The following is a 44,032-nucleotide window of genomic DNA, read 5'->3' as shown; positions in this document are numbered from 1 at the left end:
CCCCACGGCTGGGGGCCCTTACTCAAAAGCTCAATGCAGATGGCGCGGCTTGCGCGGCCCGCCGTGCCCGCCGCTGGGGCCGGAGCCGCGCGGCGGGCGGCCCAGTTGCATCGAGCTCACCAGCGAGTCGAAGCGGCTGCTAAACAGGCGGTCGATCGAGGCCACCACGTCGCCCAGCTCGGAGGCGTCAAAGTGGCGCTCCATCAGGTTGACCACGTCTTGCACCAGCAAATCGCGCTGCACCTGCATGATGGCCGCAGGCGTGGGGCCCACAAAGCACAGCACGAAGTCGTCGCGCGCCTCTTCGTCTTCGGGGGCGTCTTCTTCATCGAACTCGATGTCGTAGAACGACACTTCGAGCGCGGCGCCGGTGGCGGCAATCTCGTTGAGGCCCATGCAGGCTTCGTCGATGGCGAGTCGAAAATCTTCATCGCCTTCGAGGGTCCAGCAAATCTGCAACACGCGCTCTTTGGCCTCGAAGCGAATGCCGGGCTCTTCTTCGTACTGGCTGGCCGCGGCGTCAACCAGCGAGCGCGCGCCCACGTACTTCCACAGCGGCTTGAGCGCGTCCTGGATCTGTGGGTAGTCCACCTCTTCGCGCAGGGGCACGTCGCCATGCACGTGAATCTCGAAAGGCGGGGGTTGTTGGCTCATGGTCTTGCTCGCTTCGGATGGGGGTAGCTCATGGCATTCGCAGCGCACCCCCAGCCCTTACATTAAAGCCCGATTGTAAATCCGCAAACCCTAAAGCTGGCTGGTTTCCGATACAGCCCGCCCACGAGCCTGGGCTTGCCCTAGACGCTGCGGCGCATGACCGCCAAAGCTTGGTACATTCCAAGGTTGCTGGCACCCTCACCGCACATTTTTTAAGAGCACTCCAATGGCACGCACGGTTCAATGCATCAAACTCGGCCAAGAAGCCGAGGGTTTGGATTTCCCCACCTACCCGGGCGAACTGGGTAAACGCATTTACGAGCAGGTCAGCAAACAGGCTTGGGCCGACTGGCTCAAGCACCAAACCATGCTGGTCAACGAAAACCGGCTCAATCTGGCCGATGCGCGGGCACGCCAGTACCTGGCGCGGCAGATGGAGCAGCACTTTTTTGGTTCCGGGGCCGACCAGGCCGCGGGCTACGTGCCCCCCAGCCCACGCTAAACGGCCCCAGCACGGCAAGGCCGCAAGGTGTCCACTCCGGTAGGCGCGCCCGCTGCTGCGGCGCCCCCGTACGCTGCGCTGCTCGAACTCCCGCGCCGCGCCGTGGTGGTGGGGGCTGGCTTGGCCGGTTCGGCAGCTGCCTACAGCCTGGCGCAGCGCGGCTGGCGGGTGCAGGTGCTCGACGCCGCTGTTGCCCCAGCCGCCGGGGCCTCGGCCTTGCCGGCGGGCTTGGTGGCCCCGCACGTGTCCCCCGACGACGCGCCGCTGTCGCGCATCAGCCGCGCTGGGGTGAGCACCACCCTGGCGCGTTTGGCCGCTCTGCTGCCCGCGGGCACCGACTGGGCCGCCACGGGTGTACTTGAGCGCCGGGTCGAGCATGCACGCGCCTTGCCACCTTGCGCCCCTGGCAGCCCCAATCCAATGGACGGTTGGAGCGTGGAGGCCAGCCCCGAACGCTTGGCCCAAGCGCAGCTCGACCAACTGCAACCCGCCACCAGCGCCCTGTGGCACCCTTGTGGCGCGTGGATGCGGCCTGCGCGGCTGGTGCAAGCCCAGTTGGCGCAGCCCGGCATTGAGTGGCGTGGGGCTTGCGCGGTTGCACGCCTGCAGCCCACGCCCGAGGGCTGGGCGCTGTTCGACGCCCACGGGCAGACCTTGGCCCAAGCGCCGCTGGTGGTGCTGGCGGCCGGCTTTTCCGTGCGCGGACTGCTTGCAAGCGCCGATGGGGCAGGCACCCAGCCAAGCACCGAGTCAGGCAGCCCCCTGCCCCTGCACGCCTTGCGTGGCCAAGTGAGTTGGGGCGCGCTGAACGAGCTACCGGCAGCGGCACGCGCTGCCCTGCCGCCATGGCCGGTAAATGGCTACGGCAGCTTTTTACATGGCATGGACGGCCCCAGCGGCGCGCCGATGTGGATCGTGGGCTCCACCTTCGAGCGCGGCAACACCTCGGCGGCCGTGACGGCGGCCGACCACGCCGCCAACCAGGCGCGCTTGCAGCGCCTGCTGCCGCGCTTGGGCACGCTGATGCAGCCCGCTTTCCAAGCCGCCCAAGGTTGGGCCGCCGTGCGCTGCACCCTGCCCGACCGGCTGCCCGCCGTGGGGGTGCTGGACGCCGTGCGCTGGCCCGGGCTGCACGTGCTCACCGGGCTGGGCGCGCGCGGCCTGACGCTGTCGGTGCTGGCTGGCGAGGTGCTGGCGGCGCAGTTGCACGGCGAGACGTGGCCGCTGGAGCCACGGCTGGCGCAGATGCTGCTGGCGCAGCGCTTCAGTCGCCGTAGCAAACCCTGACATTCTGGCCCGGTGCGGCGCCCAAATCCGGGTCGTGCACGGGCATGCGCGCCGCCACCTGGCGTCCGCTGCCTTGTTCGCCCAGCCACTGGCTCCAGGCCGGCCACCAACTGCCCTCGAAACGCGGCGCCTGTGCCAGCCACTCGTCGGGCGTGCGCCAAGTCTGGTGCGCGGAGCTGTGCAGGCTATGGTAGTGGCGGCGCGGGCGCCCCGGCTCCGAGACGATGCCCGCGTTGTGCCCGCCATTGGTGAGCACAAAAGTAACGTCGCCCGACACCAGCCGGTGCACCTTGTACACCGAACGCCATGGTGCCACGTGGTCTTTGACGGTGCCGACGGCCAGCACCGGGATGCGGATGTCGCGCAGCGAGATTGGGCGCCCCTCGTAGAGGTAGCGCCCTTCGGCCAGATCGTTGTTCAAATAACAACCGCGCAGGTACTGGCTGTGCATCACCGCCGGCAAACGGGTGACGTCGGCGTTCCAGAGCATGAGGTCGTTGGGCAAGTCCTGCTCACCCAGCAACCAACGCCGGGTCTGATTGGACCAGACCAAATCGCGCGAATTCAGGAACTGAAACGAGGCCGCCATTTGCTTGCCGGTCAGGAAACCCTTGCTGGCCATCACGTCTTCGAGCAGGCGCACCTGCGCCTCGTCGATCAGCACCCCCATGTCGCCCGGCTCGGTGTAGTCCACCTCGGCGGCCAGCAGGCTCAGGCTGGCCAAAGGCAATTGGGGGTCTTGCGCATCGTGCGTGCTCAGCACCGCATCGCCCCCGGCCAGCGCCGCTGCCGCAATCGCCGCAAAGGTGCCCCCTAGGCAGTAGCCGACCAGGTGCACCGCTTCGTGGTCGCGCGAGTGGATGAAATCGAGCGCCGCCAACACGCCATCGCGCACGTAATCGTCCATGCCCAGCAAGGCGTCGTTTTCATCGGGGTTGTGCCACGACACAATGTGCACCGTGTGCCCCTGCCCCACCAGCCAGCGCACCATCGAGTTGTGTGGCGACAAGTCGAGGATGTAGTACTTCATGATGCACGAGGGGATGATCAGCACCGGCTCGGCCTGCACCTGGGGCGTGCTGGGGCGGTACTGGATCAGCTCGATCAGGTTGTTGCGCAGCACCACCTCTCCCTCGGTCATGGCCAGGCCGCGGCCTACGCCCAACTCGGCGCCATGGGGGCGCAACGCCGGCAGGCCTTTTTGCTGGCGCCATTCGTCGAAGGCCATGCCCATGCCGCGCAGCAGGGTCTGGCCGCCGCTGTGCCATGCCGCCTGCAGCGCCTGTGGGTTGCTCCAGAGCCAGTTGCTGGGTGAGGCCAGATCGAGCAACTGACGACCATAAAAATGCATCTGGTGGCGGCTGTGGTCTTGCATGCCGCGCAGGCTGCTGGCCTCTTGCCACCACTTTTCGTTCACGATGTTGGCCGTTGCGAGCGCCCGCCAAGGCCAGTTGTGCCACTCGGGGGCGCTAAAGCGGCTGTCGTCATCGAGCATTGCATCGAAGGGATTGACGGCGGCCGCATCGGGCTGTGGCGCTGGGTTTGGCAGGGGCGTTGGGCTTGGCTGAACGGCCTGCGCGCAGTCTTGTGTCCAGCGCATGCCTTGCTCGACCGCACGACGCGCCAAGCGCGCCTGCGAGCCGGGAGACGACGCCAGATGCAGCGCCCAATCGGTCCAAGCCAAGGCGAGCGAAATCGGCGAGACGCCAGCGGCCCAATGGGCCATCTGGGTCATGGCTTGCGCGTCCAGGGCCGCCGCGCTGCGAGCGGCCACGGCTTCGCTGGCCCCGCGCCGGTCGTGCGCCGGCAGCGTGCTGCCTTGCGGGTGTAGGGTTTCGGTTCGGCTCATGGTGTTCATGGTTTGCAAATTAGCAGGGTCTGATGACGAAACGATGTCGGCCTCTAGACCGTCCGCGGCAATCAACGCCTCTCGCTGCGGTGACGGCCAACCCAGCCCGCAGGCCAATGAGGCCATTATGGCCCCGTCCAACACAGCACCGCTCATAACCAAAAGCTACAGTCCAATAAAAAAACTATAGTTTGAGTTTATTAAGAATACGCATAAAGTCGCCCGCATGCCGCTTCAACGGCCATTCACCCTTCATGCCAGCGCCTCCATGTACTCTTACACCGATTTCGACCGCCAGTTCATCCGCCAGCGCGCGGCCCAGTTCCGCGACCAGTGGCAGCGGCACCGCGACGGCGCGCTCTCGGACGAGGCCTTTCGGCCGCTGCGGCTGCAAAACGGCTGGTACATCCAGCGCCACGCGCCCATGCTGCGCGTGGCCGTGCCCTACGGCGAGCTCTCCAGCGCGCAGGTGCGGGTGCTGGCGCGCATTGCACGCGAGTACGACCAGCCCGGAGCGGCGGTGTTCCAAGGGGCCGTGGCGGCGCAGAACCGGCTGGGCGCGGTGCAACTGCGCGACGGCCGCGCCATCGCCAGCCGCCTGCCCACCGGCTACGGCCACTTCACCACGCGCCAGAACGTGCAGTTCAACTGGATCGCGCTCGACCATGCGCCCGAGGTGATGGATCTGCTGGCCAGCGTCGACATGCACGGCATCCAAACCAGCGGCAACTGCATCCGCAACATCAGCACCGACGCGCTGGCCGGCATCGCGCCGGACGAAGTGGCCGATCCGCGCCCCTATGCCGAAATCCTGCGCCAGTGGAGCACGCTGCACCCCGAGTTCGCCTTTCTGCCGCGCAAGTTCAAGGTGGCCATCGTTGGCGCACTGGAAGACCGGGCCGCGCTGCACTGGCACGACGTGGGGCTGCAACTGCGCCGCAACGCGGCCGGTGCGCTGGGCTTTACGGTGCTGGTGGGCGGCGGCATGGGGCGCACGCCGGTGCTGGCCAGCACCATTTGCGATTTTTTGCCCTGGGATCAACTGCTCAACTACCTGGAAGCGCTGGTGCGCATCTACAACGCCTGGGGCCGGCGCGACAATATGTACAAATCGCGCATCAAGATTTTGGTGCGCGCCCAAGGGCAGCGTTTTTTCGACGAGGTGCAGGCCGAGTACCAGCGCATCGTGCTGCAAGACGGGGCCCCGCACACCATCAGCGTGGCTGAATTGGAGCGCGTGAGCGCCTGCTTTGCGCCCCCGGCGCGCCTAGGCAGCGAACCCTGTGCCGACGACCGCGTGGCGCGGCTGCTGCGCCTGAGCGCTGAGGACGACCTCGAGTTCGAGCGCTGGCTGCAGCGCAACGTGCACGCGCACCAAAACCCGGCGCTGCGCGCCGTCACGCTCTCGTTCAAGCGCCTGGGCCAAGCCCCGGGCGACGCCAGCGCCAGCCAGCTCGACGCCGTGGCCGAACTGGCCGACCGCTACAGCGCGGGCGAAGTGCGCGTGACGCACCAGCAAAACCTGCTGCTGCCCTGGGTGCGCTGCGAGGAACTGCCCGAGCTCTGGCGCGCCGCGCGCCGCCTTGGGTTGGCGCAAGCGCACATCGGGCTGCTCACCGACCTCATCGCCTGCCCCGGCGGCGACTTTTGCGACCTCGCCAACGCGCGCTCGCTCACCATCGCCGAGGCCCTCACGCAGCGCTACCAAGACCTGGACGAACTGCACGACCTCGGGCCGATCGACCTGCACCTGAGCGGCTGCATCAACTCCTGCGGCCACCACCACAGCGGCCACATCGGCATCTTGGGCGTGGACAAAGACGGCCAAGAGTGGTACCAGATCGCCCTGGGCGGCTCCGACGGCTCGCGCTTAAGCGGCGCCCCCGCGGCCGGCAAGGTGCTGGGGCCGGCCTTCACCGCCAGCGAGGTCTGCGACGCGATCGAGGCGATTTTGGAAACCTACCAGGAACTGCGCGCGCCGGGCGAGCGCTTTTTGCAGGCCCTGCACCGCCTCGGCCACGAGCCCTTCAAGGCCGCCGCCAACGCGGTGCGCGTGGCCACCGCACGCAGCCTAGAACAGGCCGCCGAGGCACTTTGATCACCACTCCCGAGCTGATTTTTCTCCCATGAAACTCTTGACCCCACACGAGGCCGAAGCGGCCCCGGCCGACGCCGCTGGCGTGCTCACGCTGGCACCGGATTTCGAGCTGCTGCCCCATCCCCTTTCGGGTGCGCAAGCGCTCGACCTGCAAGGCGTGCAGCGCATCGACTTGCAGTTCCCCAAGTTCACCGACGGCCGCGCCTACAGCCAGGCGGTGCTGCTGCGCCGGCGTTTGGGCTACCGGGGCCTGCTGCGCGCCACCGGCGAGGTGCTGATCGACCAGTTGCTGCAGCTGCAGCGCTGCGGTTTTGACGAAGCGCTGCTGCGCGCCGACCAGAACCCGACCCACGGCCAGCGCCTGCTGCAGCAGTTTGGCGGTTTTTACCAAGGCGACGCGCAGCAGCCGCTGCCGCGCTTTGCCGCCACCCCCACCGCCACTGGAGCGCACCCATGAGCAATGCCCAACTGGCCCTGCAGCAGGCCCAGCCCAGCGCCGATTTCGAGGCCAAGCTGGCGCGCAGCCGCGCCCTGCTGCAACAAGCCGCCCACGAATGCCAGCCGCTGGTGCAAGCCTCCAGCCTGGGGGCCGAAGACGTGGTGATTCGGCACCTGATCGAAACCCTGCAACTGCCGATCCCGATGTGCGTGCTCGACACCGGCGCCCTGCACCCCGAGACGCTGGAACTGCTGGCACGCACCCAAGCCCGTGCGGCGCCGTCGGCAACCCAGCCCTCCGTGCAACCCGTGCACATCTACCGCCCGCAGCCCGGCACCGCCGAGGCCTTCGTGGAGCGCGAAGGCCCCGACGCCATGCGCCGCAGCGTGGCGCTGCGCCAGGCCTGCTGCGCCATCCGCAAAGTCGAGCCGCTGCGCCGGGCGCTGCAGGGCCAGCGGGCTTGGGTGACGGGTTTGCGGCGCGAACAATCCGCCACCCGCGCCGAGGTGCCCCCAATCGACCGCAGCGACCTCGACCCCGCGCGCGCCGATCGGCCCAGCGCCGGGCTGCTGCAGTTCAACCCGCTGGCCGACTGGACTTGGGGCGATGTCTGGCACCACATCGCCCGCCACAACCTCGACTACAACCCGCTGCACGACCGCTTCTACCCCAGCATCGGCTGCGCACCCTGCACCCGCGCCGTGAGCGTGGGGGAAGATTTTCGTGCCGGACGCTGGTGGTGGGAGCAAGACGGCGCCAAAGAATGCGGCCTGCATGCAGCCACGGAAAGCGCGCTGCATTCCGCCACACCGCATACCGCCCCGCCCCAGCTCGACAACAGCCAGCTCGACGCGCTGGAAGAAGAAACCATCTTCATCCTGCGTGAAGTTGCCGCCGCCTTCGAGCGCCCGGCGCTGCTGTTTTCCGGCGGCAAAGACTCGCTGGTGTTGCTGCGCTGCGCCGAAAAAGCCTTTGGCCGCGGCCGCCTGCCCTACCCGCTGCTGATGATCGACACCGGCCACAACTTCCCCGAGGTGCTGGCCTTCCGAGACCAGCGCGCCCACGAGCTCGGGGCCGATCTGATCGTGCGCCGGGTGGAAGACTCGATGGCGCGTGGCAGCGTGCGGCTGACGCATCCGGGGCAGAGCCGCAACGCGCACCAGTCGGTCACGCTGCTGGAGGCAATCGACGAATTCCGCTTCGACGCCCTGATCGGCGGCGCCCGGCGCGACGAAGAAAAGGCACGCGCCAAAGAGCGCCTGTTTAGCCACCGCGACGCCTTCGGCCAGTGGCAGCCCAAAGCACAGCGCCCCGAACTCTGGCACCTCTACAACACCCGGCTGCAACCGGGCGAGCATTTCCGCGTGTTCCCGATCAGCAACTGGACCGAGATCGACGTCTGGCAGTACATCGAGCGCGAGCGCATCGCCCTGCCCAGCCTGTACTACGCGCACCCACGCCAGGTGGTGCAGCGCCGCGGCCTGCTGGTGCCCGTGACCGATCTCACCCCGCCGCAGCCGGGCGAGGAAGTGATCGAATGCAGCGTGCGCTTTCGCACCGTGGGCGACATCACCTGCACCTGCCCGGTTGCCAGCACGGCGGCCACGGCGGGGCAGATTGTGGCCGAGACCCTCAACGCCCAGTTGAGCGAACGCGGCGCCACCCGCATGGACGACCAAACCAGCGAGGCCTCGATGGAAAAACGCAAACTCGAAGGATATTTTTAATGGATGCCCTGCGCTTTATCACCTGCGGCTCGGTTGACGACGGCAAGAGCACCCTCATCGGCCGCCTGCTGCTCGACAGCAAAGCGGTGCTGCAAGACCACCTGGCCGGCGTCACGCAGCACAGCGCCAGCGCGGGCGAGCAGATCGACCTAGCGCGCCTGACCGACGGCCTGATCGCCGAGCGCGAGCAAGGCATCACCATCGACGTGGCCTACCGCTACTTCAGCAGCGAGCGACGCAAGTTCATCATCGGCGACGCGCCGGGGCACGAGCAGTACACGCGCAACATGGTCACGGCCGCCTCCAGCGCCGACGCCGCCGTGCTGCTGGTCGATGCCACCAAGCTCGACTGGCAGCGCCCCGACCTGCCGCTGCTGGCGCAAACGCGCCGCCACGCCCTGCTCTGCCACCTGCTGCGCGTGCCCAGCCTGGTGTTTGCCGTCAACAAGCTCGATGCGGTGGCCGATGCGGCGCTGGCCTTTGAGCACATCCGCGCCGCCTTGCAGCGCTTTGCCGAGCAGGCCGGACTGGCCGTACACGCCGTGCTGCCGATTTCGGCGCTCAAGGGCTGGAACGTGGTTGATCGCGGCCACCTGCATGAGGGCTGGTGCGGCTACCACGGCCCCACCTTGCTCGAAGTGCTGGAGCACTTGCCCAACACCGCCCCGCCGCCCGAGGCCGCGCTGGCCTTCCCGGTGCAGTGGGTAGAAAAACCCGGCGCGGCCGATGTGGGGACTGGTGCGGCTGGCGCGGATGGCGCCACAGTAGCGTCCCCAAGCGGGCGGCGCGTCTTTTGGGGCCGGGTTGCCGCCGGGCGCATCCAGGCAGGCGACGAAGTGCAGGTCTTCCCCAGCGGCCAGCGCGCCCGCGTGGTGCAGGTGCTCAACCGCTGCCGCGAGCCACAGGCCGTGGCGGCGGGCCACAGCGCCGGCGTGCTGCTGGAGCGCGAGCTCGACGTGTCGCGCGGCGACTGGCTGCTGGCCAGTGCCCCCACGGCAGCCCCAGCCGCCATCCCCTACCCGGCGCACCAGCACCTGAGCGCCACCGTGGCGTGGCTTGACGACGAAGCGCTGCAGCCCGGCCGCCTATACTGGGCGCTGCACCAGCACCGCTGGGTCAAGGCCAAGGTGCTGCGCGTGCTGCACCGGCTCGACATCCACACCCTGGAGCAAGAAGATGCCGAGCGGCTGGAGGCCAACGCCATCGGCCGCGTCGAACTGCAGTTGCAGGCCCCCTTGCCGACCGTGGCCTACGCGCAGTCGCGCGCGCTGGGGGCGCTGATTTTGGTTGACAGCGCCAGCCACCGCACCGCTGCGGCTGTGCTGCTGGATTGAGATTCGGCGGGCCTTGACCTCTATCAAAGCAGGGCATGAGCCCAGCCGCGCTTTCAAGCCCTAAAATCGCCCTTCCACCCTCCCCCCTGACCGCGCCCCGAGTCTCCGAGCCATGACCCACGTTGTTACCGAAGCCTGCATCGCCTGCAAATACACCGACTGCGTCGATGTCTGCCCCGTGGATTGTTTCCGCGAAGGCCCCAACTTCCTCACCATCGACCCCGACGAGTGCATCGACTGCGCCGTCTGCATCCCCGAATGCCCGGTGAGCGCCATCTACGCCGAAGAAGACCTGCCGCGCGACCAGCAGCACATGATCGCCCTCAACGCCGAACTGGCGCGGCTGCCGGGCTGGAAAAGCATCACCAAACGCAAGACCCCGCTGCCCGACGCCGACGACCACAAAGACATGACCGGCAAACTGCCGCTGCTCAAACGCTGAAGCGCTCCGAGCGGCTGCCCCGGCCTTCACCGCCCCGATCGGCACCCCCTTGAACCCCGCCGCCGCACCGCCGCCGCCCATCGAGACCGAGGCCCTGATCATCGGTGCCGGTCCGGCGGCCCTGTTTCTGGCCTTCCAGCTCGGGCTGCAAGAGATCGCCTGCCAGCTGGTCGATGTGCTGCCCGCACCCGGCGGCCAGTGCCACGCGCTCTACCCCGACAAACCCATTTACGACCTGCCCGGCCTGCCGGTGTGCAGCGGGCGCGAGCTCACCGAGCGCCTGCTGCAGCAGTTGCGCCCCTTCAACCCACCGCTGCACTTGGGTCAGCTCGTGAGCGGCTTGCAGCGCCTGCCCGACGGGCGCTGGCAGTTGCGCAGCAGTGTCAGCGGTGACGGCGGCAACAGCGAGCAGGAGTGGATCGCGCCGCTGGTGTTCATCGCCGCCGGCGTGGGGGCGTTTTTGCCGCGCAAGGAATCCGTGGCGGGCCTAGAGCCCTTCGAGCGCGGCCCATCTGCGCAGGTTTGCTACCACGGCCTGCCCGCCGCTGCCGCTGCGGCGCAGCACATCGTGGTGCATGGGGGCGATGCCGCAGCCGTGGAACTGGCGCTGGAGTTGGCGCCCCCCCCAAGCGCAGGCGCATCCGGTCGCGTCACCCTGCTGCACCGCAGCCCGCGCTTCCAAATCGAGCCCGCCTTGCAAGGCGCGTTGGAGCAGGCGCTGGCCCAAGGCAGGCTGCAACTGGTGCTCGGCCAGCCGGTGGGCTTGGACTGCGGCCCGGCGGCCAATCTGGCACAAGCGCCCGAACCCGCGCCGCAGGATGCAAGGCCAGCCCTGCAAGCCCTGCATTTGGCCACCCCCGGCGACGGCCACGCCACCCTGCCCTGCGACTTGCTGCTGCCGCGCCTGGGCTTAAGCCCCAAACTCGGCCCGCTGGCCGACTGGGGGCTGGCGCTGGAGCGCAAACACCTGCCGGTGGACAGCGCCACCATGGCCACCACCGAGCCCGGTCTGTTTGCCGTGGGCGACATCAACCACTACCCCGGCAAGCGCAAACTGATCGTCTGCGCCTTCCACGAAGCCACCCTGGCCGCCTTCGCCGCCGCCGCGCTGCTGCGCCCCGGCCAGCGCCAGTTGCTGCAATACACCACCACCAGCCCGCGCTTGCAGCAGTTGCTGGGGGTGGCGGGGGCATCGGCTGCGGCGGGTTAATCCTTTCCCGCTTGACCTTTTTCGTCTAGCCAAACGAGGGGTCAAACCACGCACACCGTTGGCATTGGGTGCGTTGCTTGTTCAACCCCAAAACAGCAGGCAGTCGCGCCCCTGCACCAGCAACTGCACCGGTCGGCCCAGCGGCAGCAGCACCTTGGTCGGCACGTGGCCAAAAGGCAGTCCGGTGAGCACCGGCACGCTCACCTGGCTGCGCAACCACTGCAGCACGCTGGCCAGCTTGTAGCCGCGGTCGTGCGGCGTCAGTTGGTAGCGGTTGAAGGCGCCCAGCACGATGGCGCGCTGGCGCTGCAACAGCCCGGCGTGCAGCAACTGGCTGAGCATGCGCTCGATGCGATAGGGGTGTTCGCCCACGTCTTCGAGGAACAAGATGCCGCCATCGATGGCGGGCAGGTAGGGGGTGCCCACGAGGCTGCAGAGCACCGACAGGTTGCCCCCCCACAGCGCAGCGGCCTCGACCGACCAGCCCTCGGCCTGGGCCAGCTCGGGGTGGGCGCGCAAATCGGCCGCCGGCAAGCGCCAGCCGCTGCCCTCGCCCACCCCGGCGCACAAATCTTCGAAGCAGGCTTGCATGATTTCGTCGGGCGGCCCAGGCGCGGCCCAGTCTTCCAGCAGGGCCGGGCCGGCCCAGGTGCTGCCCCCGGTTTGCGCCAGCACGGCCAGTTGCAAGGCCGTGAAATCGCTCAAGCCCACCCAGGCGCTGCCGCGCTCGATCGAGCTTTGAATGGCCGCATAGGGCAGGCTGGGCAGCAGCCGCGTCAGGCCGTAACCGCCACGGGTGGTGAGCAGCACCTCGGCCCGGCTGGCGGCGGCGCGGCCGATGGCAGCCAGGCGCGTGGCGTCGTCGCCGGCAAAGCGCTGCGCGCTGACCAGCGCGTCGGGGTCGATTTCCACCTCATGGCCCAAGGCCTGCAGGCGTTTGACGGCGCGCTTAAAACCGGGCCGGTCGCGCACGGCCCCGCTGGGGGAATACACATAGAGATGGCTCATGGGGGCTGATTATGCGTTGGGCCATGCCAGCTAGCAGCCTGCCGGACTTGGGGCTACATCCGCAGCACGGTTCATCCCTGCGCGAGCGGGGAACACATCAGAGGTCTAACAACTGCTGAATCCAAACACGGTTCATCCCCGCGCGAGCGGGGAACACTCCCCCCGGCACCGCTCGCGGGTGAGGCGGGACGGTTCATCCCCGCGCGAGCGGGGAACACGGGCTGAGGATCAGCGAAGGCAAGAGCGATTGCGGTTCATCCCCGCGCGAGCGGGGAACACAAGAACAGCAGCCCAGAGAATTTTGACAAACTCGGTTCATCCCCGCGCGAGCGGGGAACACGACGTGCTTGAGGTTGCGGGGCCAGCGGGCGACGGTTCATCCCCGCGCGAGCGGGGAACACGTCACCCACAGGCCCGCGCCCGTCTGCGTGACCGGTTCATCCCCGCGCGAGCGGGGAACACTTTGTTGCTCACGGCGGCATTTAACCCTACCCCGGTTCATCCCCGCGCGAGCGGGGAACACACACCGCACCGACGTCTGGCCCATGCTGCCCGCGGTTCATCCCCGCGCGAGCGGGGAACACAGCGCCACCTCGCCGGTGCGGCCTTGGCGGTTCGGTTCATCCCCCCGCGAGCGGGGAACACCAAGTCGCGCGCCGCTGCCAGTGCGGCCCGGTCGGTTCATCCCCGCGCGAGCGGGGAACACGATCTGTGGGCGGCAGGTCGGTCATGGTGTACCGGTTCATCCCCGCGCGAGCGGGGAACACCTGCTTTTCGACGCATCAACCGGGGATATTGGCGGTTCATCCCCGCGCGAGCGGGGAACACCTTCGCGCAACTTTGAGTCCGTGCGCAAAGCGCGGTTCATCCCCGCGCGAGCGGGCAACACTGTGCTGGCGCCTTTAATCAGCATCACCCGATCGGTTCATCCCCGCGCGAGCGGGGAACACCTTGCGGCCGTGGTGAATCGGCGCGCTAGGGCCGGTTCATCCCCGCGCGAGCGGGGAACACCGTGTGCCCCCCCGCCAAGCGCTTCTCCGGGTCGGTTCATCCCCGCGCGAGCGGGGAACACATCTTCTGCCTCGCGGCGAAACTCCCGCCAAGCGGTTCATCCCCGCGCGAGCGGGGAACACGGCGCACCATCATCCTGAAGCCGCACATCAAGCGGTTCATCCCCGCGCGAGCGGGGAACACATCTTCATTTCGGTCAACCGCGATCTTGTAAGCGGTTCATCCCCGCGCGAGCGGGGAACACGGCGGAAGAAGGATTTAGGTCTGGGGGTGGTACGGTTCATCCCCGCGCGAGCGGGGAACACTCCCCTAGACATCCTCGTCAACTGTGATACCTACGGTTCATCCCCGCGCGAGCGGGGAACACTGTCGCTGTGCGCCCTAGGTGCTGCTCCACCTCGGTTCATCCCCGCGCGAGCAGGGAACACACGCCGACAAAACCGCAGTGGGCAACGCAACAGACGGTTCATCCCCGCGCGAGCGGGGAACACGATGGCCCGCAAATGGTCGAGGTGCTCCGTCGCGGTTCATCCCCGCGCGAGCGGGGAACACTGAAGTGGAAGCCATCCTAGTGCATAAGGTGACGGTTCATCCCCGCGCGAGCGGGGAACACGCCGGCGCGGGCTTGGCGGGCGCGAGCCGGTGGCGGTTCATCCCCGCGCGAGCGGGGAACACAATTTGATGTACCGAATGACGAAATACAAACACGGTTCATCCCCGCGCGAGCGGGGAACACAGGCTGAACCAAGGCGGCAATGTATGTTCCAACGGGTTCATCCCCGCGCGAGCGGGGAACACCGTGATCTGGGGCCTGCGCAAGATCATCGACCTGGTTCATCCCCGCGCGAGCGGGGAACACGGCAGTCAACCAGTCGACTTTCGCCCCGTGACCGGTTCATCCCCGCGCGAGCGGGGAACACTCCTCCTTCACCTCATGCCCCGCCTGCCGCAGCGGTTCATCCCCGCGCGAGCGGGGAACACCTCTCCTGCACTCTGACAGTGGCACGTACTGGCGGTTCATCCCCGCGCGAGCGGGGAACACGGCCAGACTGCAGCCATGGCTTGCCTCGCTGGCGGTTCATCCCCGCGCGAGCGGGGAACACATCGCTTCGCGCTGGCCCTAACGGCTGGGCGCCGGTTCATCCCCGCGCGAGCGGGGAACACACCGTTGCCATGCGTGATAGTCTCAATCCGCCCGGTTCATCCCCGCGCGAGCGGGGAACACCAGCCCGGATCGCAGCCAGCCGCTGCCGGTTGCGGTTCATCCCCGCGCGAGCGGGGAACACCACGGAGGTGCCGTAGGTGCTGGCAACCGCAACGGTTCATCCCCGCGCGAGCGGGGAACACGGTTCCGGCATCGACCAGCGGTTGCGTGATCCGCGGTTCATCCCCGCGCGAGCGGGGAACACCTCGCCGTCAACGTCCATCGGGTAGGCGTCAACGGTTCATCCCCGCGCGAGCGGGGAACACCCTGGTCAAAGACGGCGTCGAGAAGTCCAAGCCGGTTCATCCCCGCGCGAGCGGGGAACACCCGCCGACTGGCTGCTGGCCTGCGGCAAAACCCGGTTCATCCCCGCGCGAGCGGGGAACACCTTGGCAAGGCAAGGCAGGGTTTTTTGGAGGGCGGTTCATCCCCGCGCGAGCGGGGAACACCGCAGAAGACATCGCCAAATGGGAGGAGTCTGCGGTTCATCCCCGCGCGAGCGGGGAACACAATTTGAGGTGCTACTAAAGGCACAAATTCATCGGTTCATCCCCGCGCGAGCGGGGAACACTGCACCGTGTCGGCGTGGCTCTGGTCCGAGAACGGTTCATCCCCGCGCGAGCGGGGAACACCGCTCGGATGGCTTCCACTTCAACGCCGGGGCCGGTTCATCCCCGCGCGAGCGGGGAACACAGGCCCTCCGAGCCTACGAGAAAGGCCGCCAGCGGTTCATCCCCGCGCGAGCGGGGAACACGGCGCAAATAGCGTGAGCCGCCGCCTCTATTTCCGGTTCATCCCCGCGCGAGCGGGGAACACCCGCTGGGCAGGTGCCTCAAGCAGGCCGACCTACGGTTCATCCCCGCGCGAGCGGGGAACACCAACTACAGAGCGGCACGCTGCGCCTGTGCAGCGGTTCATCCCCGCGCGAGCGGGGAACACATCGTAGGCTGCACCAGCGAATCTAGGCCGATCGGTTCATCCCCGCGCGAGCGGGGAACACCCAACAGGACGCTGGACTGGTATGTAGCCCAGCGGTTCATCCCCGCGCGAGCGGGGAACACGATCTGGCAGCGCCACGTATCAGCGCTGGGTGCGGTTCATCCCCGCGCGAGCGGGGAACACCCGCCCCGCCGAGTGCTGAGCGCATCGGCGACCGGTTCATCCCCGCGCGAGCGGGGAACACCCGTTCACCCATGCGCTCAGTTCCACCGGCTCGCGGTTCATCCCCGCGCGAGCGGGGAACACGGCCCACACCTCAAGGGTGCCGCGTTCGAGCGCGGTTCATCCCCGCGCGAGCGGGGAACACGCTGCGTGGTCATGCCGCTTTTGCCCGATGCGTCGGTTCATCCCCGCGCGAGCGGGGAACACGCTGGCATCACCGAGACGCACATCTCTACCGTGCGGTTCATCCCCGCGCGAGCGGGGAACACAACTCGGCTTCGGTGTATTGCTTGAGTGCGGGCGGTTCATCCCCGCGCGAGCGGGGAACACCTGGATCGCCAGCCCCATCACTTGCGCTAGGTCGGTTCATCCCCGCGCGAGCGGGGAACACCGCTGAGCAGCGCCAACGGGCTGAAAGAAAACCGGTTCATCCCCGCGCGAGCGGGGAACACGCGGATGCGCTGCGTGCGCGTGGCGTGCGGCGACGGTTCATCCCCGCGCGAGCGGGGAACACAACTCTGCGCCGCTGGCGTGTACCACGGGCAGCGGTTCATCCCCGCGCGAGCGGGGAACACGTGCGGGTGGGGCTGGCCCATCTATTCCGCTGACGGTTCATCCCCGCGCGAGCGGGGAACACGTTCCCCAACCAAGTCGCTCCGGTTACATCGTACGGTTCATCCCCGCGCGAGCGGGGAACACAGCAACCCGGCCCGCGTAGTGCGCCCGTTTGCCGGTTCATCCCCGCGCGAGCGGGGAACACGGGCCTGCTGGGCCCTGCGGGCCGGCCAAATCAGGTTCATCCCCGCGCGAGCGGGGAACACGTTGAGCAGGTTCTGGAACGCGGTAGCTGCTGCGGTTCATCCCCGCGCGAGCGGGGAACACGGCCAGAAGCGGCAGATTTTGCAACATGGGTGCGGTTCATCCCCGCGCGAGCGGGGAACACATTATCCATCCAGCAGGACAATTTGTTGAAGGTCGGTTCATCCCCGCGCGAGCGGGGAACACGAAATGGCCGGCAGCAGCAAGATGGCCATCCACGGTTCATCCCCGCGCGAGCGGGGAACACCAGCCCCAGCGTGATAGCGCCACCCTCTACGGCGGTTCATCCCCGCGCGAGCGGGGAACACCCACTACGACCTAGGCGACCACATCAGCAACCCGGTTCATCCCCGCGCGAGCGGGGAACACAAATGATGAATGATGTAGTCTCGATCACAGACCGGTTCATCCCCGCGCGAGCGGGGAACACTTGAAGCCAAGGTACTCGCCCCTGAAATACTCCGGTTCATCCCCGCGCGAGCGGGGAACACAACGTCCAACCCGGCGGGCAGTTGAGCGCAGACGGTTCATCCCCGCGCGAGCGGGGAACACGATGTGGTCACTGCGTCGTTTCCCAGCAAGTCCGGTTCATCCCCGCGCGAGCGGGGAACACTCCAGCTTTTTCGGCTCCGGCTTGGGGAACGGCGGTTCATCCCCGCGCGAGCGGGGAACACGCTTGTCGAAAATCACCCGGCATTTTTCCGAGACGGTTCATCCCCGCGCGAGCGGGGAACACGCTCCCACTGATTGGCATACTCAGCCATGATGCGGTTCATCCCCGCGCGAGCGGGGAACACCCGCCGTCGTCGATGCATTTGGCGTAAATTGACGGTTCATCCCCGCGCGAGCGGGGAACACGCATGTAGAGCTGTATCTGCACGTAATGCTCCGGCGGTTCATCCCCGCGCGAGCGGGGAACACGGCCCGTCAGGCGGCGGCAAGACATTTGTCGTGCGGTTCATCCCCGCGCGAGCGGGGAACACCACGCTCGCATCGCCGTCGCCGTTTGCAACGTCGGTTCATCCCCGCGCGAGCGGGGAACACGGCACTCATGGTTGTCCCGTTCACATCAAGGACGGTTCATCCCCGCGCGAGCGGGGAACACGGCGATGCGCAGGTCTACGGCGATGCGCAGGTCGGTTCATCCCCGCGCGAGCGGGGAACACCGTATTCAAAGGACGCAGGGGACGCGTCATATCGGTTCATCCCCGCGCGAGCGGGGAACACTAGCTAAAGCTGTCGCCGGGCTGAGCAATACGCGGTTCATCCCCGCGCGAGCGGGGAACACGGACTCGGCACCAATACCATCGGTCAGGTCGGCGGTTCATCCCCGCGCGAGCGGGGAACACATGTAGAGCTGCATCTGCACGTAATGCTCGGGCGGTTCATCCCCGCGCGAGCGGGGAACACTGGTCTACATGGCCGGCGAGGGACACCACGGCCGGTTCATCCCCGCGCGAGCGGGGAACACCTTCGGCTGCTGGCGCCTTGGGTTTGAGACGCCGGTTCATCCCCGCGCGAGCGGGGAACACACCTCGATGCAGGGCAGGGCATCAACCGCAAGCGGTTCATCCCCGCGCGAGCGGGGAACACTCGTATGCCGCCGCCAATAAGTACGGATGCGTCGGTTCATCCCCGCGCGAGCGGGGAACACGGCCAAGGAGGGCGACGTCACAAAACTCAAGGCGGTTCATCCCCGCGCGAGCGGGGAACACGGCCGTGTCTCTAAACCCTAAGTCGCACGAGACGGTTCATCCCCGCGCGAGCGGGGAACACATCGTCAGCATGGGCTTCGGCAACGAACAGTCCGGTTCATCCCCGCGCGAGCGGGGAACACGCCTCAAGCTCAATCAGTAGCTCTATGTAATGCGGTTCATCCCCGCGCGAGCGGGGAACACAACGCGGCCTGTGCCTTAGCCACTAGCTGCGGCGGTTCATCCCCGCGCGAGCGGGGAACACATGAGCCGCGCCGTTTGCGCAGCGATGCCAGTGCGGTTCATCCCCGCGCGAGCGGGGAACACGTGCTGGGGTGCGGCGGTGTAGAGGCTGCCGACGGTTCATCCCCGCGCGAGCGGGGAACACGCAGCCCGAGTGGGGCGACCAGCTGGCGCAGGCGGTTCATCCCCGCGCGAGCGGGGAACACACTTCTTCCAACCTGTTGATTCACTGATAAAAATCAACCCCCAGAAATTCTACCGATTTTTCGGAGCGTTTCGTTGGCTGATTTATAAGGTATTTTGTGGAACAGGTGGGGGGGCTGCTCAAGGTCTAGCCCGTCTTGGAAGCGCTGCGTCTTGAGCACGTCGGCGATGCGTCGATTAAAGAGTATTTTTGTCGTCCAGCGGCAGAAAGCTTACGAGCTTTGCGCCGTCGAGCTCCACAGGGATTCTCCGATTTTTCCCCAGCGTGACGAAATCGAACCCGGCTTCGTTGTTCACCCGCCAGGCCATGACGGCGTTGCCTTCGTCCAGGCCGGCTTCGACCTGCGCCCAGATGTGTTCACGCACTTTGGCCGAGTAATTGCCCACGTATACCCCGGCACGGATTTCCAGCAGCCAGATGGCGAGCCGACCGCGCAGCCTCGGCGGGGCGTTTTCAAGCACGATGACCAGCATCGCCGATGGAGTCCGGGTTTGGGATGGCGGGGCCGACTTGTTCTTCGAAGCGTTCGGGCGGCTCGATTTCGCCGGCGGCTAGCATGTCTTCGATGCCGGGGATGATTTTTTCCAGCAGTTTCGATTCGCGGAACACGTCGCGGCAGGCAAGCCGCACTTGCTGCTCGGGGTTGTGCGGCTTACGGGCGGCAATGCGAAAAGCCAGAGGCACGACGGTGTCGAATTTATACACGTCGGCCACGTCGTAAACGAACGACAACGGCTTGCCGGTGTGAATAAAACCAATCGCGGGCGCATAGCCGGCCGCCAGCACGGCGGCCTCAGTCACGCCGTAGAGGCAGGCGGTGGCGGACGACAGGCAGCGGTTGGGCAGGTCGCTTTTGTCCCAGTCGCTGGTGTCGTAGTTGCGTGCTTTCCATTCCACCCCGTACTTGGCGGCGATGCGTTTGTAGGTTTCGCGCACGCGCGCACCTTCGATGCCGCGCAGTTGTTCGACCGAACGGCGCTGCGGCGGCTCTTCGCCGAAGCGCAGCGCATACATCTTGCGCACGACCTTGAGCCGCAGGCTGTCGTCGAGCGCAAGCCGCGCTTGATAGAGCAGCTTGTCGGAACGCGCACCGCCCGGCTGCCCAGCAGAATACAGCCGCACGCCCGCTTCGCCGATCCACACCAGCAGCGTGCCGACGCGAGCAGACAATGCACAAGCCGCGTGCGACACGCGGGTGCCGGGCTCCAGCATCAAACACACCACGCCGCCAACTGGAATGTGCGTGCGCACGCCCGTTTTATCGACCACGACAAACGCGCCGTCAAGCACGTCCAGGTTGCCGTACTCAATGTAGAGAATCGACAAACGATCCTTGATCGGGATGGGTTTGAGTGGGGGGAGCAGACCGGCCATCAGACCTATCTCGGCAAAGGGCGTAGTCGGGTGGTTTTGCTGCCGAGCGTGATGAAAAACCCCGGTTGTAGGTCAGGGTTGGCCATCAGGCTGGCCAACCATTCGGCGGGTGCATCGGCTGGAATGGGCTCCTGCCGCAGGTAAATGATCGCGGGCGGCGACGGCAGATCGTGCAAAAACACCAGTTCACCATAGTCGCGGTCGAACGTAATCAGCCAGCGTCCTAGCTCGCGCGCACGCTCAAGTACCCGTCGGTCAGACGCGCCGGGCATGTCTTCGGTCACGGCAATCACATCGAAACCCTCAGCCCGCAGGCGCTTGAGCGCTGGTGCAGGAAAGTTCTCGTTAACCAGCAGCAGCGGTTTCACGCAGCGGCCTTATGGCGGGCGATGTATTGCTCCTCCTGCATCATATCGGCCGCAAAAGCCAGCGCCGCCAGAATGTCTTGACGGGTTATGTGTGGGTAAGATTCCAGCAGTTGCTCAAACGTCCAGCCGTTTGCCAGCCAGCCGATGATCAGCTCGACGGATATTCGCGTCCCCTTGATGATCGGCTTGCCCACCAGAATTTCCGGATCGGAAACGATGCGGTCTCTCCATTCCATGATTAACTCCTTTACAACCGTGCAATGTCAGCAATTTAACCCTGGCGGCGCACCAGCAGCAAACCGCAAGCCAAGGCTTTGAAACGTCATCTTGATGTGGGTACAACGGACAACAACCCTAGCCCCATTACCTTGCCGTGACCGATCCCGGTTTCCAGTGCAGCCCTGAATCGTGCGGGGTCAGTCACCGTCAAGTTCCCCTCGAACAGCACCGAATAAATCCGGATCGCGTTGCCTTCGTGCTGGCTGCCCTTGAGCAGTTGCTGGTGCGAAACACGGACATCGGGATAGGCACGGCCTGCGGCGCTTTGCATGAAATCAAAATAATCCGGTGTGCTGGATTCCGGCAGCGCGAAGCCGTGCTGCTCACCCTTGCGTGCCAGCCAATCCCGTTGCGCGCCGGGATGAACCAGCCCCTGCCGCTTGCCCTGCACGGTCTTGCACGGGTTGGCGCGCAGGCGGAATCGGAGCATTTGCCCTGCCTGGATCGCATCGAAAGCGAGCGCCTTGCCAGGCTCGTCTTGGGCCAGCCATTCCGGCACAAGAATCCGCGACCAGTCGGGTATTTCACGGGATTGAACCAGCACGCGCGCCCGACCCTCGGCGTCGGTTTCCGGTTCCAGTCGCCACAACAGCGAACCCGGTGGGCACCGGGTTACCTCGGGGAAAAACGCGCGGCAGAGCGTTGCGTGCATTTGGTAGGGGTCGGCGAGGTCGCGGCGAGCCTCTTTGCAACGTGGGTTCAGGTGGATTCTAAAGAGGCGCATGGGCTTGCTCCTGTTGTAACGCCACCCATTCGGAACGCACGTAGCGTGCGCCGAAACGCCGCACGGCGAACGAGGACAAAGGCTGATCCATGCGTAGCGCGCCGCTGCCGTCCGCTGATTCTATCGACACCAGCAAGCGTTCCGGTGCGCTTTCCCAGCGTCGTGGCGATGAGATCCACGGTGTTGCAGCGAGCGTTTCCCGCAAAGGCGCATCGACAACACCATCATCCAGACAGACGAATTCAGACGGAACGTAGGATTTTCGTCCCAGCGCCAGCGGCCACACCGGGTTTTGCAGTGCGGCGTGCGCGACTTCGAGGAGGCTGCGATCCGCGCCTTCTAGGCCGACCAGAAACACAGCGTCGGCTAGGTAGTGGCGCTGTGAGGTCACGCCATCATCGGATAACGAACCATCTGCACGTCTCATCTTGTCAGTCGCAGCACAGCCTGCGGTTTGATAGTCGCGCTTCAACACGCCGGGGCGGTCGTGGCGCACGGCCATCGTCAGCGCCGCCAGAGACTTCAGCTCGTCATTCCACACTTCCCGGTCTATCCCCAGCGCCGCAGCCAGCAGCCCGACCACGCCAGACTTGCTGGGCTCCTTGCCGGTGTCGCGCTGGTCGAAACGGCTGGTCGTGCCCCAGGACTGCATCGGCCCCGCCAGTCGTAAAAGCAGAGTGGGCATGGCTTCAACCCCGCACAGCTTTGAGCGCTTCGTCCAGCACGTCGTCCAGAGAGTCCATGGCCATACCAAACCCGTTCAGTTCTGCACTGGCAAGGTTGAGCACCAAGGTCTGGGCCTTGCGCGGGTAAGCTTTTTCCAGCGCGCTGCCTTTCTTCGCCAGTTCCTCGGCGGATTTGCGCGTCAGCGACTCACCCGTCTTGGCGCGAACCGCCGTCTCGAAAGCATTGGCAAGGTTGCGCGGGGCGGCGTCATGGCACACCGTCACGACGACAAATTCCGGTGGGTTGTGCGCGGCGAAGCTGTTCTGTTTGCCGGTGGGTTCGGCCATGACAAAGCCTTGCAGGAAGGTGCGCAGACCCTTGGCGGCGAGGTCAATGTCGCCCTGCAGGTTTTCGACCAGCTTCGCCCAGTCAACGACGGCATAGCGGTAATAGCAGGCGGAGTTGAATTCCACCGTGCCCATCATGTCGGCCCCTGCGGTGTCCTCCGGTTTCAGGTCATCCACCGCCGTGTAGAAATCGAATTCGCGCTCGACCGCGTGGGTCGAAATCGCATGCGCGACTTGGCAGGCGGCGTTCTGGTTTTTCTCGGGCATGTCGGCCAGCATGCGGCCGAACAGCGCGAGGTCTACGGCTTTGCCGCCGTTGAACGCCGCTTCGATGCGTGCCTGAACCTCTTTTGGGGCGCTGCTGGCAGCAGCTTTTTTCGCCTTACCCTTGGGCTTTTCGGCATCGCCTTCCTCGGCGGCGACGATCTGATCCCAGAATTCGTCGATGGTCTCTGCCAGCGCCGCAATTTCACGGCGACCGAGGAACAACAGGTATTGCGTCTTGCCGCCCTCCGCTGCCTTGAGCTTGACGTAGGTCAGCGCGATTTCCGCTTTCGCCATCGTATCCGCTGCGTCGCGCTTGCCTGCCAGCGCATCAACGATGGCCTGATAGACGCGCTTGGTGCGCACCGCCAGTTCATCTGCGCTGAACACGCCTTCGCGGACTTTCTCGTCGAAAAAATGCCGCACGGCACGCTTGGCGCACTGGCTCGACACGCGCGCCCGGCGCGTGCCGCCGAAGAAGGCGTCTTTGGGCGCGCCAGTGTCATCGCGGTTGAGGTTGGACGGGGCAAAATTTTGCAGGACATGAACTTCGATCAGGGTTTTCATTCGACGGTCTCCATGGTGGTGTCGGGTTGATTCTGGAAGGCGGGAGCGAGGACGCGATAGAAATCGCGCGCCCAGTCGTTCTGGGTGCGTTTGGATTCGCTGTTCCAACGAAGCAGGTCGTCTAGCAAGGTTGCAAAATCGATGGGCCGATCGCCCAGCAAGGCGACCATCTGGCGCAGGCGGTGTGGGAGTTGATCCTCGTCGGCATCAAGCAGTGTGATGAACCGTTTCTCCGTGCTGGTGGGTTTGCTGCGTTCTTTTGCGCTCAGCTTGTCTCTACGCTCTTTGTCATGCAGCGCCACGGCCACAGGGAGTTTGATCTTTGTTTGTGGCTGGCCTTCGCGCCAATGCGCCGCCCACAGCGCGGCGACGAGGTAATGCATGTCGCGGCGCCAGCCGGATTCCTCACCTTTCAGAAAAGGCTCGACGTAGGGAAAAGCCGGAATGTGCTGACCGGTGTCGAAGGCAAGGCTGCGGCGCAATACTGCGCGAGCCTTGCTGTCTGCCTCGTTCAACTTTTCCAGCCAGGCGATGAGTCCGTTCATGTGGTTTTCTCCTGCGGGGTGCGATGTGTTTCGTACTTGCTGATTTCGTCGTTCAAAAACTTGAGCTGCTTGCTGATGGCTCCCTCGGCGCGAACCAGCGCGCGGATCGCCCAGGCATCACCGGTCGATACGCTGGCGGCGTGCTGTTCCCAGGCATCGCGCAGCGCCGTACGCACAGTTTTCAGCCAGTCGAGGCGGATGTCGTCGGCGTCACGTTCCACGGTGTAATGATGCAAGGTGTCGTGGAACGCAGCTTCGAGGCGCGACCAGTAGAAGGCACTGGCGGGCATTTGCTCGACGAACTTGCCGACGTCCTTGCCATCCGGCTCACGCTCGCCACGGCTCAAGAGGTCGCGCGCGAAGCGACGGCAGGCTTGCCACAGCGCTTTCTGCGTTTCTTCGGCATCGCCGAGCAACTGGCGGATTTCGGTGCGGATGGTGCGGTCACCGAGCAGGGCTTGCGGCAGGGCGAAACGCTCCATGCGCCAGTACTCGATCTTCGCCTTGTTATTTGACTGTCCAAGTACCATGACCGAATGCGGAAAACGCTCTCGTGCAGTGCGCGTCAAAGCAGCGACGTGCTCGATCACGCTAGGCGCAAGCCGGGTGTCGTCCGGCAGCAGCGAGTCGAAGTCGCGCCACAGACCGCGCTCCTTGAACTGGATCGGCAAACGGCCTTTTTCCTTGTCGATGCGGTAGGCGAGCATGGGGTCGAGCGCGTCTTTGGACGCGTTTTCCACGCCGGAAGCAAACGCGAGCAGGTTCACATTGCCGGTTTTTTCGCAATCCAAGCGGATCGAACGGGTACGCCAGGTGTAGCGGTCGGCGAATCCGCCGATGGTGCGTTCGACACCAGCTTTCAGACTCGCGAGCGAATCGGCGCAACGTTCCCACACAGGAAGATCGTGTGCGATCACCGCCCGGTTTTGCGGGACGAGAGACAGCAGCAGCGTGTCTTCAAGATTCCGCCCGAGCGGCAAGGCCATCGCCGCTGCCGCCGATGGTGCTGTGCCGGTGTGCGACAGCTCGCTTTTTCCCGCGCTCACCGAAAAGGTCTGCGTCGCCAGCATCCAGCGCGCCGCCAGGCCAGCCGACACGGCATCCGCACGGGTCACGTCGATGTGGTCGAACAAGACCTTGGCGTTGTCGGCGTTGTGTTCGGCGGCGAGCACCGTCCAGGCACGCGAGGTTTTCGGTTTGAAATCGGCAATCTGGAAGAAAGGATGTTTCTCGTCGAACAGCCAGAATCGAGGCCGCCACTGCTCCAGATACGCCTCGATCTTGTCCGCTGGCAGGCCGGTCTTGAACCAGCCTTTGGCCTGATCGATGTCGGTCGGCCCTTCCAGCGCGCGATAGAGCACGGCGAGCAGGAAGCGATGCAGACTCGCCACGACCAGTGGCGAGGGGTCTTCGATGACCGCGATGGCTTTCGCTCGCAGCAGGGTCTCGCGCACGCCCAGCTCTGCCCGGCTTGCGTCCGGAAAACGCACCGGAATCCAGGGTTCGTCGATCAGGTTGAAATGGCTCATTCGGCCTCCTTGTCGGTGTAAACCAATCCCAGCTCGCTAGAGAGTTGAACGCCTGGGTCGGCGATCCAACGTGATTCGGCGTCGAGCGGCAGCGGGTAGGCAGTGCGCAACAGTGCGCTTTTCCTCCAGCCTTCCGGCACACCAGCGCGTTGCAGGGGCTTGACGATGCCCTTGCGCGAGACGCTCATGGCGCGCAGGAACCAGGTTTTGGCCTGCTGGAAATCGGGCGTTGCGTCGGCGTTGAACGCGTCGGCCTCCCACAGCGGGATGACGACGACAGAATCTTCGCCAAGGCGGGTGTGTGCCATGAGCGTGCGGTGAACGCCAGACTCGTCTTCGTCGTAAAGACTGAAGCGCGCCGGGTCGTTCCACGACGCGTCGTCGGGGAAGCCGATGATAGCTTTGTTGGCTTGAAGGATATGCGCCTGCCGCTTGCCTTCGTTTTCGGTGAGCGCACGGTCGTGGCGATGCTGCAAAACATCGGGGATTTCAACCGTTTCTTCGTACACCGCCTGAACAAAGGGATCGATGACGTCGGGGAGCGTGATTTCAGGTTGGCTCCGCAGCAAGCACCAGGTGCGCAATAACACGTCCTCCCGGTACACCGCGCCCCACCACAGCGGTTTGCCGAAATGGGGCGGTGTGTCCTCGGCAAGCCCGGCGACGATGAGCGTCGGCTTTGCCAGTGGACGCGAATCGCGCCGGTGTCGCCACAGCCGACCCGCACGTTGCAGCAGCAGGTCGATGGGGGCGAGGTCGGTGGCGATGAGGTCGAAATCCAGATCGAGACTTTGCTCGGCAACCTGGGTGGCGATAAGAATCTTGCACCCCGTGCGTTCGCCGGGTTTGCCCGCATCCGGCGGGCCGAACATCGCCAGCACGGCGTCTTCGCGTTGCTGGCGTCGGACGGCGGGGAAGCGTGCGTGAAACAGGTAAACCTCGGTGCCATCGGCAAGTCGTTTGCCGATGGGCTGGCCGTCGGCGAGTACGGGTTCGCCGTCGGGATACAGTCGGTAAAGCGCCTGCGCGCGCTGCACGGTGTTGACGAGTGCGAGGGCGTAGCCTCCTTCGATGAGCTGTCTGTCGATCGCTGCGCGCAGGGCGGACAGTTCGGCGGCGACGGGCTGGATCGCAATCTGCAGGCGTCGTTCGGGGTCGGCAGCGAAAGCGAACTGGGCGAGAGTTTGACCCTGCGTGTACACGGACAGACGCGGATAGCAGGTGCCCGCTTCGGGTAGCCGCGAATGCGTCAGATCCGCCAGCTTGCGCCGGAACGCGGGCGGCAGCGTCGCCGAGAGCAGGACGACGGACGAGCCGAGCGCGAGTAGCCAGCCCAGCAGATGCAACAACAACGTGCCGGTATAGGCATCGTAGGCGTGCACTTCGTCGAACACGACCACACGATTCGCCAGACCCCACAAACGCACGAACTGGTGGCGCACCGGCAGGATGGTGAGCAGCGCCTGATCAATAGTGCCGACGCCGTATTCCGACAGCAGCGCGCGCTTCTTGTGGGTGAACCACTCGCCCGCGCGCACGTCGCCCAGCGACTGCGGGTCGTGGATGCCGGTGGGCTTCAAGCGCTTGAAGTCGTCGTTCAGCAGCGTGCCACCGTGCAGCAGTTGCAGGTCGAGCGGTCGTTCGCAGCCCTGGCTCTTCAGGAAACGCAGCGTGCGCCGGAACATGGCGTTGCCGGTCGCCTTGGTCGGCAGCGCGATATACAGGCCGCGATGCCCGAAGCGGCGTTGCAGTTCCAGATGGGCGTAGTACGCGGCTTCGGTTTTGCCCTCGCCCATCGGTGCTTCGACTAGCAGGATGGCGGGCTGGCTCAGGGTCGTGAGCGCGTCCGCCGTGGCCTGCTGCAAAGGGCGGGGTGGGAATCCGAAAATATCGTGGAAGGTTCTCGGCGAAGTAGCGAGTGGCGTGCGCGTCGCCCAGCCGATTGCATCCAGCGCCCGCGTTGCGGTCAGTGCGCGGCGGGTTTCGAACCAGGCGGGCAAGTCTTCGCAATCCTCGGGCGTGCCGAAGTGGAATTCGCCTTCGTTTGAACCGATCCAGTCAGCGAAGCTGGTCAAGCCCGCGAGCAGCATGAAATCGGGGCCGTTGAGGCTTGCCTTGGTCGGAGCGCTGCCGGGTTCAAAGACAGCCAGCAATGCCTCGAAGATGGCGCGACGGGCTTGATGCCACTCGGTCTTGCCGAGTGCCCGACGGTTGCCGGAGAGGTCGTTCAAGGCATTGGGTTTGGCGCGTTCACCATGATGGCAACCCACGGCATCGGCGATGAGTTCTGCCAGATCTTCTGGCCAGTCGAGATCACACAGCAGTTCACACACGTCGATCTGGCTGACGAATGCGTGATTGATCGTCGTATCGGGACTTGGGCCGCTATCCAGCCCCGAGAGGTTTTTCCACTTGCACTGGAAGCCGGGGCAGCCTTTGCCCAAGTCGTGACTGGCGATCAGCAGCAAAAGCCATGGTCGCGCACGCGTCCAATCCAGCCCGAGCACCGCCGCAAGCCGGTCGCGCGTGCTTTGCGGCTCACGCGCCAAGATCGCGTCGGCACAGGCGGCAACATCTAGCAAGTGGAGGACCAGCGGATGCCAACGCCCACCCTCTTTATGGCAGCTTTTTGCCCAAAGAATTGGCAGAGGTTTTTTTGAGGACGCGGTCATGCCGCCTTTATATCAGCCCCCGTTCTCAAAACCTGAGCCCTTTGCTTTTCCACGCCGATACTGGCTTGCCGCCGCATCAAGCGATTTTTTGACAGCCACCCTCAGTTCGACCGGTTCGGTCACTTCCACCTCCGCGCCGTATTTCAAAACATCCATCAGCAACTCGCGGTCGTCGGAATACGGCACGCGCAGTTCGTACCGGCCATCCGCCAACCAGCGGCTTTGTTGCTCGGGGTGCCAGATTTCTTCGGCCACCCAGCGGGCGCGTTTGGCTGTGAAGACGAGGACGGCCACAGCGCGGGGTTTCCCGGCAAAGATGCCGTAGCTGCTGCCGAGTTCGCGGTTGAGCGTGGATTCGGCGACAGTCTTGGCAGGTGTGGTGAGTGGCTCGACTTCGCGGATGCATTCGACGGCAAAGCTGCGCAGGCTTTTTTTGTCGTGGCACCAGGCGTCGAGATACCAGTTGTTGCGGTAGTGGGCGAGCCGCTGCGGAGAGATTTCGCGCGCCGTGGATTCGTCTCGTTCGCGGTTGTAATAGTCGATGCGGAGCCGATGGCGCTGCAGGACGGCGCCTGCGACGATCTGGAAGTGACGTGGGTTTTTATGCCGCACAGCCATGGCCAGCAGGCGGATGCGGCCGGCTTCGCCCAAGCTGAGGTGACGGCTGGCAAGCAACTGGTCGATGCGGGTTTGCAGGGGGCGCAGGTGGTTTTCGAGCAGGCCGGGCTCCAGGTTGGTGAGCAGGTGTTTCAGGGTGACCAGGGCGAGCAGTTCGTCGGCGGTGAACCACAGGCCAGGAAGTGCGAAGCGGCCGTCGGCTGTGTCATAACGGTACCCGCCGCGATCCTTGTCGTGGATGAGCGGGGCGTTGAGTTTGTTGCGCAGGTCGGCGATCAGCCTGGAAAGGGTGGCACGCGCGAAATCGTGCGCACCGATCAGGTCGGCACGCGCGAGGCCGGTGCGTCGCCCGTCGAGCAGGCGGTGCAGTCGGTAGAGTTCGTCGAGTTTGCTCAATGTCGGTGCGGTTTGATTCGTTCTTTTCTCTGCGCGATGTGTTGTTATCGTTATAGAAACCCCACCATCAGGCCCAAGCCAACCAGCAGCATCAGGCCGGCCACACCCACGCGCACGCTGTTCAGCGTGACCTTGGGCAGCAGCCGCTGGCCCAGGAAGGAGCCCAAGAAGGCGCACAGCACCGCCACCGCCACCGCCACCGGTGCCAGCCAGTCGTTGCTGGCGGCCCAGTGCGCACTGATCGGCCCCATGCCATAGACCAGCAGGCGCGAGACATCCACCAGCACCGCCGCGACCACTCCGGTGGCGATGAAGGCCTCTTTGGACAAGCCCGCCTTGAGCAAAAAAGCCGTGCGCAAGGCCCCTTGGTTGCCCGACAAACCCCCAAAAAAGCCCGACAGCACGCCGCCCAGCGGCATCCAGCGCGGGGCAAAAGACATGTGCTGGAAGCGTGGCCAAAACTCCAGCAAGGCAAAGGCCACGATCAAGGCCCCGATCACGAACTGGATCGGGGTGATCTCCATCTGCATCCCGACCAAGGTGTAGCGCGCCAGCACCGGCAACGCGTCGAGCCAGACCATCAAGCTGGCCCCGAGCAAGGCCGCGCCTGCAGCGGGCAGGCCGAAGCGCCACACCAGCGGCCAGTTGGCGTGGCGCTGCATGAGGCCAAACTTGAACAGGTTGTTGGCCAAATGCACCAGCGCGGTGGCCGCAATCGCCAGCGGCACCGGCAAGAACAGGGCGAACACCGGCAGCAGCAGCGTGCCCAGCCCGAAGCCGGAAAAAAAGCTCAGGCTGGCCGCCAGCAAGGCGGCTAGGCCGATGAGCGCCAAGGTGCCGAACTCCATGCCCGGCACCGCGCTCAAGCCTTGAGCAAAGGGCAGTCGGGCGGGCTGGCGGCGAGCTTTTTAGCGATGATGTCGGCCCCTTGCTTGGCCAGGTAGTGCGCCACGGTCTCAACCCGGATTTTCACCGAGCCGGCCGGTTTGGTCGAATCCAGATCCTGGAAGGAAAAGAACAGGGTGCCAGAGCGCTCAACGATCGATTGCACCGGTGAATAGGTGGGCTGGTCCATGCCGCACTCGTAGCTGGCCAGCCGCACCACGGCCGCAATCCAGGGCATGCGCGCCGCCACCTTAGCGCCCCACATGATCTCGTTGGTGTTGCCGCTGTAAGACGATTTCCAGACATCGCGGATATCCAGCGGCGAGCGGATGTGGCCCTCGGCGATGTCGGGGTCGAACATCCAGTGCAGCAAATCCGGGTCGGTGGGCAGGTACTGCGCCCACAGCACCGGGTAGCCGTGCGCCTGCAGATCGACCTCGATCTCGTGCCCGATGCCCGGGTCCATGTGGTAGGGCCGCGCCAGCACCAAGATGCAAGGGCGCTGCTCGCGTGCGCACCACTCTAAAATCTCGCGCGCCTTGGCGCGCAGGCGCTGGTTGTAGGCATTCAGGGTGCGGTAGCCCATGTCCACGGCGTGCGTGGTTTCGGCCAGCGTCAGGCCCGGTATGGCCTCGCGCATGCCCTCGTACAACTGCTTGGGCACCACCGGCGGGTCGGCCAGCGAGACAAAAGGCGTGAGGTGCAGCACCCGGGCTTCGGCAAAGGCGTCGCGCTCTTTGATGAAGCCGGCCTTGATGTTTTCCGAGGCCGCCATCACGCGCGGGCAGGTGAGCGAGGCGTCCACATGGCCGTCTAGGTAGGAGGGCACGGAGTGGATCATGGGCGAGAACAAGATGTCGATCTTGCGCTTGCTGCGCGCCAACAACTCGCCGTAATGCCCCGAGATGCACTTGACCGGGTAGCAGCAGTCCACCGTGCCGCGCCCCTTGGCGTAGGTGCGCGACTGCTCGTCCGAGGTGTCGGATGAAAACTCGATGCGCCGCGGGTCTATGCCCAGCGCCTCCAGGAAGCCAAACCAGAACTGGTGCGTGCTCCAGATGTTGAGCACACGCGGAATGCCGATGCGCAGCTTGGCGCGCGCCTGGCGTTGCTCGGCCCGCTCGGCTTCAGTCGGCGCCGACTGGAACAAGCTCCTCTTTGGCGCGTTTGAAGGCGCCTTCACGAACCAGTTCAGCAATGTTCGGGTAGGCACGTCGCGCTTCCTCCAGTTGATCTTTGACTACTTTCATTTCTTGCACGTCTTCGAGCAAGCCCTTGGGGCAGGTGTTGCCGCTGATGACGCGCTCCCAGCCCGCCTCCACCGGCACCTTGCTCCAAGGCCGTCCCGCCGCGCCGGGAATCTGCACGTCGATGAAAGTGCGACGGCAGTTCACGGGGCACCAATGGCAGACCGTGTCTTCGTTGGTGGTGGCCTTGTATTCCAGCGCCTCGATCAGATCATAGCCGCGAAATTGGGTGGTTTTGCCGCCCTTGAACCAGTCGAGGGCGCACAGCGCGGCCCCAATGGCACCGGCCTCGCCCGAGTAGGGGTGCACCACCACCTCGGCGCTGGGCACCTTGGAGTGGATGAAATCAACCTGCGCCTTGACCACCGCCAGGTTGCGGTGCGTGCCGCCTTGCAGCACAAATTTGCGCCCCACGGCGGCCAGATTCTGAATCTGCCCGGCATAGACCCAGACGTTGAGCGGCAACACCGAGGCCAGTGCGGCCATGATTTCTTCGCGGGCCCAGCCCTTGCGCTGCTGGTTCACGATGTCGGACTGCAAAAACACCCCGCAGCCCATGGCCAGCGCCGGGATTGAGCGCGCTTCGAAAGCGTTTTGGGCGTATTCATCGAGCGGGATGCGGTAGCGCTCGGCCACCCCCTGCAAAAAAGCGCCGTTGCCCGAGGAGCACTGCGAATTGAGCCGGAAATCGGCCACCGTGCCTTGGCGCAGCAGCATGATTTTCACGTCGGTTCCGCCCACGTCGCAAATCACGTCGGCGTCCGGGATGTAGTGCAGCGCGGCGGTGGCGTGCGCCACGGTCTCGACCACGGCCATGTCGGAGCCGACGATGTCTTTGAGCAAGTCTTTGCCGTAGCCGGTCAGACCCACGGCCCCGATGCGCTCAAAGCCGGCTTTGCGCACGGCGCGCATCAGGCCCTTGGCGTCTTCGATCGGGTTGCCGTTGGAGGGCACGTACTGGCTGGCCAGCACCTCACCGCTTTGCGACAGCACCACCGCCTTGGCCGTGGTGCTGCCGAAATCGCAGCCCAAAATCACGGTTTGTTGGGTATGACCCGCTGCGGCCGCCGCCTCGGCGGTGGGCATCACGCGCTGGGTTTGGCCGTAGGACTGCAAAAATTGCTCCAGCTCTTGGGCGCTGGCGGCCAAGCCCTTGGCCCCTTCGCGCGCCTTTTGCTCGTGCTGCCCGTCGCTGATCCACCACTGCAAGCGCTCGGTGCCGCTGTAAACGCCGACCGTGGCTGGCTCGCTGCGCCCGATTTCGATGCAGCCGATGCAGGCGTAGTAGAGCGCCTCGGTGGGCACCTGGATTAGGGATTCGGGGCTGACACCCTCGGGCAGCACCACGCGGCGCTCAGCCCAGAGCTTGGCCAGATGGTAGCGCCACGCCTCTTGCAAGCCTTTGAAAAACAGATTCGGCCCGCCCAGCAGCAGCACCTGTGGCGTGGGTATGTTGCCCTTGGTGAGGGTGGCCAGGTTTTGATAAACCACCGCCTCGAACAGGCTGGCGATGATCTCTTGCACCGGCACGCCGCTCTTGACCAGCGTGTTGGCATCGGTTTCGGCAAAAATGCCGCATTTTGAGCTGATTTTGTGCAAATCCAGCCCGGTGTAGCCCATCTGCGCCAGATCTTCGGGGGCTACTTTGAGCTTGCGCGCGGTTTTTTCGATGAAGGTTCCGGTGCCGCCGCTGCAAGCGGACTGCATAAAGACTTGCTTCGATTTGCCGTCGCCGCTGGGGGTAAAAAACAGGGTCTTCATGTCTTCGCCGCCGATTTCGGAGACGAAGTTGACTTCCGGGTGCAGCTTTTCTACCGCTGCCGAAACCGCCACCACTTCCTGCACGAACTTGGCCCCCAGCAAAGGGGCGATCAGCCCGGCACCCGAGCCGGTAATGAAAATGCGATCGACCCCGGCTTCGAGGCCGCATTCGGCTTCGAGGCGGCGCAAAAACTCCAGCACCTTTTCGGCCTGCTTGGTGTCGTGGCGCTGGTAGTCTTGCCACAGCACCTGGCCGCTGCCGTCTTCGAGCAGCGCCTTGACCGTGGTGGAGCCGACGTCTAGGCCTAGGCGCTTCATGCCCGCACCCCGGGCAAGCCTTTGAGGTGCGCAATGTGCAGGGCCAAGTTGGCCGCCGTACCGGCCACGCCATAGTGTGGCACCTTGTAGGTGGCGCGCGACAACTCGGGCCGCGCCGCCACTTCGGCCGCCAGTTGCGCCTCGGTCAGGCCGATGCGTTGCAACACCGATTCAAACTCGCGCACGGCGCGCTTTTTGGCCTCGGTCAGGATCATCTGGCAACGCGACAGCGCGTGCACCTCGGCGTCGCCCTTGATCTCGATCGGCGCGTAGAGCAAGTCAGGGTATTTTCCCTGCACCGCCGCCATGGCCCCAATGCTCATGGTGTTGGGCATGCAGGCGTAGGGCGAGAGCTCGCACGTCATGTGCGCCTTTTTGTGCAGGTGCGACCACAGGGCTTTGCCGATCAGCATATCGCCCTCGCCCCCACTGAGCTGCTTATGGTAATAAGGGGCGGCCAAATCGCGCAGCACGTTTTGCTCGGGTAAGGCGTGCGGCACGTCACCCAAGGCATGGCGCATGCGGTTGTAGGTCCAGCGCAGCAGGCGCTCGATGGCGGCGTAGGTGGCGTCTTGGCGCCGCGCCCCGGCTTCGATGCCGATGCGCTCTTGGGTTTTCTGGCGCCCGTGGCGCAGCAGGTATTCGAGCCAGACCACCACCGGGGCCGGATAGACCTCGGCCCCTTCGCCTTCCAGCCAACTGTGGATGTTGTAGTTGGGGTCGCCCTCGACCGTTTGCAGGTAGAACTCGCCAGTGATTTTGACCAGCGGCTTGACGCGCAGCCGATCGACCTCGATCGCATCGAAGCGCCGCCGCACCTCGCGCAGCGCGTTGATGAAGTACGGGGTGGCGAAGTGCCAGACCAAGGGGCCCCATTTTTTGCCTTGGGCGGGCCGCTGGCGCATGGTTTCGTACAAATACTCGACCGCTTCGCGCGCCACGCGGGTGGTTTCGCCGGGGTTTTTCTCGTAGGGGCGCACCTGGTACTCCAAGTCTTGCACCACATCGGCCAGCAGCACGCCCCACACCGCCCCCAGGGTGAAGGCCGGGCTGAGATCGAGCCCGCCGCCGTGCGCAGGGCCCTGGTCGACCTTGGTTTGTTCCAGCAAGAAAAAGCGGAACGAATCCAGCCCGACGTTGCGCAGCGCCAGCTCGTAGCTCTGGTGGTACTGGCCAAAACGGCAGGCGCCACAGGCTCCGGCAGTGATGTAGATGTATTCTTGGTTGACGCGCTCGACCCCGATGCGCTCACGTTCGCGGCTTAAAAAGTTGGTCAGGTTGCCGGTGACGAAGCTGGTCGGGCAGCACTGGCCGATGTCGGCCACTTCGCGCCCGGTGAGCAAGTCGGCGCGGGTTGCGTTGGGCAATACCTGCACCCGGTAGCCCAGGTTTTCCATCGCGCCCTGCATCAGGCGCTCGGCGCGCCAGTGCAGACCACCAAAGAGGATCGTGACCTTGTCGCGCTCCTCGCGCTTGAAAGGCCGGGGCTGGTAGGAACGGTAGTGGCCGGTGGGCTTGGGGCTGGCACCTGTGGGGGCGTGGCTGGGCAGAGGCGGTAGCCCGACCGGAGCGCGTGCCGCCGGTGCCGTGAGGGTGTCGGTGACGACCCGTATTTTTTGCAGCGCGGCCAGGCCGCGCGATGCTTCGCTGATGCTCATGCCCACTCCTCTCGTAATGCGTTGAACCGAAACGACCACCTGCACACAAAATGATGCGATACATCTATTTTGCAACCTGCAACCCCGTTTAGGCGCTAAGCCGTAAAAAAACCGAGGTTAAAGCCTGCAACAGGCATCGACAGGGGTCTGACACAAGGCTGCGCATTGGCCAAGCAAGGCCCCTGCGCAGCAATGCCATTTGATAAGGTTCGAGCCGAGCTCGTGGCCAAGGGTTCCGGGATTTTGCCGAAAAGGCAAAGTCCAATGCAAGCTCAAAGCACCTCGAACACTCCGGCCGCGCCCATGCCGCCGCCGATGCACATGGTCACGCAGACCCGCTTGGCCCCGCGCCGGCGGCCCTCGATCAGGGCGTGGCCGGTGAGGCGCTGACCAGACACGCCGTAAGGGTGGCCGAGCGCGATCGCGCCGCCGTTGACGTTGAGCCGCTCGTTGGGGATGCCGAGCCGGTCGCGGCAGTACAGCACCTGCACCGCAAAAGCCTCGTTGAGCTCCCACAGGTCGATGTCATCGACCGTTAAGCCCAGCTTGGCCAGCACCTTGGGCACGGCAAACACCGGGCCGATGCCCATTTCGTCGGGCTCGCAACCGGCCACGGCAAAGCCAAGAAAGCGCCCCAGCGGCTGCAAGCCGAGCTTTTGCACCTGCGCTTCGTGCATCACCACACAGGCCCCGGCGCCATCGCTGAACTGGCTGGCATTGCCTGCGGACACCACACCACCCGGCAGCGCCGGCTTGATGCCGCTGATGCCCTCGCGCGTGGTGCCTGCGCGCAAGCCTTCGTCTTGGCTCACGGTGAGGGTGCGGGTGATCAGGCCCAGGGTTTTGTCGGCCACACCGGCGCGCACCTCGATGGGGGCAATTTCGTCGGCAAAGCGGCCCGCCTCTTGCGCGGCGCAGGCTTTTTGCTGGCTTGCGGCACCGTATTCGTCCATCGCCTCGCGCCCAATCTGGTAGCGCTGCGCCACTTGCTCGGCGGTTTGCAGCATGGTCCAGTAGATGGCGGGTTTGGCTTTTTTGAGCGCGGGGTCGATCAGCATGTGCTGGTTCATCTCTTGCTGCACGCACGAGATGCTCTCGACCCCGCCCGCCACATAGACCTCGCCTTCGCCCGCAATGATGCGCTGCGCCGCCAGCGCAATGGTTTGCAGGCCCGAGGAGCAAAAGCGGTTCACGGTCAGGCCGCAGGTTGTCACCGGGCAGCCACCAGCGAGCGCAATCTGGCGCGCGATGTTCATGCCGGTGGCCCCTTCGGGGTTGGCACAGCCCATGATCACGTCTTCGACCGTGGCCGGGTCGATGCCGGCGCGCGCTATGGCGTGGCGCACCGCGTGGCCGCCGAGTGTGGCCCCGTGCGTGAGGTTGAAAGACCCTTTCCAGCTTTTGGCCAGCGGGGTGCGTGCAGTGGATACGATGAGGGCTTGGCTCATGGGTGTGATGCTCCGGGTTCGGTGAAGGCGCTTAGCCGGTAAACGTGCGGCCTTCGGCGAGCAAGCGCTCGATCAAGGGGGCGGGTTGCCAAAAGCTGGCGTCGTCGTGCGGGTTGCGGGCAAAGCCGCGCATGGCCTGCGCCACGTTGAATAGGCCAAACTGGTCGGCGTAGTGCATCGGGCCGCCGCGCCAGACTGGAAAGCCGTAGCCGGTGAGGTACACCATGTCGATGTCGCCGGCCTTGGCGGCGATGCCCTCTTGCAGCAGGTGCGCGCCTTCGTTGACCAAGGCAAACACCATGCGCTGCACGATTTCTTCGTCGCTGATGGCACGCGGCTGCAAGCCGAGCTGCTGGCGGTTTTGCTCGATCAGTTGCTGCACCAGCGGGCTGGGGATGGGGTCGCGCTTGCCGGGGGCGTAGTCGTACCAGCCGGCACCGGTCTTTTGGCCAAAACGCCCCTGCTCGCACAGCAGGTCGGCGGTTTTGCTGTAGCGCACCTCGGGTTTTTCCACGTAGCGGCGCTTGCGGATGGCCCAGCCGATGTCGTTGCCGGCCAGATCGCCGACCCGAAACGGCCCCATGGCAAAACCAAACTGCTCCAGCGCCCGGTCCACTTGCTGCGGCGTGCAGCCCTCATCGAGCAGGAAACCGGCCTGGCGCACGTACTGCTCCAGCATGCGGTTGCCGATGAAGCCGTCGCACACGCCCGAAACGACGCAGGTTTTCTTGATCGTCTTGCCCAGCGCCATGACGGTGGCCAGCACCTCGGGGGCGGTTTGTGCACCGCGCACCACTTCGAGCAACTTCATCACGTTGGCGGGGCTAAAAAAGTGCAGCCCGACCACGTCCTGCGGCCGCTGGGTAAAGCCCGCGATGCGGTTGAGGTCCAGCGTCGAGGTGTTGGAGGCCAGTATGGCACCGGGCTTCATCACCGCGTCGAGCTGTTTGAACACCTGCTCCTTGACGCCCATGTCTTCGAACACGGCCTCGATCACCAGATCGGCCTCGGCCAGATCGGCGTAGCTCAGGGTGCTGCGCAGCAAGCCCATGCGCTGCTCGAGTTTGTCCTGCTTAAGCTTGCCCTTGGTGACCTGGGCCTGGTAGTTTTTGCGGATGGTGGCCAGCCCGCGATCGAGCGCGGCCTGCTGCTGCTCCAGCAGCACCACGGGAATGCCGGCGTTGAGGAAGTTCATGGCGATGCCGCCGCCCATGGTGCCCGCGCCAATGATGGCCACCGAGCGGATGGGGCGCGTCGGGGTGTCGGGCGGCACGTCGGCAATCTTGCTGGCGGCGCGCTCGGCCTGGAACACGTGGCGCAGGGCCATGCTCTCGGGCGTGCTCATCAGGTCGATGAAAATTTGGCGCTCTTGCGCCAGCCCGTCTTCAAATTTTTTCTGTGTCGCCAGTTGCACCGCGTCAATGCACTTGATGGGGGCCGGGTAGCGCGGTGCCATGCCCTTGGCCATGTTGCGGGCAAACTGGAAATAGGCGTCGCCCTGGGGGTGCTTGCACGGCAGATCGCGCACCCGTGGCAGCGCGGTGCCGTCGGCGTGCTTGTGCGCCAGCTCGCGCGCCAGCGCCAGCGCTTCGTCGAGCAGCGTGGCCTCGGAAGCGGCGATGCGGTCGAACAGCTTCTGGCCCGGTATTTGGGCCAGCATTTCGCTGGGCACCGGCTCGCCGCTGACGATCATGTTCAGCGCCGGCTCCACGCCCAAGGCGCGTGGCAGGCGCTGGGTACCACCGGCACCGGGTATGAGGCCGAGCTTGACTTCGGGCAGCGCCATGCGGGTGCCGGGAGCGGCGATGCGGTAGTGGCAGCCCAGCGCCAGCTCCAGCCCGCCACCCATGCAAATGCCGTGCATGGCCGCCAGCACCGGCTTCGGCGAAGCCTCGCAAGCGCGGATCAGGCCGAGCAGATTGGGCTCTTGGTAGGCCTTGGGGGTGCCGAACTCCTTGATGTCGGCCCCGCTGGAAAACAGCTTGCCCGCCCCGGCGATGACGATGGCGCGCACCGCCGGGTCGTCCTGCGCCCGTTGCAGCGCTTGCACCGCAGCGCGGCGGGTGCTCAGGCCCATGCCGTTCATGGGCGGGTTGTCGAGCGTGATCACGGCCACCTCGCCGTGGGTTTGGTAGTGGGCGGTCATGCGGTCTCCTGATGTGGGTTGCGGGGCAGCCAAGGGCAGTGGCGGGCGGCTAAGGGCGGCAAAATAGCACGACCGTTCGCTCTGGCGGGATTTTACAAAGCCCGTTGGGCGCCACCCAGCGCGGGCTGTCGCCTGTTTGTCTAGCGGCTCAAACTTCCAGCCACTCGCGCCGGATGTAGCGGTTTTCTTGCAGCGCGGCCGGGGTGTCGTCAAACACAATGCTGCCGTGCCCCATCACCAGCGCACGGTCCGATATTTGCAGCGCAATGGTGAGCTTTTGCTCGATCAACAGCACCGAGATGCCCCTGGCCTTGAGGGCCTGCAAAAAGGCCGCCACCTGCTCGACGATCTTGGGCGCCAGGCCCTCGGTCGGCTCGTCGATGATGATCAGATCTGGGTCGCCCATCAGGGTGCGGCACAGGGTGAGCATTTGCTGCTCACCACCCGAGAGCACCCCGGCCTCGGTGTGCTCGCGCTCTTTGAGGCGCGGGAACATGGAATACATGTCGTCAAAGCCCCAGCGTGAGTTTTTTTGACCGCCCTTTTGGCCCAGCAGCAGGTTTTGCTGCACCGTGAGCTTGGGGAAAATGTCGCGGCTCTCGGGCACGTAGCCTATCCCCAGGTGCGCCACCTCGAAGGGTTTGCGCCCAGTGATGCGCTGGCCCTTCCAGACGATGCTGCCCTCGGTGTCCACCAGCCCCATGATGGCCTTGGCCGTGGTCGAGCGCCCGGAGCCGTTGCGCCCCAGCAGGGCAACGATCTCGCCCGCCGCCACCTTGAACGCCACCCCGTGCAGGATGTGGCTTTTGCCATAAAAGGCGTGCAAATTGTCGATTTCAAGCATGTTTGCTTTCTGCTGCACTCAATGCGCTTCGGCCAGCACCGAGCCCAGGTAGGCCTCTTGCACCCGGGCGTTGGCGCGCACCGCCTCCGGGGTGTCGAAGGCGATCAGCTCGCCATACACCAGCACCGCGATCTTGTCGGCCAAGCCGAACACCACGCCCATGTCGTGCTCCACCGTGAGCAGGGTCTTGCCCACCGTGACTTCGCGGATTAGGTCGATGAAGCGCTTGGTCTCGCTCTTGCTCATGCCGGCCGTGGGCTCGTCGAGCAGCAGCACCCCGGCCCCGCCGGCGATGGTGACGCCGATCTCGAGCGCGCGCTGCTCGGCGTAGGTCAGGTTCATGGCCAGCGTATCGCGTTTTTTCTCCAGCCGCATCTGGTGCAGCAGCTCATCGACGCGCTCGATCACGTCTTCGAGGTCGGCCAAAAACTTGAGGAAGGAGTAGCGGTAGCCCATGCTCCAGAGCACCGCGCAGCGCAGGTTTTCGAACACGCTCAGTTTGGGGAACAGGTTGGTGATCTGGAAGCTGCGGCTCAGGCCCATGCGGTTGATGGCGTAGGCCGGCTTGCCGTCGATGCGCTGGCCATTGAGCCAGATTTCGCCGCTGCTGGGGCCAAAACGCCCGCTCATCAGGTTGAACAGGGTCGATTTGCCAGCACCATTGGGGCCGATGATGGCCACCCGCTCCCCGGCTGCCACGGCCAGATCGACGCCGCGTATGATTTCTGCCTTGCCAAAGCGCTTGCACACGCCTTTGAGCTCGATGGCGTAGGGGACGGCGCTGCTCATGTGGTCTCCCGGCGTTTGATTTCTTTTTCGATGTCGGTCTGGATCTCGGCCCACTGGCGGCTGAAGCTGCGCCGGCACAACTCGAACAAGCCAAAACTGGTCAGCGCCACGAAAACGGCCCCAAACCAGACATCAAGGTCGAGCGTGTTGAGCGACATGCCCAAAAACGGCACCTCGTCGCCCATGGCAGTGCCCAGTTGCAGGTGATAAATCATTTCGATCAGCGCCCCCAGGCTGGCCAGCAGCGCCAGCGCCGTCACCCCCAGCCCAAGGTAGCTGGCCCAGAGCTCGCGCAGCCGCCCAAACAGCGCCAGCCGCAGGTTCATCATGATCAGCCCGGCGATGCCGCCCGGCGCGTACATCACCATGAACACAAAGATCAGGCCAAGGTAGAGCATCCAAGCCTTGGTGATTTCGGAGAACATCACAAAGGCCAGAACCATCAGAATGCCGCCGATGATGGGGCCAAAGAAGAAGGTGACGCCGCCCAGAAAGGCAAACAGCAGGTAGGAGCCGGAGCGGATCGGGCCCACCACCTCGGAGGTGACGATCTCGAACAGCACCGCCGCCATGCCGCCCGCGATGCCGGCAAAAAAACCGGCCAGCATGAACACCAGGTAGCGCACCGTTTGCGGGTCGTAGCCAATGAACTCGACCCGCTCCGGGTTGTCGCGCACCGCGTTGATGATGCGCCCCAGCGGCGTGCGGGTGTAGGCAAACATCAGCGCCACGCACAAAAAGGTGTAAAACGCGATCAGGTAATAGACCTCGATGCCCGGCCCGAAGCTGATGCCCAGAAACGGCTCGCCGATGACGCGGTTGGCGGAAACCCCGGCCTCGCCGCCAAAAAAGACGAAAAACACCATGGAGGCGATGAAGATCAGTTCGCCCACCCCGAGCGTGATCATGGCAAAGGCGGTGCCGGCTTTTTTGGTCGTCACGTAGCCAAACAAGGCCGCAAAGAACAGCCCCGCCAAGCCGCCGATCAGGGGGATGAGCGCCACCGCTGGCACCGGCAAACCGGCCTCGCCCAGCAGCAGCAGCGCGTGTATGGCCACGTAGGAGCCCAAGCCCGCATAGACGGCGTGGCCGAAGCTGAGCATGCCGCCCTGCCCCAGCAGCATGTTGAACGACAGGCAGGCGACGATGGCGATGCCCATCTGCGCCATCATGCTGATGGCAAAGCTGCTATCGAACACCTGCGGCGCCAGCAGCAGCAGCAAGGCAAAGAGCGACCAGATAAACCAGCGCCCGACGTTGATGGGCCTGAATTGGTAGTATTTTGTAGCGGTCATGGGGTGCTGCCTTTTAATGGTCGCGGTTGCCAAGCAAACCGTGCGGCCGGAAAATCAGCACCAGCACCAGCAGCAAAAAGGGCAGCAGCGGCGCCGCCTTGGAGACCGTGAAGCGCATCAGCTCGTGCGCCTGCGCCTCGGCCGACAGCGCCACCCCCAGCCCCATCAGCAGGCTGCCAATCGACTGGTCGATCGCCACCGCAAAGGTCTGCATGACGCCGATCAGCAGCGAAGCCAGAAACGCCCCCGCCAGCGAGCCCAAGCCGCCCACCACCACCACCACGAACACGATCGCCCCCAGCGTGAGCGCCATCGCCGGTTCGGTGACAAAGGTGCTGCCGCCCATCACACCCGCCAGCCCGGCCAGCCCGGTGCCGGCGCCAAACACCAGCATGAACACGCGCGGCACGTTGTGGCCCAGCGCCTCCACCATTTCCGGGTGCTTCAAAGCCGCCTGGATCACCAGCCCAACCCGGGTGCGCGTGATCAGCAGCCAGAGCGAGAGCAGCATCAGCAACGCCATGCCCATGATGAAGGCCCGCGTGGCCGGAAACTGCGAGCAGATTGCCGTGCCCAGCGGCGTGCACAGATCGAGCGCGGCGCGGCCCCAGACGAAGCCCAAGCTGCCGTCGGGCTGCGAGAGCAACGTGAAAGCCGAGCCCTGCAACAGCTCGGGCGGCCGGAAATCGAGCGCGATGCGGCCCCAGATCAGTTGCACCAGCTCCAAAATGATGTAAGACAGGCCAAAGGTCACCATCAGCTCTGGCACGTGCCCGTATTTGTGCACCTTGCGCAGGCTGAATTTTTCGAACCCGGCGCCCATTAGCCCCACCAGCAGCGGCACCAGCAGCAGCGCAAACCAAAACCCGACCACCTGCGAGACCGCAAAACCCAGGTAGGCTCCGACCATATAAAAGCTGGCGTGGGCAAAGTTGAGCACGCCCATCATGCTAAAGATCAGCGTCAGGCCCGAACTGAGCATGAACAGCAGCAGCCCAAAGCTGATGCCGTTGAGCAGGGAGATGATGAAAAACTCCATCGGCGTCTCTTTTTAGGTGTCAGGGGCAGATAGCGGGCGGCGGCGCATGGCCGGCGGCTTGCAGCACCGCTTTGCGCTCACTGGATGGCGTTGGCTTTAAGGCCCCCGGCACACCCTGCGACCGATGGGGCGCAAGGGGGTGTGCGGGCAGGCACGATGAGGCTGTCAGGTCGGCGCGGCCGGGCGCTGCATATTGCAGCTCGTCGGCGTGCTGGCCACGAAGGCCTCGAACGTGCGCACCAGCGCCAGCGTCATGCCCGTGTTTTCCGGGCTGTAGGGGTGGCGCGCATCGACGCGCTGCCAACGCGTGAGGTACAGCGGCTGCTGCAACTGGTGGTCGGCGCGGCGCATTTCGACCGGGCCGCTGAAGCTGTTGAAGCGCAGCCCCGAGAGCGCATGCGCCACCCGCACCGGGTCGGTGGAGCGGGCGTTGGCCATGGCCTGCCCCAGTGCGTTGTAGATGTGGATGAGCGAGCCGGTGTAGAAATCGTCGTTAAAGCGCTGGCGAAACTCGTTCATCCAGACCTGCATCTGCCCACCCATGTTGTAGTGGTTGTAGGCGATCTGGTACACACGGCCTTCGGACGCGGTGCCCAGCGCCGTTGGGGTTCCGGTGACGCCGGCGTAGTAGGTGAAAAAGCGGCCGCGGTAGCCGGCGTCGTTGGCAGCGCGGATGAGCAGTGTGAGGTCGGAGCCCCAGTTGCCGGTGATCACCGAATCGGCCCCAGAGGCCATGATCTTGGCCACGTAGGGGGCAAAGTCGCGCACCTGGGCCAGTGGGTGCAGGTCTTCTCCCACGATCTGGATGTCGGGCCGCTTGCGTGTCAGCATTTCGCGCGCAAAGCGCGCCACCTGGTGCCCGTGGGCGTAGTTCTGGTTAATCAGGAACACGCGCCGGATGGTGGGCTCGCCCCGGATGTAGGTGGTCAGGGCCTCCATTTTCATGGAGGTGTCGGCATCGAAGCGGAAGTGCCAGAAGCTGCAACGCGAGTTGGTGAGGTCGGGGTCCACCGCCGAGTGGTTCAAAAACACCACCTCGCGACCTGGGTTGCGGCTGTTGTGGCGGTTCACGGCGTCGATGATGGCCCCGGCAATGCCCGAGCTGTTGCCTTGCGAGATGAAACGGATGCCGCGGTCGATCGCGGCCTGCATGGCGGTGAGGGTTTCGGCCGGGCTGAGCTTGTTGTCAAAGCCCGTGACTTCGAAACGCACCCCAGCCGGGTTGCCGGCACCGCTGAACTTCTCGGCAAAAAACTGCGCGCTGCGCAACTGGTTGATGCCCACCGGCCCCATCAGGCCTGACTGTGGGTCGATCAGGGCGATGCGCACCGTCTCGCCGCGTTGCGCCCAAGCCGGTACGGCGGGC

Annotated in this window: 33 protein-coding genes and 1 CRISPR repeat array; of the genes, 8 read left to right on the top strand and 25 right to left on the bottom strand. The window is 65.1% G+C overall.

What is annotated here, in order from left to right; all coding sequences use genetic code 11:
• Positions 1-30: 30 nt before the first annotated feature.
• A complete protein-coding gene (locus SRAH_RS03905; protein ID WP_029462044.1) occupies positions 31-654 on the bottom strand; it encodes a DUF6806 family protein in 624 nt (207 codons plus the stop codon).
• A gap of 226 nt (positions 655-880) precedes the next feature.
• On the opposite strand from SRAH_RS03905, the gene SRAH_RS03900 reads away from it, so the two are divergent.
• Positions 881-1,156, top strand: coding sequence for an oxidative damage protection protein (locus SRAH_RS03900; RefSeq protein ID WP_029462043.1), 276 nt, complete (start codon positions 881-883; stop codon positions 1,154-1,156).
• A gap of 27 nt (positions 1,157-1,183) precedes the next feature.
• A complete protein-coding gene (mnmC1, locus tag SRAH_RS03895) occupies positions 1,184-2,443 on the top strand; it encodes an FAD-dependent 5-carboxymethylaminomethyl-2-thiouridine(34) oxidoreductase MnmC1 (protein WP_232840982.1) in 1,260 nt (419 codons plus the stop codon).
• On the opposite strand, the gene SRAH_RS03890 is transcribed toward mnmC1, so the two are convergent.
• The gene (locus SRAH_RS03890) at positions 2,421-4,301 is read right to left on the bottom strand and encodes a PHA/PHB synthase family protein (RefSeq protein ID WP_052369076.1); all 1,881 of its coding nucleotides are present in this window, start codon (positions 4,299-4,301) and stop codon (positions 2,421-2,423) included. The genes mnmC1 and SRAH_RS03890 overlap by 23 nt on opposite strands.
• 259 nt (positions 4,302-4,560) lie before the next feature.
• Between SRAH_RS03890 and SRAH_RS03885 the strand changes: the two genes are divergently transcribed.
• The 6 genes from SRAH_RS03885 to SRAH_RS03860 all read left to right on the top strand — a co-directional run bounded on the left by SRAH_RS03885 (position 4,561) and on the right by SRAH_RS03860 (position 11,542).
• Positions 4,561-6,390: a nitrite/sulfite reductase gene (locus tag SRAH_RS03885; protein WP_029462040.1), complete on the top strand. Its 1,830-nt coding sequence runs from the start codon at positions 4,561-4,563 to the stop codon at positions 6,388-6,390.
• A 28-nt stretch (positions 6,391-6,418) separates the two neighbouring features.
• On the top strand, positions 6,419-6,847 hold the full coding sequence (locus SRAH_RS03880; RefSeq protein WP_029462039.1) for a DUF934 domain-containing protein: 429 nt from the start codon (positions 6,419-6,421) through the stop codon (positions 6,845-6,847).
• Entirely contained in the window at positions 6,844-8,556 is a 1,713-nt protein-coding gene (gene cysD, locus SRAH_RS13115; RefSeq protein WP_076606979.1) for a sulfate adenylyltransferase subunit CysD, read from the top strand. Before SRAH_RS03880 ends, cysD begins: the two co-directional genes overlap by 4 nt.
• Positions 8,556-9,890 (top strand): sulfate adenylyltransferase subunit 1, encoded by a 1,335-nt coding sequence (locus SRAH_RS03870; protein WP_029462037.1) that lies wholly within the window; start codon positions 8,556-8,558, stop codon positions 9,888-9,890. Before cysD ends, SRAH_RS03870 begins: the two co-directional genes overlap by 1 nt.
• 112 nt (positions 9,891-10,002) lie before the next feature.
• Positions 10,003-10,332 carry a ferredoxin FdxA gene (fdxA, locus tag SRAH_RS03865; RefSeq protein WP_029462036.1) on the top strand — a complete coding sequence of 110 codons (330 nt, stop codon included), beginning with the start codon at positions 10,003-10,005 and terminating at the stop codon, positions 10,330-10,332.
• A gap of 49 nt (positions 10,333-10,381) precedes the next feature.
• Positions 10,382-11,542, top strand: coding sequence for an NAD(P)/FAD-dependent oxidoreductase (locus tag SRAH_RS03860; RefSeq protein WP_029462035.1), 1,161 nt, complete (start codon positions 10,382-10,384; stop codon positions 11,540-11,542).
• A gap of 81 nt (positions 11,543-11,623) precedes the next feature.
• On the opposite strand, the gene SRAH_RS03855 is transcribed toward SRAH_RS03860, so the two are convergent.
• The 23 genes from SRAH_RS03855 to SRAH_RS03750 form a co-directional block, all read right to left on the bottom strand.
• Positions 11,624-12,550 carry an LD-carboxypeptidase gene (locus SRAH_RS03855; RefSeq protein ID WP_029462034.1) on the bottom strand — a complete coding sequence of 309 codons (927 nt, stop codon included), beginning with the start codon at positions 12,548-12,550 and terminating at the stop codon, positions 11,624-11,626.
• 67 nt (positions 12,551-12,617) lie between these two features.
• Positions 12,618-18,888: direct repeats of the CRISPR family, unit length 29 nt; unit sequence CGGTTCATCCCCGCGCGAGCGGGGAACAC.
• 175 nt (positions 18,889-19,063) lie between these two features.
• Positions 19,064-19,360, bottom strand: coding sequence for a type I-E CRISPR-associated endoribonuclease Cas2e (cas2e, locus tag SRAH_RS03850; protein WP_029462033.1), 297 nt, complete (start codon positions 19,358-19,360; stop codon positions 19,064-19,066).
• Entirely contained in the window at positions 19,341-20,261 is a 921-nt protein-coding gene (gene cas1e / locus SRAH_RS03845; RefSeq protein ID WP_029462032.1) for a type I-E CRISPR-associated endonuclease Cas1e, read from the bottom strand. Before cas1e ends, cas2e begins: the two co-directional genes overlap by 20 nt.
• A 5-nt stretch (positions 20,262-20,266) precedes the next feature.
• Positions 20,267-20,629 (bottom strand): DUF5615 family PIN-like protein, encoded by a 363-nt coding sequence (locus SRAH_RS03840; RefSeq protein ID WP_029462031.1) that lies wholly within the window; start codon positions 20,627-20,629, stop codon positions 20,267-20,269.
• Positions 20,626-20,865, bottom strand: a complete 240-nt coding sequence (locus SRAH_RS03835) for a DUF433 domain-containing protein (protein WP_029462030.1) — start codon at positions 20,863-20,865, stop codon at positions 20,626-20,628. Before SRAH_RS03835 ends, SRAH_RS03840 begins: the two co-directional genes overlap by 4 nt.
• An 86-nt stretch (positions 20,866-20,951) precedes the next feature.
• Positions 20,952-21,632, bottom strand: a complete 681-nt coding sequence (gene cas6e / locus SRAH_RS03830) for a type I-E CRISPR-associated protein Cas6/Cse3/CasE (RefSeq protein ID WP_029462029.1) — start codon at positions 21,630-21,632, stop codon at positions 20,952-20,954.
• On the bottom strand, positions 21,619-22,317 hold the full coding sequence (gene cas5e, locus SRAH_RS03825) for a type I-E CRISPR-associated protein Cas5/CasD (RefSeq protein ID WP_029462028.1): 699 nt from the start codon (positions 22,315-22,317) through the stop codon (positions 21,619-21,621). The genes cas6e and cas5e overlap by 14 nt, the downstream gene beginning before the upstream one ends.
• 4 nt (positions 22,318-22,321) lie before the next feature.
• A complete protein-coding gene (cas7e, locus tag SRAH_RS03820) occupies positions 22,322-23,476 on the bottom strand; it encodes a type I-E CRISPR-associated protein Cas7/Cse4/CasC (RefSeq protein WP_029462027.1) in 1,155 nt (384 codons plus the stop codon).
• Positions 23,473-24,021, bottom strand: coding sequence for a type I-E CRISPR-associated protein Cse2/CasB (gene casB / locus SRAH_RS03815; RefSeq protein WP_029462026.1), 549 nt, complete (start codon positions 24,019-24,021; stop codon positions 23,473-23,475). Before casB ends, cas7e begins: the two co-directional genes overlap by 4 nt.
• On the bottom strand, positions 24,018-25,550 hold the full coding sequence (gene casA / locus SRAH_RS03810) for a type I-E CRISPR-associated protein Cse1/CasA (protein WP_029462025.1): 1,533 nt from the start codon (positions 25,548-25,550) through the stop codon (positions 24,018-24,020). The genes casB and casA overlap by 4 nt, the downstream gene beginning before the upstream one ends.
• The gene (locus tag SRAH_RS03805) at positions 25,547-28,222 is read right to left on the bottom strand and encodes a CRISPR-associated helicase/endonuclease Cas3 (RefSeq protein ID WP_029462024.1); all 2,676 of its coding nucleotides are present in this window, start codon (positions 28,220-28,222) and stop codon (positions 25,547-25,549) included. The genes casA and SRAH_RS03805 overlap by 4 nt, the downstream gene beginning before the upstream one ends.
• Before the next feature lie 12 nt (positions 28,223-28,234).
• On the bottom strand, positions 28,235-29,236 hold the full coding sequence (locus SRAH_RS03800) for a helix-turn-helix transcriptional regulator (RefSeq protein ID WP_029462023.1): 1,002 nt from the start codon (positions 29,234-29,236) through the stop codon (positions 28,235-28,237).
• A 50-nt stretch (positions 29,237-29,286) separates the two neighbouring features.
• Positions 29,287-30,093, bottom strand: a complete 807-nt coding sequence (locus SRAH_RS03795) for a TSUP family transporter (protein WP_232840983.1) — start codon at positions 30,091-30,093, stop codon at positions 29,287-29,289.
• Positions 30,094-30,098: 5 nt separating this feature from the next.
• Positions 30,099-31,271: an acyl-CoA dehydratase activase-related protein gene (locus tag SRAH_RS11945; protein ID WP_045476090.1), complete on the bottom strand. Its 1,173-nt coding sequence runs from the start codon at positions 31,269-31,271 to the stop codon at positions 30,099-30,101.
• Positions 31,249-33,447, bottom strand: a complete 2,199-nt coding sequence (locus SRAH_RS03790) for a BadF/BadG/BcrA/BcrD ATPase family protein (protein WP_045476088.1) — start codon at positions 33,445-33,447, stop codon at positions 31,249-31,251. The genes SRAH_RS11945 and SRAH_RS03790 overlap by 23 nt, the downstream gene beginning before the upstream one ends.
• Positions 33,444-35,105 carry a hypothetical protein gene (locus SRAH_RS03785; RefSeq protein WP_197537847.1) on the bottom strand — a complete coding sequence of 554 codons (1,662 nt, stop codon included), beginning with the start codon at positions 35,103-35,105 and terminating at the stop codon, positions 33,444-33,446. Before SRAH_RS03785 ends, SRAH_RS03790 begins: the two co-directional genes overlap by 4 nt.
• 272 nt (positions 35,106-35,377) lie before the next feature.
• Positions 35,378-36,553, bottom strand: coding sequence for an acetyl-CoA C-acyltransferase (locus SRAH_RS03780; protein ID WP_029462020.1), 1,176 nt, complete (start codon positions 36,551-36,553; stop codon positions 35,378-35,380).
• A 31-nt stretch (positions 36,554-36,584) separates the two neighbouring features.
• Complete coding sequence (locus SRAH_RS03775) at positions 36,585-38,699, bottom strand: 3-hydroxyacyl-CoA dehydrogenase NAD-binding domain-containing protein (protein ID WP_029462019.1); 2,115 nt, start codon at positions 38,697-38,699, stop codon at positions 36,585-36,587.
• Between the two features lie 148 nt (positions 38,700-38,847).
• Positions 38,848-39,543, bottom strand: coding sequence for an ABC transporter ATP-binding protein (locus SRAH_RS03770; protein WP_029462018.1), 696 nt, complete (start codon positions 39,541-39,543; stop codon positions 38,848-38,850).
• Between the two features lie 18 nt (positions 39,544-39,561).
• Entirely contained in the window at positions 39,562-40,332 is a 771-nt protein-coding gene (locus SRAH_RS03765; protein WP_029462017.1) for an ABC transporter ATP-binding protein, read from the bottom strand.
• Positions 40,329-41,627 (bottom strand): branched-chain amino acid ABC transporter permease, encoded by a 1,299-nt coding sequence (locus SRAH_RS03760; protein ID WP_029462016.1) that lies wholly within the window; start codon positions 41,625-41,627, stop codon positions 40,329-40,331. The genes SRAH_RS03765 and SRAH_RS03760 overlap by 4 nt, the downstream gene beginning before the upstream one ends.
• A gap of 13 nt (positions 41,628-41,640) precedes the next feature.
• Entirely contained in the window at positions 41,641-42,666 is a 1,026-nt protein-coding gene (locus tag SRAH_RS03755; protein ID WP_029462015.1) for a branched-chain amino acid ABC transporter permease, read from the bottom strand.
• A 165-nt stretch (positions 42,667-42,831) separates the two neighbouring features.
• A partial coding sequence (locus tag SRAH_RS03750; protein ID WP_029462014.1) for a branched-chain amino acid ABC transporter substrate-binding protein occupies positions 42,832-44,032 on the bottom strand: 1,201 nt, incomplete at its 5' end.

Source organism: Serpentinimonas barnesii (assembly GCF_000696225.1).
Lineage (GTDB): Bacteria > Pseudomonadota > Gammaproteobacteria > Burkholderiales > Burkholderiaceae_C > Serpentinimonas > Serpentinimonas barnesii.
Note: the sequence above shows the minus strand (reverse complement) of the source record. Positions and strands in the feature narration are given on the sequence as shown.

Excerpts from the sequence above, each read along its gene's own strand:
- cas6e (WP_029462029.1), bottom strand. The coding sequence starts at position 21,632 with ATGCGCCTCTTTAGAATCCACCTGAACCCACGTTGCAAAGAGGCTCGC.
- cas2e (WP_029462033.1), bottom strand. The coding sequence starts at position 19,360 with ATGCTGGTCATCGTGCTTGAAAACGCCCCGCCGAGGCTGCGCGGTCGG.
- casB (WP_029462026.1), bottom strand. The coding sequence starts at position 24,021 with ATGAACGGACTCATCGCCTGGCTGGAAAAGTTGAACGAGGCAGACAGC.
- cas5e (WP_029462028.1), bottom strand. The coding sequence starts at position 22,317 with ATGCCCACTCTGCTTTTACGACTGGCGGGGCCGATGCAGTCCTGGGGC.
- SRAH_RS03785 (WP_197537847.1), bottom strand. The coding sequence starts at position 35,105 with ATGAGCATCAGCGAAGCATCGCGCGGCCTGGCCGCGCTGCAAAAAATA.
- cas7e (WP_029462027.1), bottom strand. The coding sequence starts at position 23,476 with ATGAAAACCCTGATCGAAGTTCATGTCCTGCAAAATTTTGCCCCGTCC.
- fdxA (WP_029462036.1), top strand. The coding sequence starts at position 10,003 with ATGACCCACGTTGTTACCGAAGCCTGCATCGCCTGCAAATACACCGAC.
- cas1e (WP_029462032.1), bottom strand. The coding sequence starts at position 20,261 with ATGGCCGGTCTGCTCCCCCCACTCAAACCCATCCCGATCAAGGATCGT.
- SRAH_RS03880 (WP_029462039.1), top strand. The coding sequence starts at position 6,419 with ATGAAACTCTTGACCCCACACGAGGCCGAAGCGGCCCCGGCCGACGCC.
- SRAH_RS03805 (WP_029462024.1), bottom strand. The coding sequence starts at position 28,222 with ATGACCGCGTCCTCAAAAAAACCTCTGCCAATTCTTTGGGCAAAAAGC.
- SRAH_RS03770 (WP_029462018.1), bottom strand. The coding sequence starts at position 39,543 with ATGCTTGAAATCGACAATTTGCACGCCTTTTATGGCAAAAGCCACATC.
- casA (WP_029462025.1), bottom strand. The coding sequence starts at position 25,550 with ATGAGCCATTTCAACCTGATCGACGAACCCTGGATTCCGGTGCGTTTT.
- SRAH_RS03855 (WP_029462034.1), bottom strand. The coding sequence starts at position 12,550 with ATGAGCCATCTCTATGTGTATTCCCCCAGCGGGGCCGTGCGCGACCGG.
- SRAH_RS03760 (WP_029462016.1), bottom strand. The coding sequence starts at position 41,627 with ATGACCGCTACAAAATACTACCAATTCAGGCCCATCAACGTCGGGCGC.
- SRAH_RS03870 (WP_029462037.1), top strand. The coding sequence starts at position 8,556 with ATGGATGCCCTGCGCTTTATCACCTGCGGCTCGGTTGACGACGGCAAG.
- SRAH_RS03900 (WP_029462043.1), top strand. The coding sequence starts at position 881 with ATGGCACGCACGGTTCAATGCATCAAACTCGGCCAAGAAGCCGAGGGT.
- SRAH_RS03755 (WP_029462015.1), bottom strand. The coding sequence starts at position 42,666 with ATGGAGTTTTTCATCATCTCCCTGCTCAACGGCATCAGCTTTGGGCTG.
- SRAH_RS03790 (WP_045476088.1), bottom strand. The coding sequence starts at position 33,447 with ATGAAGCGCCTAGGCCTAGACGTCGGCTCCACCACGGTCAAGGCGCTG.
- SRAH_RS03905 (WP_029462044.1), bottom strand. The coding sequence starts at position 654 with ATGAGCCAACAACCCCCGCCTTTCGAGATTCACGTGCATGGCGACGTG.
- SRAH_RS03775 (WP_029462019.1), bottom strand. The coding sequence starts at position 38,699 with ATGACCGCCCACTACCAAACCCACGGCGAGGTGGCCGTGATCACGCTC.
- SRAH_RS03890 (WP_052369076.1), bottom strand. The coding sequence starts at position 4,301 with ATGAACACCATGAGCCGAACCGAAACCCTACACCCGCAAGGCAGCACG.
- SRAH_RS03780 (WP_029462020.1), bottom strand. The coding sequence starts at position 36,553 with ATGAGCCAAGCCCTCATCGTATCCACTGCACGCACCCCGCTGGCCAAA.
- SRAH_RS03835 (WP_029462030.1), bottom strand. The coding sequence starts at position 20,865 with ATGGAATGGAGAGACCGCATCGTTTCCGATCCGGAAATTCTGGTGGGC.
- cysD (WP_076606979.1), top strand. The coding sequence starts at position 6,844 with ATGAGCAATGCCCAACTGGCCCTGCAGCAGGCCCAGCCCAGCGCCGAT.
- SRAH_RS03765 (WP_029462017.1), bottom strand. The coding sequence starts at position 40,332 with ATGAGCAGCGCCGTCCCCTACGCCATCGAGCTCAAAGGCGTGTGCAAG.
- SRAH_RS03885 (WP_029462040.1), top strand. The coding sequence starts at position 4,561 with ATGTACTCTTACACCGATTTCGACCGCCAGTTCATCCGCCAGCGCGCG.